This window comes from Erwinia sp. LJJL01, from assembly GCF_047300805.2.
GTDB classification, from domain to species: Bacteria; Pseudomonadota; Gammaproteobacteria; order Enterobacterales; family Enterobacteriaceae; genus Erwinia; species Erwinia aphidicola.
Genome location: NZ_CP178576.1, coordinates 346,030 through 402,591 on the forward strand (window position 1 = coordinate 346,030; position 56,562 = coordinate 402,591).

Sequence of the window (56,562 nt, forward strand, 5' to 3'; positions counted from 1 at the left end):
GCATCGCTGATCCTGTTAATCGTGATGGAAATTTTACGCCGCCGTGGGGAAAAAATGCGTCAGCCCGCGCAGGCCTGAACAATAGGTTGTATTAAACAGTACCGGGGTAATTCAAATACGCTCTCGCAAACAGGTATTTGAATTACCCTTTAATGCTTATTGATTAAACGCTAAACATTAAAAATGTTCCGCCTTCGCTAGTCTGCTTTTGCAGTAATTCCAATAAATTTATTTTCTGGTGGAAATCACTTCTCGTGACTAACCTTACTTCGAACGCATCAGGACTTGCGTTCACTTGAATAACTGTCAAAGCAAGGTTCAATTAGCAACCAGAGATTAATCAAAGGAATAATGTTATGAGCGAAAACTTTACTCAACCGGTTTATCGTGAAAATTACACTGGCGTACCATTAAAACGTATTTCATGGAGCGCTGTTTTTGCCGGCGTTATTTTGTCGATTGTCATCTATCTGCTGCTTTCGATATTAGGCACCGCTATTGGTACAACCACTATCGACCCGCTGAAGGAGCAAAATCCACTGGATGGATTGGGTAAAGGCGCGCTGATTTGGAGCGGGCTGAGCATGCTGATTTCCATAGCGGTTGGCGCCTTCGTCAGCGGCAGACTGGCACAGCGTGAAGGCGCGCTGCACGGTATTTTGATGTGGGCAGTTAACACGCTGATCTGCGTCTGGCTTGTGGTCTCTGTACTGAGTTCAGCAGTGAGCGGCACCGCAAGTGTGATCGGTTCCGGTTTTAATTTGATGGGACAAGGTATTTCTGCTGTCGCCCCGTCGGTGACCCAGGCAGCCAAAGATAAACTGAAAGAGAGCAATATCGATCTGGGTAATGTTCAGAACGAGCTGGAAAAAACGCTGCGTCAAACCGGCAAGCCGGAGTTGCAGCCTGAGAATCTTAAAAACGATGCCCAGGGCGAAGCGAATAATGCGCAAAATCAGGCGCAGGATACCGCAAATCACCCGCAAACCGCGGACAGTGATTTAAGCAACTGGTTTAAAGGTGTGGTTGAACGTAATCAGGCTACCCTGCAGGCCGCCGACGTTGATGCGCTGAAAAATATTATTAAAGCGCGTACCGGGAAAAGCGATCAGGAAGTCGACCAAATGGTCGCTCAGGTACAGAAAAGCTATGAGCAGGCTTATCAAAAGTATCAGCAGCTGAAAGCAGAAGCCGAGCAGAAAGCGCGTGAGGCAGCCGAGAAGGCGGCCGCGGCGACGGCAAAAGCCAGCTGGTATCTGTTACTGATCCTGCTGGTGCAAGCGGTTATCGCGGGCGTGGTAGGTAAAATTGGCCGTAATACTCAGCCGGAAACTAAAGTGCTGAATTAATCGCAATTGCTGCCAGTTAATGAACAGGGATGCACAGTGATGTGCATCCCTTTTTATTAGAAAGTGCCTGACTCGTTGTTACGCGTCAGCCACAGCGACAGCGCTTTCAGCGAGTCGTTGGTGAATTCGTCACAGCGGGCGGTAATCTCTTCCGGCGTCATCCAGAAAATCTCATCCACTTCCTCTTCCTGCATGGCGAACGGGCCATGAGAAACGCAGCTGAACAGCCCGCCCCATACGCGGCAGTGCTCATCCTCGTAGTAGAAATGGCCGTGCTCGGCAAACGGCACCGCCGCGATGCCCAGCTCCTCTTCCGCTTCACGGCGCGCGGAGGCCAGCATCTCCTCACCGCTCTGCACCACGCCACCGGCCGTGGCATCTAACATGCCCGGCATAAAGTCTTTAATTTCTGTGCGGCGCTGTACCAGAATTTTACCCCTGCCATCGTGAACCACAATGTAGGTTGCGCGATGGCGCAAACACTGCGCTCGCATCTGCGCACGGCTGGATTGTGCAATAACCTCGTTATCTTCGTTAACGATATCCACCCACTCCGTGCCCTGATCTTGCTCCACCATCCGTAACCCTTTTATTGTTCTGGCGCCTGGCGCTCAGTTGAATCAAACGTTTTTACGCGCCTTCGCGCTGCGCTTAAATTAATGTTTAACGCCGTATGACGCAATCATCAATTTGTGCTCATCCCGCACTCTGCTGTTTTTGACGACTCGGCAAGCCACAGCTGCACCGAAGCACGCTGCCACTGGAAATGGGCGTAGTCAGCCAGCCGCTGCGGCAGCGGGTCATCATGCAGAGCCAGGCGGTTCAGCATCACGGCCAGATCGGTGTCGGCAATCGACCACTCGCCAAACAGATTCTGCTGGCCTTCCGGCAGCATGCGATCGGCAGCAGCGATAAGCCTGGCGGCTGACTGCTGCGCCGCTTCATCCAGTGCGGCAAAACGCTTACCGGCAAACAGCACCTCGGTCGGACGCTGCTGGCGAATGGGCATAAAGTCGCTGCGCAGCCACGCCTGGATTTCACGCGCTTTGGCGCGCTTTTCAATGTCACGCGGATAAAGGCGCTCATATTCCGGTGCCGGAAAACGGTCTTCCAGATACTCAGTAATCGCTGAAGACTCAGAGAGCTGGAAACCGTCTACCGCAAGGGTGGGAACGCGGCGGGTGAGCGACACTTCGCCATAGGCTGGCTGCTGATGCTCCTGGCTGGCAAGGTCGACACACTTCAGCGTAAAAGGAATGCCTTTTTCACTGAGGGCAACGTAAACCGACATGACATAGGGGCTGAAGAAATTGGCATCTGACCATAAAACGAGAGTGGGATTACTCATCCGGACGTCCTCTGACGTTCATCAACTTGAACCTCCTGTTTAGCTGTTTTTTAGCCTAAAGGCAATCACCTGAACAGCTTCCTGCTGGTTTTCAGAAACGCTTACCATCGCGGCCTGACGCGGCATCGCTCACACGCAAACTCGCTAACTTCACCTATGCTAAACACAGGATGTGGATACCCATCACTTTGAAGGAAAACAACATGCATATATTGATCACTGGCGGCACCGGGCTGATTGGCCGACCGCTGACGGCACGCCTGCTGCAGGCCGGTCACCAGGTTAGCGTGGTGACGCGCGATGTCGCCGCCGCCCGCCACCTGCTGGGCGAACAGGTTAATCTGTGGTCGGGGCTGGACCAGCAGCGCGATCTGAACGGTATTGATGCGGTGATTAACCTGGCCGGGGAGCCGATTGCTGATAAGCGCTGGAATGAGGCACAAAAGCGCCAGCTGTGCGACAGCCGCTGGCTGCTGACCGAACGTCTGGTCGCGCTGATTCAAGCCAGCAGCGAGCCGCCTGCCCTGCTCATTTCCGGTTCCGCCACTGGCTTCTATGGTGATGCCGGCGAAGTGGTGCTGACCGAGGACGATCCGGGCCATAACGAGTTCACCCATCGGCTTTGTGCAGGCTGGGAGCAGCGGGCACTGCGCGCGGAAAGCGAACGCACCCGCGTCTGCCTGCTGCGCACCGGCGTGGTGCTGGCAAAACAGGGCGGTGCGCTGGCAAAAATGAAGCTGCCGTTTAAGCTGGGCATTGGCGGGCCGCTCGGTAACGGTAAGCAGTATATGCCGTGGATCCATCTGGAAGACGCCCTGAACGGCATCATCTGGCTGCTGGAACATCCCCAGCTCAGCGGGCCGTTTAACCTGGTGGCACCTTATGCGGTTCGCAACGAGCAGTTCGCCGCCGCGCTCGGCCATGCCCTGCATCGTCCGGCGTTTATGCGCACGCCCGCCGCCGCCATCAAGCTGATGATGGGCGAATCGGCGGTGCTGGTATTAGGCGGGCAGCATGTTATCCCGCAGCGGCTGGAAGCCTCGGGATTCAGTTATAAATGGTATGAGTTAGATAAAGCGTTAGCGGATGTGGTGTAAACAACTGCGTAGGGGCCAGGCATGCCTGGCCCTACCGAATATTACTTTAACGCGCCAGACAAAAACTGCTGCAGGCGGCCGCTCTTCGGGTTGTTAAACAACTCTTCAGGCGCGCCCTCCTCCTCGATTTTCCCCTGATGCAGGAAAATCACATGGCTGGAAACGTGGCGGGCGAACTCCATCTCGTGAGTCACCACCACCATGGTTTTGCCCTCTTCCGCCAGTTTCTGCATGATGCGCAACACTTCGCCCACCAGTTCAGGATCCAGCGCGGAGGTCGGTTCATCAAACAGCAGCACTTCTGGCTCCATTGCCAGCGCACGCGCGATGGAAACGCGCTGCTGCTGACCGCCGGAGAGATGCACCGGATATTTCGCCCGCGCCCGCTCATCAATCCCCACCTTATCCAGATAGCGAATGGCGCGCTCACGCGCTTCACTCTTGCTCAGGCCCAGCACCTGGATCGGGGCTTCCATCACGTTCTCCAGCACTGTCATATGGCTCCAGAGATTAAAGTGCTGGAATACCATCGTCAGGCGGGTTCGCAGCATGCGCAGCTGCTCTTTGTTGGAAACTTTCAGCTGGCCGTCGGTATCGCGCACCAGGTTAATACTCTCATTGTTGACAGAAATTGTGCCTTCACTCGGCTTTTCAAGGAAGTTGATGCAGCGCAGGAAGGTACTTTTCCCGGAACCGGACGAGCCGATAATGCTGATCACATCGCCCGCGTTCGCCTGCAGAGAGACGCCCTTCAGCACTTCATGCTCACCGTAACGCTTGTGCAGTTCGGTGACGTTTAATTTATTCTCAGCCATAGTGTCACTCAATGTGAAGATGAAGGTTTAACGTGCGCCAGCCAGCGTTTTTCCGCTTTACGGAACAGACTAATCAACACATAGGAAATAATCAGATACAGCACCGCAGCAATACCGAACGCGACAAACGGCTGGTAGGTTGCGGAGTTAATGTCGCGCGCCACCTTGAGCAGGTCCGGCACCGTGGCGGTAAACGCCAGCGCCGTCGAGTGCAGCATCAGAATCACTTCGTTGCTGTAAGCCGGTAGCGCGGTGCGCAGCGCCGCAGGCATGATAATGCAGCGGTACAGCTTGAAGGTGGAGAAACCGTAAGCGCGTGCGGCCTCAATCTCACCGTGCGGCACCGAGCGGATCGCCCCGGCAAAAATCTCGGTGGTATAGGCACAGGTATTCAGCGTCAGCGCCAGCAGCGTACAGTTCAGTCCGCTGCGGAAGAAGGCATTCAGCAGCTCGGTGCCTTTCACAATCTCCAGCGTGTACATGCCGGAATAAAACACCAGCAGCTGCACATACAGCGGGGTACCGCGAAACACATAGGTAAACAGCCACACCGGGAAACGGATCGCTTTAATTGGCGAAACGCGGGCAATGGACAACAGCACGGCCAGACAGCCACCCAGCACCACGGAGATCACCAGCAGCCACAGCGTGATCGCCACGCCGGAAAAGCGATAACCGTCGGTCCACAGCAGGGCTTTCCAGTATTCCTGAATAATTTCGATCATAAGTCAGCCCTTTTCACGCCTACCGTATAACGGCGTTCCAGCCACCACAGCACGCCGTTGGAGAGCGTGGTAAAAATCAGATAGATCACGCCCGCGACCACGGCGAAGTAGAACGGCTGCCAGGTCGATTTCCCGGCCAGCTGCGTGGCCTTCACAACATCTTCCAGCCCCAGCAGCGACACCAGCGCGGTGGCCTTCAGGATAACCTGCCAGTTGTTGCCAATGCCCGGCAGCGCGTAGCGCATCATGCCTGGGAAAAGGATGCGGCGGAAGGTCTGGGATGAGGTAAAACCAAAGGCGGTCGCCGCTTCAATCTGCCCTTTCGGTACGGCCATATAGGCCCCGCGGAAGGTCTCAGTGAAGTAAGCTCCGTAGATAAAGCCGAGGGTGATGATCCCGGCAACCATCGGGTCAATGTCGAACTGCGACAGACCCAGGAAATCGGTAACCTGGTTAAGGATAATTTGCAGACCGTAAAAGATCAGCAGCATCAGAACCAAATCAGGCACGCCACGGATCAGCGTAGTGTAGCCTTCAAATACAGCCACCAGTGGGCGACTGCTGGAAAGTTTGGCCCCGGCGCCAATTAAACCCAGTACAACGGCAACCACCAGAGAGCTGACTGCCAGCTCGAGGGTGACCATAGCACCTTTAAAAATGACTTCAGAGTAGCCATACAGCATAAGCAATATCCTGTCGTTCTACCGTCATAGTTCAAGCCGCAGATGCGTTGTCTGCTGCTCGAGCTATTCAGGTATATATCATCATTTTGCGGGCAGTAGCCCCACCGTGTCAGACGGTGGGGCCTGCAGACAGGTTTTTACTTAACCGCCGTACACATCAAAATCGAAATATTTTTTCGCTAATTTGTCGTAGGTGCCATCTTTACGCATTTCGTCGAATGCTTTATCGATAGCGGCTTTCAGCGCGGGGTCATCTTTACGCATGCCCATACCGGTACCGACGCCGAAGATCTTCTCATCTTTTACCGCCGGGCCGGCAAACGCATATTCCTTACCGGCTGGCTGCTTGAGGAAGCCTTCGCTGGCGGCAACTTCATCCTGGAAAGCGGCATCGATGCGGCCCGCGGTCAGATCCTGATACACCAGGTCCTGGTTCGCGTACGGGGTCACAGTAATGCCTTTAGGACGCCAGTTGTCGTTGGCATAGGTTTCCTGCGTAGTGCCCTGCAGCAGCCCGATGGTTTTACCTTTCAGCGACTCCAGCGTTGGCTGAATTTTCGACCCTTTAGGCGCGATCAGACGTGAGTTTGCCGCGTACAGTTTTTCTGAGAAGGCGATCTCCTGCTGACGCTTTTCGGTAATCGACAGAGAAGAGATGATCGCGTCAATTTTTTTCGCTTTCAGCGAAGGGATCAGCGCATCAAAATCACTTTCCACGAAAGTACATTTGGTTTCCATGCGCTTACAGATTTCGTTGGCCAGATCGATATCAAAGCCTACCAGCTGCCCCTGCGCATTCTTCATTTCGAACGGTGCATAGGTCGGGTCGGTGCCGATACGCAGCGTTTTTGGGCCAGCCGCAAATGCGCTGCCCGCAGCCAGTGTTGCCATCAACAGGGAGAGAACCAGGACCTGCTTTTTCATAAATTACCCTCGAGTTTCAGTATTATTATGTGGTTCGTGATGTGTCTGCGCGGTACGTTGAAAACAGCTTCACCCCTTACTGATAGCAGATTCCGTGCCACATTTTGTGGCAAGGCCCTGTTTATATTACGCAAGGTAAAAGCACCGCGATTACTCAGTTTGCAGGAAAATGTATAGCAGGTTTGTGAGCGGCAGGAAGCAACTATGTTTCATATTGGTGCACAACTTGCACGAAAAGCGATTCAGCACCAACATTTGCACTTAATCAGTGCAGCCCGTTGGCGCTATGCACCTTGCCAGCGCGTAAACAGATCGTTGTCCAACTCGATATCAAACTGGTCGATTACGCGGTTTACCGTCTGGTCAACGATGTCCATCACGCTCTGCGGACGATGATAAAAAGCCGGCACCGGCGGCATAATAATCGCCCCCAGTTCAGCGGCCGTGGTCATCATGCGCAAATGGCCGAGATGCAGCGGGGTCTCGCGCACGCACAGCACCAGACGGCGACGCTCTTTCAGCACCACATCCGCCGCGCGCGTTAGCAGGCCGTCGCTATAGCTGTGAACGATCCCGGAAAGGGTTTTCATTGAGCACGGCAGAATAGCCATGCCGTCGGTTTTGTATGAGCCGGAAGAGATACTGGCGGCGATATCACGCACGTCATGCACCACATCGGCCAGCGCCTGAACCTCGCGCACGGTGTAATCACTCTCCAGCGCCAGCGTCTGACGCGCGGCCTGGCTCATTATCAGATGGGTCTCTACCCCGCTCACCTGCTGCAAAATTTGCAGCGTGCGGATGCCATAAATCACCCCGCTGGCGCCAGAGATACCAATAATGAGTCGCTTCATAAAAATCCTTAAAAAAAATGGGCCGGAATCACTTCCGGCCCATCTTAGCGTATTTACCCGGGCTTAGCCTTCGTTATGCATTTCCAGGTTCTCAACTTCGTTCTGACGCTGCATCGCCTTCGCATCGTCATTACGCAGCGACTGCAGATACTCCAGGTATTGCTGATCGACGTCTTTGGTAACGTAGATACCGTCAAATACCGAGCATTCAAACTGGGCAATATCGGGGTTCTCTTCACGCACCGCTTCGATCAGGTCGCTCAGATCCTGGAAGATCAGCGCATCAGCACCAATCAGCTGGCGGATCTCTTCCACTTCACGTCCGTGAGCAATCAGCTCAGTGGCGCTCGGCATATCGATACCGTAAACGTTCGGGAAGCGAATTTCCGGGGCCGCAGAGGCGAGGTAAACTTTTTTCGCCCCGGCTTCCCGCGCCATCTCGATGATCTGCTCACAGGTGGTGCCGCGCACGATGGAGTCATCCACCAGCAGCACGTTTTTACCGCGGAACTCAGCACGGTTAGCGTTCAGCTTGCGGCGAACCGCACTGCGGCGCAGGTGCTGGCCCGGCATGATAAAGGTACGGCCTACGTAGCGGTTTTTCACAAAACCCTGACGGTAGGGCTTATCGAGAATACGCGCCATCTCCAGCGCGATATCGCAGGAGGTTTCCGGAATGGGGATAACCACATCGATGTCGAGATCTTCCCACTCGCGGGCGATTTTCGCCCCCAGCTTGGTACCCATGCGCACGCGGGCGCTGTACACGGAGATCTTATCAAGGAAAGAGTCCGGGCGCGCAAAGTAGACATACTCGAACAGGCACGGATTGTATTTCGGGTTCTCCGCGCACTGGCGGGTAAACAGCTGACCTTTTTCGGTGACGTACACCGCTTCGCCAGGTGCCACATCGCGCAGGAACTCAAAGCCTAAAGTATCCAGCGCCACGCTTTCGGAAGCGACCATATACTCGGTGCGGCCGTCGGCCATGCCGCGTTTCCCGATAACCAGCGGGCGGATGCCGTTCGGGTCACGGAATGCCACCAGGCCATGACCAATGATCATCGCCACACAGGCATAAGCCCCGCGCACCTTCTGGTGAACGGCAGCAATGGCGGAGAAGATGTTTTCGGCTTCCAGCGGGTAGTGCTGAAAGCGGTCCACTTCCTGCGCAAAGATGTTCAGCAGGATTTCGGAATCCGACGTGGTATTCACATGACGGCGGCCACTTTCGAACAGCGCCTTGCGCAGCTCGTGGGCGTTGGTCAGGTTGCCGTTGTGGGCAAGGGTAATACCGTAAGGGGAGTTCACATAGAAAGGCTGGGCTTCAGAAGCACTGGAACTTCCTGCCGTTGGGTAGCGCACGTGGCCAATACCCATATTGCCCTGCATACGCTGCATGTGGCGGGCTTCAAATACATCGCTGACCAGGCCGTTTGCTTTACGCAGACGGAAGCAATTCAATGCATCAATGGTAACGATGCCGGCGGCATCCTGCCCACGGTGCTGAAGCACCGTTAACGCATCATAAATCGACTGGTTGACCGGCATGAATCCGGCGATCCCGACAATACCGCACATAGTGACATTTCCTCATAAGCCGCAACCCCAGTGCGATTACTGGGGCAAAAAACTCGACGTGCTTTTCAGGTAATCAAAAAACCACCTGATGATGTAACTGAACTGGGGAATAAGCTGAGACTGCTGCCAGTCCGGGCTTTTGGAAAAACCGGTGAAAGTATCAAGGAAGAACAGCATCGCTGAAACAATCAGCACACCACGTAATGCCCCGAAACAGACTCCCAGTACTCTGTCGGTACCCGACAGGCCGGTTTTTTCAACCAGCGACCCGATCACATAGTTGACGATTGCCCCGACAATCAGCGTGGCAATAAACAACACCGCAATGGCGATTCCATTTCGAACCAGTTCGTCTTCAAATCCTGTAAACCAGACGGCAAGGAAGGAGTAGTAATGACTGGCGACAAAAAATGCGCAACCCCAGGTGACGAGAGAAAGAGCTTCCCGAACAAACCCACGGATCAGGCTGACAAGAGCCGAAAAACCAACAACCGCAATAATGACGTAATCTATCCAGACCATGAACTCTTCCAGTGACAATGCCCCTGAATCCAGCCATCCAGCTCGTTCGGGGCGAATTCTAACAGAAAAAGAAAACGTTTGCGTAGGGTTTTCCCACGTCGATTTAAATAATCGCCGACGTGGAAAAAATCTACAGACGGGCCACGATTTCGGCCGTCAGCACGCCGCAACGCAATACCTTGATTTGCCAGTATCATCACGTAGTACGCCCGGAACGACAGTGCTGCCGTTCCGGGCGTGAGACGATAAAAGCTATCGCAATCATAGCCCGTGCCATTGCTGCGCACGGGTTAACAACACTATCTAGCGCTGTAAGGCTTCACCACCCCGCCGAGGCCGGAGATGCTTTGCAGCTGGCTGACTGACGCCTGCATTTTCGCCTTGGAGGCATCCGGGCCGACGTAAATCCGGGTGATCTGCCCCTGCACCGGCGTTGAAGGCACGGTAAAGGCGCGATAGCCCGACAGACGTAGCTGGGCGACAATCTCATTCACCTTAGCGGCATTTTTCAGCGCGCCGAGCTGAACAACATAGGCCTGACCGCCTGGTGCGGCTTCCGCTGCCGGTGCTTCTTCTTTCGGCTGCGTTTTCTCAACTGGCTTCTCGACCGGTTTTTCTACCGCTTTCGGCTTCTCAACCGGCTTCGCTTTCTCAACTGGTTTTTCTACCGGCTTCGGTTTCGCCAGCGGTTTCTCCACCACTTTCGGCGGCTGCTGCTGCACCGGCGGCGGCGTAACGACAGTCGGCTGATTGCGCGACTGCGGCACGGTGGAACCACTGTCCGCCTGTGAGGTATTTTCACTGCTGCCTGGTGCCGTGGCCGCTGCGCCTTGCGGCGGCTGAGCAGGCAACGACTGCGTGACAGGCGGTACGAGATCCGTTTCCTGCTGATCTTCCGGTTTCGGCACCAGCGGGATTGCGGCAAACTCTTCTTTGTAATGTTTTTTCTTACCATCGAGCACGCCGGGCAGCACGATCACACCCAGCGCGACAATGATGATGGTTCCGACTAAACGGTTCTGAAACTTACTGGCCACTGCCGTTCTCCGTTTCCATCGTTTCCATGACCTGCGCTACGGTGTGGAATGAACCACACACCAGCACAATATCCTGTTCTGCTGCCTGCTGCAGCGCCTGCTGATACGCCGCCGTCACCGAACTGAAGGCCTGCGCGCCCTCCAGATACGCCATCAGCTGCTCCGCGCTGGCACCGCGCGGGCCGTCAAGCGGCGCACAGTACCAGGCATCAACCTGGGGACGGAGGCAGGCCAGCGTACCGGCAATATCTTTGTCGTGCAGCATACCGACCACCGCATGGACCTTCCCGACGTGCGCTAATTCTGCCAGTCGGCCAGCCAGATAGGCCGCCGCATGGGGATTATGCGCCACATCGAGGATCACCCGCGGTGACTCTGCCACCGTCTGAAAACGGCCCGGCAAAATGGCCTGATGCAGATGCGTGCGGATCACCGTTTCATCGACCTTCAGCCCGGAGGCACGCAGCGCAGCCAGCGCGGTGGCGGCATTGGGCAACGGCACCTGCGGCAGCGGTAACTGGTCGACGCGGCCCTGAGCATCCTGGAAAGACCAGCCTTGTGCGCTGGCCTGATATGACCAGTCACGATCGCGCTGGCTCAGCAGTGCGCCCTTCTCCGTCGCCACATCTGCAATGGTATGCGGCATATCCGGTTCACCGACAATGGCCGGTTTGCCGCCGCGGAACACGCCCGCTTTTTCGCGACCAATGCTTTCACGGTCCGGCCCCAGCCAGTCGGTATGATCCAGCGCAATACTGGTGATCACGGCGACATCAGCATCCACGATGTTGGTGGCGTCAAGGCGCCCGCCGAGGCCAACTTCGAGGATCGCGACGTCCAGCTGCGCCTGCTTAAACAGCCACAGCGCCGACAGGGTGCCGTATTCAAAATAGGTTAACGAGGTTGCGCCACGCCCGGCTTCAATTGCCGCAAACGAAGCGGTGTGTGCCGACTCGGCCAGTTCTGCCCCCTGAATGCGCACGCGTTCGGTGTAGCGCACCAGGTGCGGGGAGCTGTATACGCCCACGCGAAAGCCTGCGGCCATCAGCACAGTTTCCAGGGTTCGGCAGGTGGTGCCTTTGCCATTCGTTCCGGCAACGGTGAAGACCATGGGGGCAGGTTTGAGCAGGTCGAGTGAGGTGGCAACGCGCTGGACACGATCCAGCCCAAGTTCGATAGCCTGAGAGTGTAAATGCTCAAGATAATAAAGCCACGTGGCAAGAGGCGACGTGGCTTGAGGAAGATTATCCATGTGTCCCGTTCACAAAGTTACGGTTCATTGGTGAAAGGGACCCGTGGTCCCTTTCTCATCATCGATCAGGCCTCGGGGCTCTGTGGAACAGCAGCGGCTTCAGCGATCTCTTCTTCCTGCGGTGCAGGCAGATTCATGAACTTAGCCAGCAAGCAGGCCAGCTTGAAGCGCATCACCGGACGGCGCACGATCATGTCGATCGCACCCTTCTCGATCAGGAACTCACTGCGCTGGAAGCCCGGCGGCAGTTTTTCACGCACGGTCTGCTCAATCACGCGTGGGCCGGCAAAGCCGATCAGCGCTTTTGGTTCAGCAATGTTGAGGTCGCCCAGCATCGCGAAGCTGGCAGAAACCCCGCCCATGGTCGGGTCAGTCAGCACGGAGATATAGGGCAAACCACGCTCCTGCATCTTCGCCAGGGCTGCACTGGTTTTCGCCATCTGCATCAGCGACATCAGCGCTTCCTGCATACGCGCACCGCCTGAGGCCGAGAAGCAGATCATCGGGCAACCATCTTCCAGCGCCTGCTCAACGGCACGCACAAAACGCGCGCCGACCACAGAACCCATTGAGCCGCCCATAAAGGAGAACTCAAACGCGGCAGCCACAACCGGCATCCCGTGCAGGGTGCCTTTCATTACGATCAGCGCGTCTTTTTCGTCGGTCTCTTTCTGAGCAGCGACTAAGCGATCTTTGTATTTTTTTGAATCTTTGAACTTGAGCAGATCTTTGGGTTCCAGCTCGCTGCCCAGTTCAGTCATTGAACCTTCGTCCAGCACGCTGTGCAGACGGTCGCGACCATGCATACGCATGTGGTGGTCGCATTTCGGGCAGACTTCGAGATTGCGCTCCAGCTCGGCACGGTAAAGAACCTGCCCGCAGCTATCACACTTGGTCCAAACCCCTTCAGGAATGCTTGCTTTACGCGATGGGGCAGTTGTGCTCTTGTTGAGAATTCGTTCAATCCAGCTCATTGATGACCTTTCTGTTTGAACCTGGCCTTCTCTTGGGAAGTGCCAGTTTTTCTTTTCTACGTTGCCACGCCGGGCGGCAACGCAAACCATAAATTGTCGCTCATTAAACCATAACCGCCCGTCACTGTGGATAAAAATCTGGTAAGGGGGTGACAGTCTGATGATCTCTCATATTACTGTTTTTGCTGACGTGCCGCACGGCGATGACGCCATACTTCGATAACACCCGGCATAATGGACAGCAGGATAATCGCCACAATCAATAACTTAAGGTTCTCCTGCACCGCAGGCAGGTTTCCGAAGAAGTAACCCGCATAGGTAAACAGCAGCACCCACAGTAGCCCGCCCGCGACGTTGTACAGCGCAAAATGACGATAGGACATTTTGCCCATTCCAGCCACGAATGGCGCGAAAGTACGAACGATCGGCACGAAGCGCGCCAGAATAATCGTTTTACCGCCGTGGCGCTCGTAAAATTCATGGGTTTTATTGAGATAGCTGCGACGGAAGATTTTTGAGTTCGGGTTGCTGAACAGCTTATCGCCAAACAATCTGCCAATGGTGTAGTTAACCGCATCGCCGAGGATCGCCGCCACCACCATCAGCGCCACCATGGTGTGCACGTTCAGGTCATTGCCCGGCAGTGCGGCCAGCGCACCGGCAACAAACAGCAGGGAATCCCCCGGCAGGAACGGTGTTACCACCAGCCCGGTTTCGCAGAACAGGATCAGGAACAGAATGGCGTAAATCCAGATACCATACTGTGCCACCAGTTCCGCAAGGTGGACGTCGATATGCAGAATGAAGTCGACAACAAAACGAATCAATTCCATACAGGCTTCCTTTAATACTCCAGGCCAGGGTTAATCCCCGAGGAACAGTGGTCCCATCGGTGGACGGGGTAATTCAAAGCGTGCGGGATAATCCACGGCGACCAGATAAAGACCCTCGGCACGCGCGGTCGCTGCTGCCAGCGTTCGGTCTTTCGCCGCCAGTAGCTCAGCCATCCAGCCTTCGGGCTGATTCCCGCAGCCAATTTCCATCAGGCTGCCCACGATATTGCGCACCATATGGTGCACAAAGGCGTTAGCTTTAATATCCACCACCACGTAAGCGCCAAAGCGGCTGACGTTGAGGTGCATCACGTAGCGCATCGGCGTGCGCGACTGGCACTGCACGGCGCGGAACGAGGTGAAGTCGTTCTCGCCCAGCAGGCACTGTCCGGCACGCTGCATCTTTTCCACATCCAGCGGATGGTAGAAGTGCGTGACGCCCCCCGACAGGATCGCCGGGCGCAGCCGCTGGTTGTAGATCACATAGCGGTAACGGCGCGCCGTGGCGCTGAAGCGGGCGTGAAAATCGTCCGCCACCGTTTTAACCCAACGCACCGCAATATCCGCCGGTAAATTGGCGTTAGCGCCCAGCGTCCATGCGGCATCTTTACGCTGCGCGCTGGTCTCGAAATGCACCACCTGTCCGGTGCCGTGGACCCCGGCATCGGTGCGCCCGGCGCAGAACACCACCACCGGATGATCGGCCACTTTCGTTAGCGCCTTTTCCAGTTTTTCCTGCACGCTGCGAACTTCGTTCTGTTTTTGCCAGCCGTAATAGCGGCTGCCGTCATATTCAATGCCCAGCGCCAGCTTGGTCAGCGGCTGTGGCACAGTGCTGTCGGACATCAGTACAGATACTCCTGCACCAGTTTTTCAGCGGTTTTGATCGCCATCAGCGCGCCGCCAAAGCGTACGTTATCGGCCACTGACCAGAACTGTAACAGCTCGGCGATACCGTAATCATTGCGCACGCAGCCAATGCTGAGATGCGCGCTGCCGGAGGCATCACCGACCTGAGTCGGGAAGTCATCTTCATCGGTCAGGTTGATATCTTCCGCCTGCTGCAACGCTTCACGCGCCTCTTCGGCCGAGACCGGACGCAGGTTTTCAATATGCACAATCTGCGCGTTACCGTAGAACACCGGCGCCTGCACGGTGCTGACCGCGATAGGTAAACCGTCGTCCTGCAGCACTTTACGCACCTGATCCACCAGGCGGCGCTCCTGCGCGACGCTGCCTTCCGCATCAGCGACCAGCGGCAGCATGTTGAACGCCAGCTGGCGGCCGAAATACCCCTCTTCAGTCGGCAAACCGTTCAGCAGACGCGCACTTTCACCGGCCAGCGAATCCACCGCCGCTTTGCCGTGTGAAGAGGCGGCCAGCAGGTTGGTCACCTGCAAACGCCCGAGACCGGCGTTATCCACCAGCGGTTTGATGGCGCACAGCAGCTGGCTGGTTAATGCATCGGCCACGCTGATAATGTTGCGGTTGCGATAGTCGCCCAGCACCTGGGGATTGACGTCAGGCACCACCAGCGGAACGTCCGGCTCCAGCGCGAACAGGTCGCTGCTGTCGATCACCAGGCAGCCGGCGTTGGCCGCATCTTCCGCGTAACGTGCCGAGGCGTCACGCCCGGCGACAAAGAAGGCCAGCTGCGCCTGTGACCAGTCGAAGTCAGCCGCATCGGTGACCTGGACCGATTTGCCTTCATAGCGCAGTACTTCACCCGCGCTACGCTCGCTTGCCAGCGCGTATAACTCACCAACCGGGAACTGGCGTTCCGCCAGCAATTCCAGTAAAGCTGCCCCTACTGCGCCTGTCGCACCTAAAAGCGCGATATTCCAGCCGTCAGACATGTTGGTTTACTCCAGACAATGACACAAAAGTAGAAGACGATGACTTCATCGCCTTAAGATTCAGAAAAATCCCTTCATGAAATCGAGATTTTAAATGAGATGAATTAATAAAGACTTAATGGCTAAAGGCGTTAAAGCCCAGCCTGTTGAGCAGCGCTGCGGCCTCGGCGTTATCACACTCAACCTGCAGTGAAGACCATTCGCGGCGCTCCTGATAATTCTTACGCAGACGGTCGAATTCACCGGCTATCGCCGCGACGTGGCGCAGCGGTGCATCATCGCGGCGCACATCATACACCAGATGCACCAGACGTTTTAGCGTTGCCTGATCGAGCGGGCCATGTAGCGTGATGCGGCCAAATTCCGGCGCCGGCAGCAGCGTGTCCAGCGCCACCTGCTGCGGCTGGCCGATAAACTGCGTCCAGGCTTCAAATACCTGAGTGGTGCCGCGCGCTTTGCCTTCCAGCGTATACCCGGCAATGTGGGCGGTGGCGATATCCACCTTATCCAGCAGCGGCAGCGACAGTTCCGGCTCCGGCTCCCAGACGTCGAGCACCACGCTCAGGTCGTCGCGCTGCCCCAGCACTTTCAGCAGCGCCGCGTTATCCACTACCGGGCCACGGCAGGCGTTGATCAAAATAGTATGCGGCTTCAGCGCCAGCAGCAGGGCCTCATCGGCCATATGCAGGGTCTGATAGGGCCCCTGCTTGAACAGCGGAGTATGGAAGGTCAGGATATCGGCCTGCTCTACCAGCTCAGAGAGCGCAAGGAAATCACCTTCATCACCGCGATCGGCCCGCGGTGGATCGCACAGCAGCGTACGAATGCCCAGCGCTGCCAGCCGCGCCTGCAAGCGACCACCGACATTGCCCACGCCGACGATACCCACGGTGCGGTCCGCCAGCTGGAAACCATCACGCTCGGCCAGCAGCAGCAGTGCGGAGAAGACATATTCGACCACGGCGATGGCATTACAGCCGGGCGCGGCGGAGAACGCGATGCCCTGCTCGCCCAGGAACTCTTCGTCAATATGGTCGGTGCCCGCCGTGGCGGTGCCAACAAACTTCACCGGCTTGCCCTTCAGTAGTTCAGCATTCACTTTGGTTACCGAACGCACCATCAAACCGTCCGCATCGTCCAGTTCGGCCTGCGGGATGGGGCGACCCGGCACGGCAACCACATCACCGGTGCGGCTAAACAGTTCGCGGGCGTACGGCATATTTTCATCAACGAGGATTTTCACAGTCTGTTTCCAGTCGGCTGGGTGAGGGGCATTATTCTGCCACAAGCACAGCCGGGAGACATCCTCAGCGCACAGACGGCAGCGGGGAAAATTGCACGCTGATTTGCAAACCGCCCAACTGCGCACTTTGCGACAGCTGCGCCTGGCTGCCGTGCCAGCGAGCAATATCTTTTACCAGTGCCAGACCCAACCCGCTACCGGCTACCTGGCTGCTGTGCTCCAGACGGTAAAACGGCTGCAGCGCCTGTTGACGTTCTGACTCTGCAATCCCCGGCCCGCTATCCTCCACCCGCAGGGTACCGCGCCGCACGCTGACCGTAATCGTGCCCCCCTGCGGCGTATATTTGATGGCGTTATCCAGCAGATTGGCACAAAGCTCAGCCAGCAGATGGGTATCCCCGCATATCAGGCATTGATCGTCACCTTCGTATCCGAGATCGAGCTGCTTGCTGCGCGCCTGCGGGTAACGCAGCAGACAGGCTTCGCGCACGATAGCCACCAAATCGACGTTATTTTTCACCTGATCCTGCTGCATCGCCCTGATGCGCGATAACTGCAACAGTCTTTCGGTCAGCACGATCGTGTCATCGAGGGTGTTGCGCATCCCCTGAAGACTTTCGCGCCATAAAGCCGGATTATCGCTGTTAAGCGCCACGCCAACCTGCGTTTTCAGAATGGTCAGTGGGGTACGCAGCTGGTGAGAAGCATCGGCACTGAAGCGCTGCTGGCGTGCCACCATGCCGCGTAACCTTTCAATGTAGCGATTCACCGCGACCATCAGCGGCTGCATTTCCGACCACGGCAGCACGGCAGGCAGCGGAGAGAGATCGCCGGGGTCGCGCAGCAGCATCACCCCGGACAAGCGTCGCAGCGGGCGAAGCACTTTGCGCAGTACCCATCCCGCCAGCAGCAGCGTAATTAATACCAGCGCCCCCTGGCTCAGGATGGCGGTGTACAGCAGGCCACCGGCAAAATCACGGCGCGAGTTGAGGGTTTCCGCCACCAGAATCAGCGCCATCCCTTCAACACTCCCTTCGTTCACCGGTTGCCACAGCGCGGCCACCCGGATGGGTAAGCCGTGGTAATGACCATAGTAAAAGTGCACCAGCGCAGGATAGATACGGGATAGCGGAGTATTCTTCGGCAGCGGTGGCAGGTCGTCATAGCCGGAAAGCGTTTTACCTTCAGGGGAGATCACCTGGTAGTAAAGCTGGTCGTTCATATTGCGCTCGAAACTGTCGAGCACCACCCAGGGAACATCCACCTCCAGATGACCATGCTGCACGCGCAGCCGCTCCGCCACCGTCCGCGCAGAGGCCAGTAGCGAGCGGTCGTAAGCCTGATTTGCCGCCTGCAGGGCGCTGGCGTAATGGGTATAGACCGACAGCCCCCACAGGATGAGCAGCGGCAGCCCGAGCCACAGCAGCAACTGTGCTCGCAGCGAATCCAGCCTCATAGCTGGCATTCAAGGCTGTAGCCCAGTCCGCGTAAAGTTACAATCGCGACATTGCTGCCAGACAGTTTTTTGCGCACCCGGTGAACGTACAGTTCGATACTCTCCAGACTGGCCTCATCCGCGAGGCTGAAGGTTTGTTCGTACAGCTGCTGGCGCGACACCGGACGACCACGCCGCTGCATCAGCGTGGTCAGGACGCTCGACTCACGCGGCGTCAATGCTAAGGGCTTGTGCGCCAGTTCGAAAAAGCCCTCGTTGTGAAACACCAGCTCGCCAAACGACTGCGCCTCCTGCACTTGCCCCTGGCTGCGGCGCAACAGCGCCCGGATACGCGCTTCGAGCTCTTCCAGTTCAAACGGCTTGCTGAGGTAATCATCCGCCCCCTGATTCAGTCCGCGCACCCGATCGGTCAGCTCATTACGGGCCGTCAATAACAGCACCGGCATCGCCTGCCCACGCTTACGCAGGCGACTGAGCACCTCCAGACCGTCGAGCCTCGGCAGAGAAATATCCAGCAGCACCAGCTCATACTGCTCGGTTTGTAACAGATGATCGGCCGCCATTCCATCAGCCAGCCAGTCAACGGCAAAGCCCGCCTGCGTCAGCGCTTTCTGCAACCAGCAGGCTAACTCGACCGTATCTTCGACCAGTAAGAGACGCATATCACACCCTGCTATTTTTTTCGTTAGCTGAAAGGTAAATGAAAGGTTACAGAGTTAACAATCCCATAACCCCATTTTTTGGGAAGGTTCACAAACTCGAAGCAATGATCGGAGTAACTCATGAAAAAAATGATTCGCAGCACCTTAGCCACGGCCATTTTGGCACTGGCATCCCCAGCCTCCTTTGCTGCTGAAGCCCCTTCCCGCACCGAGTGCATAGCGCCGGCCAAACCCGGCGGCGGTTTTGATTTAACCTGCAAGCTGCTGCAGGTCTCCCTACAGGATACCAAACAGATTGATAGCCCAATGCGCGTCACTTATATGCCTGGTGGCGTGGGCGCCGTGGCCTACAACGCCATCGTCGCCCAGCGCCCGGCGGAAGCGGGCACGGTGGTGGCGTTCTCCGGCGGCTCGCTGCTTAACCTTTCACAAGGCAAGTTTGGCCGCTACAGCGTGGACGACGTGAAGTGGCTGGCGGCGGTCGGCACCGATTACGGCATGATCGCGGTGCGCAGCGATTCACCGTATAAAAACCTCAATGAACTGCTGAAAGCGATGAAGGAAGACCCTGACAAAGTGGTGATCGGTGCGGGGGCCTCCATCGGCAGCCAGGACTGGATGAAAACCGCCCTGCTGGCGCGTAAGGCCGGGGTCGACCCGCGCAAAATGCGCTATGTGGCCTTTGAAGGCGGTGGCGAACCGGTGACCGCGCTGCTGGGCAACCATATTCAGGTGGTTTCCGGCGATATGAGTGAAATGGTGCCGCATTTACAGGGGGGCAAACTGCGCGTGCTGGCAGTGCTGGCCGATAAACGCCTGCCGGGTGTACTGGCGGACGTCCCGACGGCCAAAGAGCAAGGGGTGGATGTGGTCTGGCCCGTTATCCGCGGTTTCTACCTTGGGCCGAAAGTGACCGATGCCGAGTATCAGTGGTGGGAAGACGCGTTTAAAAAAATGGTCCAGACCGACGAGTTTAAAAAGCAGCGCGATCTGCGCGGCCTGTTTGAATTCAACCTGTTCGGTAAAGAGCTGGACAGCTACGTGAAGCAGCAGGTCACTGACTACCGCGAACAAGCCAAGTCCTTTGGCCTGGCAAAATAACAGGGGCGACCATGAGCGATCGTATTTTTGCCGTCGTCTGGCTGCTGTTGTGCATCGGCGGACTGTTTATCGCCTGGGGCATTCAGAGCGAGTACAGCTATGAACCGGTCGGGCCCCGGCCCTTCCCGATGATCATTCTTGGCCTGATGGCGGTCTGCGCGCTGTTTCTGCTGTTGCGCAAGCCAGACACTATCCACTGGCCAACGCACGGCACGCTGCTGCGCCTGCTGCTACTGATCGTCTCTCTCGCACTGTACGGCGCGCTGTTTGAAAGCCTCGGTTTTCCGCTGTCGACAACGCTGCTGACCTTCGCTATCGGCATGCTGTTCGGCGCAAGCTGGTGGGCCGCTGCGCTCTCCGGCGTGGTGATGGGCGGAGTGCTGTTTTACGCCTTTGACCGCCTGCTCGAAGTCACACTACCGCTCGGCAGCTGGCTGAGCTAACGGAGAACCTGATGGATACCTGGTCCTTTTTAATGCAGGGCTTTGCCGTCGCCATGACGCCGGAAAACCTGCTGATCGCCTTAATTGGCTGCTTTATCGGTACCATTGTTGGCCTGCTGCCGGGCCTTGGCCCGATCAACGGCGTGGCAATCCTGATGCCGCTGGCCTTTGCACTGCATCTGCCGGCCGAATCCGCACTGATCCTGCTGGCAACGGTGTATATCGGCTGTGAATACGGCGGGCGTATTTCGTCCATTCTGCTGAATGTGCCGGGCGATGCCGGGGCGATAATGACTGCGCTCGACGGTTACCCGATGGCGCAGCAGGGGCGTGCGGGCGTAGCGCTGTCGATTTCGGCGGTCAGCTCATTTATCGGTTCCACTATCGCCATTGTCGGCATCATCCTGTTTGCGCCGATACTCGCCAACTGGTCGCTGGCATTTGGTCCGGCGGAATATTTTGCGCTGATGGTGTTCGCTATTGCCTGCCTTGGCAGCATGATGAGCCAGAACCCGCTCAAATCATTCCTCTCGGCGTTAATCGGCCTGAGCATGGCCACGGTCGGCGTTGATGCCAATACCGGGGTTTACCGGTTTACCTTTGACAGCGTTCACCTCTCCGACGGCATTCAGTTCGTGGTAGTGGTGATTGGTCTGTTCTCGGTAAGCGAAATCCTGCTGATGCTGGAGTCCACCAGCGGCGGCCAGAAAGTGGTGCGCGCCAGCGGACGTATGCTGTTCAATATGAAAGAGGCGGCCCAGTGTACCGGTGCCACACTGCGCTCATCGCTGATTGGCTTCTTTGTTGGCGTATTACCCGGTGCAGGAGCCACCATTGCCAGCGCCATTGCCTACATGACCGAGAAGAAAATCAGCGGTGGCGAAACCTTCGGCAAGGGCGATATTCGCGGCGTGGCCGCGCCGGAAGCGGCGAATAATGCTTCCGCCTGCGGCTCGTTTATCCCAATGCTGACGCTGGGTATTCCCGGCTCCGGCACCACGGCGGTAATGGTGGGCGCGTTGACGCTGTATAACATCACGCCAGGCCCGGAGATGTTTGTTGAACAGCCGGATATTGTCTGGGGGCTGATTGCTGCCCTGCTGATCGGCAACGTGATGCTGCTAATCATGAATATCCCGATGATCAATATCTTCGCCCGTATGCTCACTATTCCGCTGTGGTTCCTGGTGCCGGCGATTGCGGCCATCTCCGCCGTCGGTGTTTATGCGGTTCACAGCACCACCTTTGACCTGTTGTTAATGGTGGGCTTAGGGATCTTCGGCTATATCCTGCGCAAGATGGATTTCCCTATGTCTCCGCTGATCCTCGGTTTTGTACTTGGCGGAATGCTGGAGCAGAATCTGCGCCGCGCGCTGTCAATCAGCAACGGCAACCTGCCTATTCTTTGGGAGAGTCTGATCTGCAAACTGCTATTGGTGCTGGCTGTCAGCGTGCTGGTCGTGCCTCCGCTGTGGAAACGCTGGCGTCGTAAGCGCCTGCAGTCGGCAGAGTCTCATTAAGCCCGGGGCGTGGGACGCCACGCCCGCTAACTTCCGGCACGATGACGATAACGTTCCGGCGTGGTGCCTGACTGCTGCTGGAACATCACAATCAGCGCTGACGCCGAGCTATACCCCAGGTCCAGCGCCACCTCCTTAACACTTTTCCCCTGTTCCAGCAGCGAAATTGCGTGCAAAAAGCGCAACCGCTGCCGCCATTCACTGAATGACATGCCAAGCAGCGTCTGGCAGCGCCGCGACAGGGTGCGCTCCGTGGTGTAAACACGCTGCGCCCACTGTGCCAGCGTGGTGTTATCCGCCGGGTTACGCTCCAGCGCCTGCAATACCGGCGCCAGCGCCTTATCCTGGGTAGAAGGCAGATAACTCTGCTGGCTTTCCGCCTGGCGCAGCTGGTCGAGCAGCACCGCGCATAGCCGACGATCTTCAGCACTTTCCGGCACCAGCAGCTGGCGAGCAGCGCACTCATCGATAATCGCATGTACCACCGGACTGACGCGCAGCAGGCAGGCACGCGGCGGCAACGATGCGCAATCCTCTGCGGCGATATTCAGCGTGCGAAAATGCGCCTGCTTGTGGTTATAGCTGGCATGCTGCTGCAAAGGGGGGATCCAGATCGGCAGATCGGGTGGCGTCAGCAGACGCTCGCCCTCCACCTGCATCTCCAGAACGTTGCACTTAACGAAAATCACCTGGCCCCAGCGGTGCTGGTGCGGCAGATATTCGGTACGCGCATTGGCCTGTTCATAGCGGAAGAACAACCGCAGCGCTTCGGCATCCGCCGGTGCGCTATAGGTTAACTGCTGAATCATCTTGTCCGGTTGCGTCATACTTTTGTCTGATTATGATTATCTGTTTCAAAACCGACAAGATTACACTGCTGCGCTTTCCCTGAACATAAGAGAACCCCGATGAATTTTCTGTTTCCTCTGTTTGCGGTGCTGATCTGGTCGATCAACGCCGTGGTCAGCAAGATGTCTGCCACGGCAATCGATCCCGCCGCCATCTCCTTCTACCGCTGGCTGCTGGCCCTGCTGGTGCTGGCCCCGTTTGCCCTGCCCGGCGTCTGGCGCCATCGTCAGCAGGTGAAACAAAATGGCTGGAAGTTACTGGTGCTCGGATTACTCGGTATGGTGCTGTATCAGAGTCTTGCCTATTATGCCGCTCACAGCGTCAGCGCGCTGTTTATGGGGATCCTCAATGCGCTGATCCCGCTGCTGACGGTACTGTTAAGCCTGCTGCTGCTGCGCCTGGCTCCGACCGTCGGCATTCTGCTCGGCAGCCTGCTCTCCTTTTGCGGGCTGGTGTGGCTGGTCAGCCAGGGTAATCCCGCGCAGCTGCTGTCGCACGGACTGGGCAAAGGTGAGCTGATGATGTTCGCCGCATCAGGTTCTTACGCGCTGTACGGCGTGCTCACTAAACGCTGGGCGCTGCCGCTGCCTAACTGGCAGAGCCTGTGGGTGCAAATCTTCTTTGGCGTGCTCCTCCTGACGCCGGGTTTTCTGCTGGCGCCGGACGTCTCGCTCAATGCGCACAATATTCCGCTGGTGCTGTTTGCGGGCATTCCTGCTTCGATCATTGCTCCGTTTTTGTGGATCCAGGGGGTGGCACGACTCGGAGCCAGCACCACAAGCATCTTTATGAATCTGGTGCCGATTTTTACCGCAATTATTGCCGTACTGTTCCTGCATGAGCAGCTGCACGCCTATCACTATATCGGCGGCGGGATCGCGATTTTAGGCGTTGCCCTCGCCCAGAGATTACGTATCACATTGATATTTAATAATAAATAATGCCACTTTAGATTATGTAGCTGTAGGATTTCTTTCTTGCAGCTGCCCCCACCAATCACTAAGATCATTCTGATATTTAAATAAATACTTCTAAATAAAATCAATTATTTTTAATAAAAACATACCAAATATAATAAAACATAAATATTTATGTTATTTTGGACTATTTGCTATTTACCATTTTCACACAGCGACTAATCTTCTTAGCAATGCAAGCATTAACGAACTGGGGAATCGTTCATTATCGATATATCTAAAAACCTGACATTCTCTCGCATTTTTATTCTCGAGATTCGAGAGTGATTCCACCAAGATTCTATTTATCTTTATTTTATTCAGCTGAGGAAGTTTTCAATAAAACTTCAGGTAAAAAATAAAACATCGCTTGTGTTAATGATATTTAAATTAACAATCGGCACTTTCAAATCAAAAGGAATTAAATATGAAAAAGACATTACTGACCACCGCGCTGATTTCAGTGATAGTACTTCCTATATCATCGGCAATGGCTTATGACGGAACAATCAAGTTTGTTGGCTTAATTTCCAACACCACTTGTAACATCAATATCAACGGGCGCGGCAGCAACACGACGATAAAATTTAATCCTATATCAGAAAACGCCCTTCCACAAAAAGGGGCAGTTGCTAACGAACTGCCTTTCACCCTGGTATTAGATAATTGTAAGAATGCCACTAACTATGTCCGCGCATTGTTTGAAAGCCCGCAAACGGATTACCGCACAGGTAACCTGATAAACAATGGCGATGCAGCCAACGTTCAGATACAACTGCTGGATAAAACTCATCAACCAATCAGGCTGGGCGATGGTTCACAGTCCGATGGTGCCTCGTTCAAAATTATTGATAATACGGCTACCCTGAACTATTTTGCGCGTTATTATGCCACTGGAAAAGTCACTGGCGGTAAAGTCGACACGCTGGTCCATTACTCATTAAACTATTTCTAACTCATCACTCTGTTTAAAGTGCAAGGGGAGAACCTTGCACTTTATCGTGCATCCAAAATATAGAGTATCGATTATGCCAGTCGTAACAAACCTTCCTCACTCACTATTGATATATTGTATCTATATACTGTTAGCCTCGCAAAGCCTGGTGAGCCACGCTAACGTTATCATTAATAGTACACGCGTGATTTACCCACAAAATCAGCATGAAGTGAGTGTTCAGTTAACCAATGACAGCCCCCAGCCTGCGCTGATACAGGCGTGGATTGACAGCGGTGATCCTGATGCAACTTTTAACCAGATCTCCGTGCCCTTTATATTGACGCCTCCCATCGTTCGTATTGAACCACAAAGTGGTCAAACGCTAAGGCTGACCTGGACCGGGGGCAGTTTACCGCAGGACAGAGAATCGGTTTTTTGGCTTAATATCCTCGACATTCCACCCAAAAAAACTGACTCAACGGACAGTAATATCTTGCAGATGGCGATCCGCAGCCGGATTAAAATTTTCTTTCGCCCGCCCTCTCTTGATGAAAAAGGTGCAACAGGGTCATTTCAGTCACTACGCTGGCAGCGCGCATCTGCATCCCCGGCCACCATCCTGACTATTTATAATCCATCAGGTTATTTTATTAATATTGCAAGTATAACTATTGGCCACCATGGCAAGGAGATAACAAGTTTAAACGGGGAGATGATTGCGCCACGCGGCTCAGCAGAATTCAAATTCACGCATCTTCCGGAAAAAATAGATAACACCGCGTTGCGCTACGAAATATTTAATGACTACGGCAGCATTACGACGGTGAAAGCCGATAACAACAAAAAATAGCTCCAAGCCACATCACGCCTGATTTAATTGAGCTAAATATGGAGAGAATAGATGTTCAGGATACTTTTCACTGCCGCTCCTGTCTGGCGTCTCCGGCTTTGCAACTTTTTCTCGCGTAGTCTGTTACTTCTTGGATTGCTGAGTATAGAAACTCAACAAAAACTTTTCGCCGCAACGGATGAGGGAATCGCTATATTTGATGCTCATTTTTTACGTAACACCTCTGATGAAAGTATTGATGTTTCACAGTTTAGTCGCGGTCACGCGTTACAGCCCGGTCGCTATGATGTCAATATTGTGCTGAATGAAAGATCGATTAAACAATTAAAAGTGACGGTTAAAAAAATTTCAAACCACACGGTTATCTGTATAACGCGCCCGCTGCTCAATTTATTACATATAAAAAGCACTTACATTGACGACCAGCAGCTAAAAAAACTCGATACTTCTGCAAACTGTTTAAGTCTGGAACAGCTTATTCCTGCCGCAAGTGCCCATATCGACATTAGCACCTTAAGCATGATAATCGCTATTCCGCAGGCAGCATTACAGCATCAGGCACAAAATGAAGTTGATCCTTCTTTGTGGCAACGAGGAATTAATGCTCTTATTTTAAACTATAACGCTAACTACTATCAGTCAAAGCAGGATGGTAGCGCGTTTAACTCCTTATATAACAGCAATAATATTGGCCTGAATATCCATGGTTTTCATTTCCGCCATCTGGGATCGCTGAACTGGCAAACTGAGAGCAGCACGCACTATCAAAACCTGCGCAATTATGTTGAGCGTGATATCAGTTCAATCCGGTCGCGCATTACTGTGGGAGACGCCGATACCAGCGGCAATCTTTTTGATAGCTTTTCATTCCGCGGCTTAACACTGCGCAGCGTCGACGCCATGCTGCCAGATTCGCGGCGCGGCTATGCTCCCGCCATTAGAGGCGTGGCTCAGACCCATGCCCGCGTTAGCGTGCGGCAGAATAACGTGCTGCTGTATGAAACCACCGTCCCTCCTGGCCCCTTTAGCTTCGACGACCTTTATCCTACCGGCTATGGTGGAGACCTGGTGGTCACCATAAGGGAATCCGATGGCCAGATAAGTCAATTTATGGTGCCTTACGCTTCTATTCCCCAGCTGGTGCGTCAGGGAACAACACTGTTTAGCATTACCGCCGGTACGCTGCGTAATATGAATCTGTCCAACACGGAAACCGTCGCCCAGGCCACGCTGCAACGGGGGGTCAGTAACCTTGTGACCAGCTATGGCGGTATCTTAACCACGCGTAATTATCACGCTTTCCTGCTGGGCGGCGCAGTCGGCACGTCAATGGGGGCGCTGGCGCTGGATGTCAGCCAGGCACAAACGGTCAGCCGCAGTAAGCGCCTTTCAGGTCAAAGCTATCGAATGACCTACAGCAAAGAGTTTAATCAGAGCAGCAGTAGCGTATCTGTCGCCGCCTGGCGCTTCTCATCTTCCGGTTATCTGGGCCTGAATGATGCGATGCACTGGATAGATAACCGGCGGCGTAACGTCCCCTCTTCCTGCGATGATGCAAAGCAGGCGCAGCGTAGCCGTCTCTCCATCAGCCTTTCACAGACTCTGCCTGAAAGCTGGGGGCAAATGTATCTGACTGCAATCAGGCAGAATTACTGGCGCAATAATGGCAATGACAACCAGCTTCAGGCGGGATACAGCAATGCGTTTCGCTCGCTGAGTTGGTCACTCTCGGTAAACCGCTTGAGTTCACGCGATGGGGGAGAGACTCAATTTTCTCTCGGCTTCTCACTGCCGCTGGGCAGCGACATGCAGGATACCAGCATGAACCTGAACGTTAACCACGACGCCCAGGGATTATCCAGCCAGGTTAATCTCAGCAGTTCACTGGGAGCAGAACAGCAGTTTGATTACAACGTTGGAATAAGCCAGGATCGCCAGCAGGGAGCCAGCGCCAATACGGTCGCCAGCTGGCACTCAGCCTGGAGCACCTTGCAAGGCAGCTATGAAGCTGGCAACCATAGCCACTCATGGTCCGGGGGTCTCAGCGGGGCGCTGGTAGCACTGCCTGATGGCGTGATTTTCAGTCCCTGGTACAGCGAAACCATGGCGCTGGTCGATGCGCCTTACGCTAAGGGCGCCACGGTGGAAGGTCACTCTGGCCTGAAGCTCAATGATCAGGGACGTGCACTCGTTCCCTATATGATTGCCTACCACCTCAATGAGATCGTCCTCGACCCACAAGGGTTACCGCCAGATGTGGAGCTAAAGAGCACCCGTCAGCAGAGCGCACCATATGCAGGTGCGCTGGTTAAAGTTAAGTTTGCCACCACGCGCGGTCGGGCTGTGTTAATCCATTCTACCCACTCCGATGGTCAGAGCCTGCCGTTTGGTGCCAGCGTGAGTGATGAACGGGGGAATAACCTCGGATTGGTTGCTCAGGGCGATATGATCTATGTCCGTCTACCAGAGGGACGTTCTCGTCTGGTGGTCAAATCCGGCGAAACAACCGTCTGCACGCTGACCGTTACTCTTCCCCCGCACCAGCAGCTGGAAAACGGCTTTGAACGGTTTAACACACCCTGCCTGCCTGCTAACGCCCGATCGTAACGAGATGAGATTGATGAATTATCGATACTATTTACTGCTGTTTGCCGCCGTTGCGCTCGCACCGTTCAGTTTGCCGACCCAAGCCGGCTCGCTGAAATGTGTCACAGAGCGGCGAGGCGCTTTCCCGCTGGTGGTGTTCAACGCCGGCAACGCGCTGAAATTATCCTCTTCACTGCCAATGGGAGCTACGGTGTTTAACCAGAGCTACACTATCACCGCCTGGTGCAGTATCAGCGACCCTCAGCAGCAGGGAAATGAACTGGCCTTATTCATTCGCCGTAACGGCAGTAAAATACTCGGTAACGGCTTAACGCTGATCACCACGCTAAATGGCGATCGGGGTAGCGATGATGGCGTAGTCAGTACCGGCGTGATGATTACCAATCATAATGCTGCGGCTGGTCTCCCGCATAGTACCTGGCAACGAGCCAGCTTTGGCGTCACCGTTGAAATTGTTAAATCCGGGCAAACGCCGGAACGCCCTGAGCAGGTAACGCCAATTAACTCACGCATTTCACTATTTGATATTGGCTCCGACAACGGCGGAAAAAAAGCGAACTATCAGATGCTGGATGCCGAAAAGTGGCTGAGCTTCAAAGCAAAGAGCTGTAAAGTCCAGGGACCTGCGTCCTTTAGCGTTTCGCTAGGTACCATCAGGATCAGACAAGACCGGGGTTTCGGTTCAGCTATCGGTTCCACTAGCGAGGGTAAAACATTCGCGCTTAACTTTATTTGCGATACGGATGTTTCGGGCAATTTTAATGTGATGCTGCGGCTCGATGGTCAAACCCCAGCAGGTGGGGCAAAACAGGGATTGATCAGCCTGAACAGCCAGGTTCACAGCGCCAGCGGCGTCGCGATACAAATCTTACATGCTGCCAGTGGCTTTCCGGTAGATATTGGCAACAGCTGGAAAATCGGCAGTTATCCTCTTGCCCGCCGTACCATAGAAGTGCCGTTGCTTGCACGCTACTACCAATTGACACCGGGCATTACTCCCGGAAAGGCTACCGGCATACTCACCTGGACAATCAGCTATCTGTAAACGGTGCACGTTAAAAAAAAGTCGGAAAGCGACACGATTAAGCCGCCCTGCTCTACCTATCCCCGGCCGGGATTGTTATCATGCTCTATTACCCTCTGTGGTCCGGCGCGCCCCGGATAATGACTCTGACTGAAGGACTTCGCCATGCAACCTTTGAGTGGCCCTGGTGCGCCGATTCCCGGCGATCGACCGACGATCGATGCCCAAAAGGGCACATCGCGCCCCGGCCCTGGCGATCAACCTCTTACGCCCGCACAGCGCACCACGCTGGAGCGCCTGATCGTCAAGATCATGTCGCTCAGCACGCTGAAATCCCCCGAGCTGTGGGCTGGCCTGCGCCATGAGGTCGGCGTAAAAAATGATGCGGGCCTGCTGGCGCGCCATTTTCCTCCGGCAGAACAGTTCCTCAATACGCGTTTGTCACAGGTGCAAAACACCCACGCCACGCGCCAGCTGTTACAGCAGCTGACCGACCTGCTGCCCACCGGGAATAACCGCCAGGCGGTGAGCGACTTTATCCGTCAGCAGTTTGGTCATACGGTCTTAAGCTCGCTCAACCCTGACCAGCTGCGTCAGGTGCTGACCATGCTGCAGAACGGGCAGATGGCGATCCCACAGCCGCAGCAGACGCGCAGCAGCGATCGCAGCCTGCTGCCAGCCGAGCATCAGACGCTGAACCAGCAGATTTCGCGCCTTGCCGCCGCCACCGGCGAGCAGCCGGTCAAACTGTGGGCTTCCGTACTGAAGGTGATGAACCTGCACAGCGGTGATCCTATCCCCTCGCGCGCCTTCCCGCTGCTCAACCAGTATCTGCAGGCCAGCCAGACGCTTAGCCAGCATAGCGCACCGACGCTAACGCAGCTGATTGCCACCCTGAAGCAGCCGCCGGATGTGGGCGAGCAGCGTATGCTGGAGGATTACAGCCAGCAGCGCTTCAGCATTGCGCCACAAACGGTGCTCAGCCCGACTCAGGCACAGGACCTGCTCAATCTGCTGTTCAGCCGCCGCGCAGAGCGTTTGCAGGAACAGCCGCTGGCCGACAGCGAGCTGAATCCAAAACCGATTGCAGCGCCAATCTGGGGTACGCTGCCGCCGATGTTGCAGCCGCTGGCGAATCGTCCGGTGTTTACCGCCTTTGCCATGCTGATCCTGCTGGTTCTGGTGCTGTGGATGCTGTTCTGATTTAGCGCCTTATCAGGGCTGGCGCCAACGCGGCGCCAGCTCTTCTTCTCAGGCCACTTCCTCTACCGGCTTGCCGCCAAAGCGGTCGCGCATAATCTGCTCGATCTCCTCCAGGCTCTTACCTCTTGTCTCCGGCAGCATCAGCGCCACAAAGGCCAGTGAGCCGATGTTAATGATGGCGAAAATAAAGAACGTTTTGCTGCCGGCAAACGCCATTAGCGGCGGGAAGCAGAAAGCGACCAGCGCATTAAAAATCCACTGTAATGACACCGCGGTGCCCGTCAGCGCCCCGCGCAGCTGCATCGGGAACAGTTCGGACATCAGCAGCCAGTAGACGGGTGAAATGCACATCTGCATAAAGAACAGGAACATCAGAATAAAGGCCAGCGCCAGATAGCTTTGGGTTAAACCGGCTGGCACCAGCGTCATCACCAGCCCTAACATCAGCTGGGCGGCGATAACAAAGAACAGCCCGGTCATCAGCATTTTACGGCGTGGGAAGCGGCTAACCGCCCAAATACCCACGAAGGTGGCAATCACGGAAACCACACCGTTGCCAATCGTGGCGGCGATAGAGGCGCTGGTTCCCAGCCCGGTCGACTTCAGGATAATCGGCGTGTAGTACATAAAGGCATTGACCCCGGTGAACTGGATAACGAAACCCAGCCCGATGCCGATCATCAACAGGCGCAGCACCCATTTTTCCTTAATCAGGGTCATCACGTCCGGCCCACGCTCGGCCTTACGCGCCTGTTTTTTCATCTCGCGCATCTCCTTACGCACCTCTCGCGGAGTTTCACGCAGGTACTTCAGGATGTTTTTTGCCTCCTGCAGTCGCCCTTCGGCCACCATCCAGTGCGGGGATGCCGGAACAAAAAAGGTGCCGATAAACAGCAGCAGGCCGGGGATCATGGCGATAGCCAGCATATAGCGCCACAGGTGTTCGTCATGCAGCAGATAGCTGAGCAGAGTGCTGGCAACGTAGGCCACCAGCTGGCCGGTGACAATCATCAGCTCATTACGGCTCACCAGTGGAGCCCTTAATTTCGGACCGGCGATCTCAGCAATAAACACCGGCACGGTGGCCGACCCGCCGCCAACGGCGATACCGAGCAGAAAACGCATCGCCACCATCACCGAAATCGACGGTGCAAGAGCAGTACCGAGGGAGCCGGCAACAAACAGCACGGCGAGGCTGCGTAGCGTGATGCGGCGGCCAAACTTGTCGGAGAAGAAACCACTGAGGAAGGAACCGAGCGCGGCGCCAAACACCAGTGAAGAGGCGACCAGCCCTTCAGTAAACGAGTTTAAGCCCAGCCCGCCCTGTGCCGCAGGCGCGGACATATAGGGTAAAGCCCCGGAGATAATACCGGTGTCGTAACCAAAGGCCAGCGCGCCCATGGTGGCGACGAGCACCACAAAGAAAATTCGCTGTTTAACAATCGTCGCGCGCGAGGACTCATCGGCTTCCGAGGAGTCTGAGGAGGTTGTGTTCATATGATCCCTGAATAAGAAGAAAAGTCTGTGGCGCTCACATTTATTGTGGAAAAGGCGCTAAACGGTGAGTCGCGCAAAAAGTGTAGACTCCGTCACAGTTTTCGACAAATTCAAAAGTCATTTAACATCCGCAGTCGCTTAGAGCGGCAGCGGCGGGCCACTGCCCCGCGTTATCTCCTGTCACGATCGGATGGCTATCGCGCTGCCAAAAATCCAGCCCGCCGATCAGCTCTTTCACCTGAAAACCCGCAGCAGCCAGCTTCCAGGCTCCTTTGGTCGAACCGTTACAGCCAATGCCGTCACAGTAGGTGATATACACCTTTTCGCGCGCCAGTGCGGCCAGGGTCTCTGCCGTCATGGTGCGATGGGGAAAGCTGAGCGCCCCGGCTATATGCCCGGCGCGGTACTGCTGTGCGGAGCGCACATCCAGCACCACAATCGCCGCGATGCCCGCAGCAAGGTCCTGCGCCACATCCCAGGCATCGGCGTAATGCGCCAGTTTGTCACGCAGCCACGCTTCACTCTGCGCGGGGGATGGCGGGGGAAACTGTAAAACGGCTGAAAATGGGTTCATCTCATGCTCCGGTTCGGGTTAATGTTGTTATCTTAATGCGAATGGGTCTTTACAATAAGACCGATTAAGCCACTACGATAAGGCCAATATGCCCACTGTTACCGTGCCGTTTCCTGCCCTGTTTAGTCGTCAGAATGCCACCACCCTGCGCGAGAAAGTGTGCGCGATGCTGCGTCAGGCCATCGTCGACGGCTCACTGCCAACCGCGGCACGCCTGCCCTCTTCTCGCGTGCTGGCCAGCGATTTGTCGCTGTCGCGCATCACGGTTGAAGCAGCTTACAGCCAGCTGGAGAGTGAAGGCTATCTGACGCGTCAGACCGGGCGCGGAACGTTTGTCGCTGTTGCGCCCGTGCCGCCGCCGCGCCGCCGCCCGCCCGTGGCTGCCCCGCTTCTTTCCCTGCGCGGGCAGCAGATCGTCGCCGACGGCGGCTGTGAAGATCCGCCGTTTCCTCAAGCGTTTGCAGCCGGATCGCCAGACCTGCGCGCGTTTCCGCAGCGGATATGGCGTAGACTGACGCAGCAGCGCCTGCGGCTGGATGGCGAAAGCCTGATGCGCTACGGCGATCCGCTCGGCCTGCCGGCGCTGCGCCAGGCGGTGGCGCACTATCTGGCGCAGTCTCGCGGGGTGCGCTGCCACGCCGAACAGGTGGTGATCCTCACCAGTTCCCAGCAGGCACTGCAGATGATCGCCCTGCTGCTGTGCGATAGCGGCGACAGCGTTTGGCTGGAGGATCCGGGCTATCTCGGGGCCTGGCAGGCGTTTAGCAGCAGCGGCGCGCAGGTCAGCGGCATCGCTTGCGATGAGAGTGGCGCGATTATTCCGGGTGGAGATGCGCCAAAGCTGGTGTATCTCACGCCATCCCATCAATATCCCACCGGCGTGACGCTAGCGCTGGAGCGGCGCCTGGCGTGGCTGGCTTTTGCCCGCCAACAGCAGTGCTGGCTGATAGAAGATGATTATGATAGCGAGTTTCACTACGACCAGCGCCCGATGCCCGCCTTACAGGGTCTGGAAGAGGATGCCCGGGTGCTGTATCTCGGCACCTTCTCCAAAGTGCTGTTTCCCTCTTTGCGGCTGGCGTATCTGGTGGTGCCCGATGCATTAATCGAACCATTACGCCGCCTGCGCAGCATTATCGACGGGCACAGCGCGCAGCTGATGCAGGCGGTGACGGCAGATTTTATTCACCACGGTCACTTTGCCGCGCACCTGCGCCTGATGCGCCAGCTGTATGCCAGCCGCCGCAATCTGCTGGTCAATGAGGTGAATGACAAACTCGCCGATCGCCTTACGCTATTCCCACATCAGGGCGGTTTACAGCTGGCGGTCGGGCTGAAAATGGGCAGTGAACAGCAGCTGACGCAGCAGGCAGCGCAGCACGGCCTGCTGCTGCCGCGCCTGTCTCCGCTTTATCAGCAGCAGCCAGCGCAGGCGGGCTGGATGCTGGGATATTCCGCCCTGCAGCCGGCGGAGATCGTCCAGGCAGTGACACGGCTTAGCCGCCTGGATTGGTCAACCCCGCGCGGGCAAAGCTGAAGGTGACGGCAATACCCAGCGCGGCGCAGACCGCACCGGCAATGTACACCGAACCGTAGCCGAGACCGGTGGCCAGCAGCCCGGTAAGCGGGCCGGTGATGCCATAAGCGATATCCTGAAACGCCGAAAAACCGCCTAGCGCGGTGCCACGCACCTGCGGCGCCACCCGTTTTAGCACCTCAACTCCCAGCGCCGGGAACACCAGCGAACAGCCGCAGCCGGTCAAAGCCGCCCCTGCCAGGGCTATCCAGCCGTTCGGGGCCATGCCCAGCAGCAGCAGGCCAAGCGCTTCCACCATCAATGAAATCAGCGCCACGCGCGTGCCGCCCAGCCGATCCGGCAGGCCGCCAAACAGCACGCGCACCAGCACAAAGGCTACGCCAAACGCGGTTAAAGCAAACCCGGCATTGCCCCACTGGCGATCGGCGAAATAGAGCGAGGTGAAGGTGCCAATCACCGCAAAGCCTGCCCCCTGAAGTGCCAACGCAGATCCCGGCTGTGCAATCTGCCCAACCACTTTCCACAGTGACGGTCGCTCACCACCGTGTACCGGTACGGCGCGCACGCCAAGGTTGAACAGCAGCGCCGCCAGCGGCAGCAGAATAGTGGCAATGCCCAGCAGTGCAAAACCGCCGTGGCTGTATAACAGCAGCCCGAGCGGTGCTCCTGCAGCCAGCGCGCCATAAATGGCCATGCCGTTCCACGACATCACCTGGCCGCCGCGTGTCGCGCCCACCAGCCCCATACCCCAGGTCAGATTGCCGGTCAGCAGCTGGCTTTCACCAAAGCCCAGCAGCAGGCGCCCGGCCACCAGCAGGGCAAATTTAGCCATTACCGGCAGCGGCAGCAGTGCCGCCAGCAGATAGGCAACCCCAACCAGCGCCAGCGCCAGCATGCCCTGTAGCGTTGAGCGTTTTGCCCCGCGCTGATCGGCCAGCCTTCCGGCATAGCCACGCGTTAGCAGCGTGGCAAAAAACTGGATGCCTACCGCAACGCCCACCAGAAAGTTGTTCAGCCCCAGCACCTGGTGAACATAAAGCGGGATCACCGGCAGCGCGAGGCCCGCCGTCAGGTAGGTGAGAAATACGGCAAATGAGATGCGCGCCAGCGCAGTCGTGGCCTGCGCCGGGCGTTGGTCGATACGGCTGGACATCGTTAACTCCTCCTGAGAGAACCGGGGCACGGCCTGTGCCACAGATGGTTATGGAATTTTATTTTCAAAGACAACCAGAGTGGCTAAATAGTTTCAAATCGTCAACGCTATTAACCGCCCGCGCTGGAATGTAACCCAGTTACGTGCCTTATTACCTGCGGTAGCTAAACAACCAGACCAGGCTCAGGCATAAAATCGCGATATGCGCCGCATTTCGCTGACAAAAATAGCGGCTGTTTGAGATTAGAGTACCACTTTCACTCAGGCCGGGAAGCGCCCTGCGGGTAATTGTTACCAAAATGATAACAGGCAAAAAAATTAACAATAATGAAACAATAAGATCTCAGTAAACTTCCTACAATCACGCCGAAAATAACAACTTATTAACAGATTTAACTACATAATTTAACTTTAAAGGTCACAGATCACACTTTCCATCATTGCCCACTTCTTCGCCAAAATCTTATTGCTATCGTGAGCCGGTGGTGAAATCCACCCTCATACCTGACGAAAACAACGATCTGGATAACAAGGTACTGCTATGAAATTTAACCTCGCGTTACTCAATGCATGTGTCGTATCCGCCTGCATGTTATTAGCAACACCCGTGCTGGCAGCAGAAAAACATGATATCGCCGTCGTGGCAAAAGTCACAGGCATTCCGTGGTTTACCCGGATGGCGGTGGGCGTGGACGAAGCGGCGAAAAAGCTCGACGTCAATGCTTACCAGGTTGGCGGCTCCACGGCCGATCCGGCGCAGCAGGTAAAGGTGATTGAGGACCTGATCGCCAAAAAAGTCGACGCAATCATCGTGGTGCCCAATGACGCCAAAGTCCTTGAGCCCGTGCTGAAAAAAGCGCGTGACCAGGGCATCGTAGTGCTGACCCATGAATCCCCGGACCAGCAGATTGGTCAGTGGGATATTGAAACCATCGACAGCACTAAATATGCCGAAAAGAATATGGATGAGCTGGCGAGCGCGATGGGTGGCAAGGGCGGATACGCCATTTACGTTGGCTCGCTGACCGTGCCGCTGCACAATGCCTGGGCCGATGCGGCCATCAAATACCAGAAAGAGAAATACCCGGAAATGCACGAAGTGACCGCGCGCCTGCCGGTGGCGGAGAGCATCGACAAATCCTATGCCACTACGCTCGACCTGATGCGCACCTACCCTGACCTCAAGGGCATCATCGGTTTTGGCTCGCTTGGCCCAATCGGTGCCGGACAGGCGGTGAAAAGTAAACGGGCGAAAAACAAGATCGCCGTGGTGGGTATCGCGATGCCTGCTCAGGCTGCGCCTTACCTGATGAGCGGCGATATCAAAAAAGCCCTGCTGTGGGATCCAAAAGATGCCGGTTTCGCCCTGGTCAGCCTGGCGGATCAGCTGCTGGATGGCAAACAGGTGACGCCTGACCTGACCATCGACGGCCTGGGCAAAGCGGATGTTGATATGCAGCATCACGTTATCCGCTTCAACCGCATTCTGGAAGTGACCAAAGATAACGCTAAATCCCTCGGTTTTTGATTGTTTCGGGCCGGCGACTGTCGGCCCTCACCCACTCCAGGGCGATGAATGATGGCCACACAAACTCCTTTTATATCGTTGGAAAAAATCAGCAAATCGTTTCCCGGCGTGCGTGCGCTGGATAACGTCACGCTGACGCTGAACCGCGGCGAAGTACACTGCCTGGCCGGGCAAAACGGCTGTGGCAAAAGTACCCTGATCAAAGTCATTTCCGGGGTATATCACCCCGACAAAGGCTCGCATATCAGCGTTGACGGCAAGCGCTTTAACCAGCTCAGCCCTGCCCTGTCGGCGTATTACGGCGTGCAGGTGATCTACCAGGATCTGTCGCTGTTTCCCAATTTATCGGTGATGGAGAACATCGCGGTCCACCGCTATCTGCCGGGCGGCAGCTTCTGGGTGAATCGCCGTGCCATGCGGCAGCTGGCGCTGGAGACCATGCAGCGTATCGGCGTTAGTCTCGACCCGGCGCGCAAAGTAGAAAAACTGTCGATCGCCGACCGGCAGCTGGTGGCGATCTGCCGGGCGCTGGCCGCCGATGCCAGCCTGGTGATCATGGATGAGCCCACCGCCTCACTGACGCGCCATGAGGTTAATGGCCTGCTGCGCGTGGTGCGTGAGCTAAAGGCCGCCGGGATCTGCGTGGTGTTCGTCAGCCATAAGCTGGATGAGGTGATGGAGGTTTCGGACCGCATCAGCGTGATCCGCGACGGCAAGCTGGTCGGCACCTATGCCGCCAGTGAACTGGACGGTGATGAACTGGCGTTCCTGATGACCGGCCAGCGCTTCAGCTTCAGCCACCTGCCGGAGCGGGCCGACCGCAGCGAAACCCCGCTGCTGGAAGTGCGCAACCTCTCCCGGCGCAACCAGTATCAGCAGATTAACCTGCAGCTAAGACGCGGCGAGATCACCGCCATCGTCGGCCTGCTGGGTGCCGGGCGCACCGAGCTGTGCCTGTCGCTGTTTGGCCTTTCGCGCCCGGACAGCGGCGAAATGCTGATAGACGGTAAGCCAGTCAGGCTGCGCCATAATCGCGACGCTATCCGCCACGGCATTGCTTACGTTTCGGAAGATCGTCAGAGCGAAGGGCTGATTATGCCGCAGTCGATCTTCGATAACCTGCTGGTGCCGGTGTTTGGCCGCCTGCGCGGTCGACTCGGCTTGATGGATCGCGCGCAGGCGCGCCACCAGGTGGCCTCACTCATCCGCGAGCTCAATATCAAAGTGTCCGACAGCCAGCTGCCGGTTCAAACGCTTTCCGGCGGCAACGCCCAGCGCGTGGCGATCGGTAAATGGGTGGCGACGCAGCCCAAAGTGCTGATCCTCGACTCGCCGACCGTCGGCGTCGATATTGCTAATAAAGAGGGGATCTATCGCATTGCCCGCGAGCTGGCCGATTCCGGTATGGCGGTGCTGATGATATGCGATGAGATCCCGGAAGCTTACTACAACAGTCATCGCGTACTGGTGATGCGCAAAGGCGAGCTGGTTGCCAGCTTCGCGCCCCATCAGTGCAGCGAAGAGGAGATTGCCGGGGTGGTTAATGAATAACAAGCTGCGTCACTTGATCAGCCACCATGAGTTCTGGCTGGGTCTGTTAATTGTCCTGCTGGCGCTGGGACTAAGCCTGCGCACCAGCGAATTTCTCACTCTCGGCAACCTGACCGACGTGGCCACCAGCTATGCCATTCTCGGCATTCTCGCCTGCGGCCTGTTTGTGGTGCTGATCGCCGGAGGCATCGATATCTCCTTCCCGGCGATGACCGCCATCGCGCAGTACGTGATGGCCAGCACCCTGCTGGCGCACGGCGGCAATTTCTTCAGCGCCTTTGCCATTGCCATCGGCTGCGGGCTGCTGCTCGGCATGGTTAACGGGCTGCTGGTATACCTGCTGAGGGTGCCGGCAATTATTATCACCATCGCCACGCTCAACCTGTTCTATGGCCTGCTGGTGTGGATGACCAACGGCACCTGGCTGTACGGCTTCCCGGAATGGTTTATGAACGGCATTAACTGGCTCTCCTTTACCGCTTCGGACGGCTATGAATATGGCCTGACGCTGCCGCTGCTCTGCCTGCTGGGCGTCTTTGTGCTGACTGGTGTGCTGATGAACTTTACCCGCTTCGGGCGGCAGATCTACGCGATGGGCGGTAACCGCGAATCCGCTTCGCGCCTCGGCATCAACCTGCGCAGCCTGCATCTGGCGGTTTACGGATATATGGGCGTGCTGGCGGGCGTCGCGGCCGTGGTTCAGGCACAGACCACGCAGTCGGTAGCACCGAACTCGCTGGTCGGCTACGAGCTGACAGTGCTGGCGGCGGTCGTGCTGGGAGGAGCCAGTATGAGCGGCGGGCGAGGAACGCTGATTGGTACCCTGCTCGGCGTATTACTACTGGCCTTCCTGCAAAACGGCCTGACGCTGATGGCGGTGTCATCCTACTGGCACATGGTGTTCAGCGGAGTGATTATTCTGGTGAGCGTCAGCGCGACGGCGTGGAACGAGAAACACCAGCTGGCGAAGGGGAACTGAGATGCAGACATTACTGAATAAACTGCCGGGCGACCGCATCATCCGGCTGCAGCTGCTGATGATGGTGGTGGTGCTGGCGCTGTTTTCCCTGACGCTTGGCGGACGCTTCTTTAGCAACGGCAACTTTCAGTCTATCGCCAGCCAGCTGCCGGTGCTGGGGCTGCTGGCATTAGGCATGGCAGTGACCATGCTGACCGGCGGCATTAATCTGTCGATTATTGCCAGTGCCAATGCCTGCTCGCTGGTGATGGCGGCACTGATTGTCGCCCATCCGGAACAGCCGCTGTGGCTGGCCCTGGCGCTGCTGGCCGGCCTGCTGACGGCTGTAGCGATTGGCGTGCTTAACGGTGTGCTGATTGCAGTGGTGGGCGTTTCGCCAATTCTGGCAACGCTCGGCACCATGACGTTGATTGCCGGGCTGAATATCCTGCTGTCGAACGGCGCGGTAATCTCTGGCTTCCCGCCGCTGATCCAGATGCTCGGCAACGGGGATATCGCCGGCATCCCGCTCTCGCTGTTGATCTTCCTGCTGGTCGCTGCGCTGGTGTGGCTGCTGCTGGAACGCACCACGCTCGGGCGCAGCATTCTGCTCATCGGTTCGAATCAGAAGGCCACGCGCTTTAGCGGGGTGAACACCACCCGCGTGATTATCACCGTGTATGTCCTCTCCGCGTTGATGAGCTGGGGAGCCGCGCTGCTGATGATGTCGATGTTTAACTCTGCCAAGGCAGGTTATGGCGAGTCATGGCTGCTGGTCACCATCCTCGCCTCCGTGCTCGGCGGCATCAATCCTGACGGCGGCTTTGGCCGTATTCCCGGGCTGGTGCTGGCGCTGATTGTGTTACAGATGATTGAAAGTGGACTGAATCTGCTGGGGGTGAGTAGCTACCTCACCATGGCACTTTGGGGTGGCGTACTGATCCTGTTTATTGCGTTGCAAAATCGCAGAACCTGACGACTGAGGATAAAAATGGCGAGCTATTACATTGGTGTGGATGTGGGAACGGGCAGCGCACGCGCGGGGATTTTCGATATCACCGGGCGCATGATGGGCCAGGCCAGCCGTGAAATTGAGATGTATCGCCCACAGGCCAATTTTGTCGAGCAGTCCTCCGACAATATCTGGCAGGCGGTTTGCCAGGCGGTGCGCGATGCGATTAACCAGAGCAATATTAACCCGGTGCAGATTAAAGGGCTGGGCTTTGATGCCACCTGTTCGCTGGTGGTACTGGATAAAGAAGGCAAGCCGCTGACGGTCAGTCCGTCCGGTCGTAATGAGCAGAACATCATCGTCTGGATGGACCACCGCGCCATCGTGCAGGCCGAGCGCATTAATGCCTTAAAACATCCGGTGCTCGATTACGTGGGTGGCGTAATCTCCCCGGAGATGCAGACTCCGAAGCTGCTGTGGCTGAAACAGCATATGCCCGCCAGCTGGCAGAATATCGGCCATCTGTTCGACCTGCCCGACTTCCTGACCTGGCGCGCCACGGCGGACGAAACCCGCTCGCTCTGTTCGCTGGTGTGTAAATGGACCTACCTTGCCCACCAGGACGGCTGGGATGCCAGCTACTTTAAACAGATTGGGCTGGATGACCTGCTGGAGCGCGACGCGGCTAAAATTGGCAGTGAAGTGAAAAGCATGGGCGAACCGCTTGGGCGAGGGCTGACCCAGCGCGCCGCCAGCGAGCTTGGCCTGTTGCCCGGCACGGCGGTTAGCGCCTCGATCATTGATGCGCACGCTGGCAGCCTTGGCACCCTGGGTGCCGCCGGGCCGTCCGGCGAGCTGGCTGATTTTGACCGCCGCATCGCGCTTATTGGCGGCACCTCCACCGGTCATATGGCGATCTCCCGCGAGCCGCGCTTTATCAAAGGTGTTTGGGGGCCCTACTTCTCGGCGGTGCTGCCAGACTTTTGGTTGAATGAAGGCGGCCAGTCAGCAACCGGGGCGCTGATCGACCACGTTATCCAATCGCACCCCTGCTACGCCACGCTGCGCGAACAGGGAAAAACTCAGGATAAAACCATTTATGAAGTGCTGAATGGCCTGCTGCGCAGTATGGCGGGTGAAGCGGATAAGATCGCCTTTCTCACGCAGGATATCCATATGCTGCCCTATTTCCACGGCAACCGTTCGCCGCGGGCGAATCCGAATCTGACCGGAATGCTGACCGGATTGAAGCTGTCGCGTACCCCGGAAGATATGGCGCTCCATTATCTGGCCACCATTCAGGCGATTGCGCTCGGCACGCGTCACATTATTGAGACCATGAACCAGACGGGTTACAGCATCGATACCATTATGGCCAGCGGTGGCGGCACGAAAAACCCAATTTTCGTGCAGGAGCATGCCAACGCCACCGGCTGCACGATGCTGCTGGCGGAAGAGAGCGAATCAATGCTGCTGGGCAGCGCGATGATGGGCACGGTGGCTGCAGGCGTATATGACTCACTGCCGGAAGCCATGAATGCCATGAGCCGGATTGGCAAAACCGTCACCCCGCAAACCAACGAAATCAAACGCTACTACGATCGTAAATACCGCGTGTTCCGTGAGATGTATCACGACCATATGAAATATCAGCAGATGATGCAGGAGGCCTGATGGATGCCCAACAGAGCTGGCAGCAGGCCTGCGCGGGCTGGCAAAGTTATCGGCAAGCGCTGAGCGCGCTGGAGCAGCAGCTCGACCGTCAGCAGTGGCAGGCGGTGCTTGATGCCCTTGCCCACTGTCGCGGAAAAATCGCCGTCACCGGCATCGGCACTTCCGGCATCGCGGCGCGTAAAATCGCCCATATGCTGGCCTGCGTTGAGCACCCTGCCATCTGGCTGAGCGCCGCCGATGCTGCGCACGGTGACATCGGTTTTCTGCGCGCCGATGACGTGCTGATTATGCTGTCGCGCGGCGGCAATTCCGATGAGCTGACGCGCCTGCTGCCGACGCTTAAAGCCAAAGGCACCCTGCTGATTAGCGTGACCGAAAACGCTGATTCGGCGATTGCCCACGCGGCAGATTTGCTGCTGCTCATGCCGAAAACGCAGGAGATCGACCCGCTAAACATGCTGGCGACCACCTCCATCATCAGCGTACTGGCGGTGTTCGATGCGATGATTGCCGTGCTGATGGAATACAGCGGCTATGACAGGCAAACACTGCTGGCGGTGCACCCGGGCGGCAATGTCGGGAAGATCCTGCGCGAAGAGCAATAGAAAGGGTGCTTAAGGACAGTGCATCGCCACACCGAAAAGGCGGGATTGCTCCCGCCTCCGGCTGCTCTTACTTCTGCGGGTTGCAGGCCATAAACGCAGCCACCTCTGCGATACCGGTGCGGATCCGCACCTCACACAGGTCCTTCCTCGTCACCAGAACGGCGGCCAGCGCCGTCATACAGAGGATGATAAGGGCGATAAAGATCGCCTTGTGCTGTTTCATGGTTGCTCTCCTTGTCTTTCGACGGGTAAGAGGCTAACCTGATGTTGCTAGGCATCGGATAGGCCTCGGGTTGATTGAAAAATCACTCGGGGCTTTTCTCTTTCTGCCGTCTGCAAACAGCATGCTTAAGGCAGAAAGCCTCAAGCACCCGCGGGAATAATACAAACCTCACATTTAATATCTGCGGCAAACGTGCGCAGGCCGCCGGATATTCTCATTATTGAGAGCATCAGCAGCTGCGGACGGGAATGGAGAAAGGGTGCTTAAAGACAGTGCATCGCCACACCGAAAAGGCGGGATTGCTCCCGCCTCCGGCTGCTCTTACTTCTGCGGGTCGCAGGCCATAAACGCAGCCACCTCCGTAGTATTAGTGCGGATCCGGAACTCACAGAGATCCTTCCTCGACACCAGAACGGCGGCCAGCGCCGTCATACAGACAATGATAAGGGCGATAAAGATCGCCTTGTGCTGTTTCATGGTTGCTCTCCTTGTCTTGCGACGGGTAAGAGGCTAACCTGATGTTGCTAAGCATAGGATAGGCCTCGGGTTGATTGAAAAATCACTCGGGGCTTTTCTCTTTCTGCCGTTTGCAAACAGCATGCTTAAGGCAGAAAGCCTCAAGCACCCGCAGGCATAGTACGTCTCTCACGCTTTATATCTGCTGAATAAGTGCGCAAAAAAGGAAAGCGCGGTTGCTCTGTGCTAGCCTGCTGATATTCAACGATGACGGATGCTGGCAATGGACGGACAACAGATACAGAAAATCGCGATGCGCATCGCACAGGCGTTACCCGCTGCTGAGCTGTGCTACCCGTTCGGGCCGGAGTATGAAGTGTTCAAGGTCCGCGGCAAGATGTTTGCTCTGATGGCACAGGTGCGCGGCGAGAGGGTTGTAAACCTGAAATGCCGCCCGCAAGATGGCGAACTGCATCGCGTGATTTATGACAGCATCCACGCCGGCTACCATATGAATAAGCGCCACTGGATTTCGATTTATGCCGGAGAGCAGATAAGCGAAGGATTGATCAAACAGCTGGTGGAAGAGTCATACGACCTGGTGGTTGCCGGGCTGCCGAAGCGCTTACGGCCAATGGAAAAACGCTGATTTACCTGAGAGGTAAAAAAAGGGGAGACTTTACAGTCTCCCCTTTTTATTTCGGCAGATTACGCCAGTTTGCGCATCACCAGGGTGGCGTTGGTGCCACCGAAACCGAAGCTGTTTGACATCACGGTGGTCAGCTTACGCTCGGTAGGCTTCATCACGATGTCCAGGCCTTCGGCCGCCGGGTCCAGCTCATCAATGTTGATGCTTGGTGCAACGAAACCGTGCTCCAGCATCAGCAGTGAATAGATAGCTTCCTGCACGCCAGCGGCACCCAGAGAGTGGCCGGTCATGGCTTTAGTGGCTGACATGGCCGGGGTTTTGTCCGGGAACACGGCGCGAATTGCGCCAAGCTCTTTCACGTCGCCAACCGGGGTAGAGGTACCGTGGGTGTTCAGGTAGTCGATTGGGGTATCCACGCCTTCCATCGCCATACGCATGCAGCGCATTGCGCCTTCACCTGATGGAGCCACCATATCAGCCCCGTCAGAGGTTGCGCCGTAGCCGACGATTTCAGCGTAGATGTGCGCGCCGCGTGCCAGAGCATGTTCCAGCTCTTCCACCACCACCATACCGCCGCCGCCAGCAATGACGAAGCCGTCACGCTGCTGATCGTAGGTACGGGACGCTTTTTCTGGCGTGTCGTTGTACCTGGTGGACAGGGCGCCCATCGCATCAAACTCACAGGACATTTCCCAGCACAGCTCTTCGCCGCCGCCAGCAAACACGATGTCCTGCTTGCCCAGCTGGATCTGCTCTACCGCGTTACCGATGCAGTGTGCAGAGGTGGCGCAGGCGGAGCTGATAGAGTAGTTAACACCGTGGATTTTGAACGGGGTGGCCAGGCAGGCAGACACGCCGGATGCCATCGCTTTGGTCACCATGTAAGGGCCAACGCCGCGCAGGCCTTTAGCGCGCATACCGTCAACGCTGGCAGCCTGATAGAACGGAGAACCGCCGCCGGAACCGGCAACCAGGCCCACGCGTGGGTTATTCTGGTACTGCTCGTCAGTCAGGCCGGCATCTTTCACCGCGTCCTGCATGGAGAGGAAAGCATAAATTGACGCATCGCTCATAAAACGCAGCATTTTGCGGTCAATACGCGCCGCAATGTCTTCTTTAGACAACTTAACATTGCCCCAGACGTGACTACGCATGCCGGAATCTTTCAGCTCCTGCGAGAAGGTAATACCAGAGCGTCCTTCACGCAATGATGCCAGAACTTCCTCTTGGTTATTACCAATACTGGAAACGATCCCTAAGCCAGTAATCACAGCACGTTTCATTCAATACCTCTTCCACTTCTAATTAGGATTCGACTGGCACTCTAGCTTACAGTTGTACGCCGAACAAGTCCGATCAGCAGATTCCTTGTGTAAATTTGCGTAGGGTCAACCACATCGTTAAAATCGCGCCACTGCCTGAGCAATGAGCCTTTGCCGTGAAAACCGCACCAATAGAGTACGCTGAGCTAAGCTGGAACGATCAGGGTACACCTGTATCCCGAGTATTTGATGATGTTTACTTCTCTAACCAGAATGGTCTTAAAGAGACGCGTTATGTATTTCTCGGCAACAATGGTCTGCCTGAGCGTTTTGCTCATCATTCGCGTGATTTATTCATCACCGCGGAAACCGGCTTTGGCACCGGTCTGAATTTTCTCACCCTATGGCAGGCTTTTGACGCCTTTCGGCAAGCACAGCCAGACGCTACGCTACAGCGTTTGCACTTTATAAGCTGTGAGAAGTTTCCGTTAAGCGCCAGCGACCTGGCGGCAGCCCATGCCAGCTGGCCGGAGCTGGAAAATTATGCACGCCAGCTGCAGGCACAGTGGCCCGAAGCGCTGCCGGGCTGTCAGCGCCTGCTGCTGGACGGCGGCCGCATCACGCTTGACCTGTGGTTTGGCGATATTAACCAGCTTATTCACACTTTTGATGACACCCTGAATCAGCAAGTTGATGCCTGGTTCCTCGACGGCTTCGCCCCGGCGAAAAACCCCGATATGTGGACTCAGGAGCTGTTCGACTGCATGGCTAGGCTGGCGCGCCCTGGCTGCACGCTGGCGACCTTTACCGCCGCCGGATTTGTGCGCCGTGGGCTGAATCAGGCCGGGTTCGCGGTGCGCAAATGCAAAGGCTTTGGTGAAAAACGCGACATGCTGGCAGGCTATCTGCCCGCAGCGGTGGTCACCACCGCGCAGGCTCCGTGGTATGCCCGCCCTGCCGCCGATGGCGATGATATTGCGATCGCCGGAGGCGGTATTGCCAGTGCGCTGCTGGCGCTGGCGCTGCTGCGGCGCGGCAAACGGGTGACGCTCTACTGCGCCGATGCCCTGCCGGCACAGGGTGCTTCAGGCAATCGTCAGGGCGCACTCTACCCGCTGCTCAACGACCACGACCCGGCGCTGGCGCAGCTGTTCCCTGCCGCCTTTACCTTTGCACGGCGCCTGTATGACCAGCTGGACCTCGCTTTCGAACACGACTGGTGCGGCGTGACGCAGCTGGCGTGGGATGAGAAAAGCGCGCAGAAGATTGAAAAAATGCTGCAGATGGGCCTGCCGCACAGCATCGCGCACGCGGTGGATCGGGTGGAAGCGGAAGCGCTCTGCGGTGTGCCGACCGGCTGTGGTGGCATCACCTATCCCCTCGGTGGCTGGCTCTCCCCCGCTGAACTGACCGCCGCGCTGTGGCAGCTGGCGCAGCAGCAGGGGGCGCAGCTCAACTGGCAGCACGAAATCACGCAGCTGAATGAAGCTGAACAGGGCTGGCAGCTGCACTTTGCCGCCCAGCCTGCACGCCATCACCGTAACCTGGTGCTCGCGACCGGTCACCGGCTGGCGCAGTTCACGCAGAGCGAAAAACTGCCGGTGAATGCCGTCGGTGGCCAGGTCAGCCACGTGCCGACCACGCCTGCCCTGACCTCTTTGCAGCAGGTGCTGTGCTACGACGGTTATCTCACCCCCGTCAGCCCGCACTACCAGCAGCACTGTATTGGCGCCAGCTATCATCGTGGCGCCACTGACGCCGAATACCGCGCAGAGGACCAGCAGGAAAACCGCGAGCGCCTGCTGCGCTGCCTGCCCGGGGAACAATGGCCTGAAGAGATTGATATCAGTGGCGCAGAGGCCCGCTGCGGGGTGCGTGCCGCCACGCGCGATCATCTGCCGATGATTGGCGCACTGCCGGACTACAGCGCCACCCTGGCGCAGTATGTCACGCTTGCTCAGCAGCCGCAGCAGGCAGGCACTGCACCGGCCCATCAGGGGCTGTTTATTCTGGGAGGGCTGGGCTCTCGCGGGTTATGCAGCGGACCGCTGGCGGCCGAAGTGCTGGCGGCTCAGCTGTGTGATGAACCTATCCCGCTCGATAATGCCACGCTGGCGGCCACCAGCCCCAATCGTTTCTGGGTACGGCGACTGCTGAAAGGGCGCCCCGTGGAATAGGGTAAGAATTATCTTTGCGCTAAGGTGCTATCGCCAGCAAACCAGCTTAACTAAAGCACAAAAAATAGCATAAAATCCGTAATTGCCCTTGAGTTCTTCAGGGGCAATTCGCTCCCCCGCCGGGGTAATCAACGGATGATTCAAGCTATGTATTTCACACTTAACGGCCAGCACGTCACTCTTGATGACGCGCACTCAGACACCCCGCTTCTCTATATTCTGCGCAACGACTTCCAGCTTAACGGCCCGAAATACGGCTGCGGCATCGGTGAATGCGGCGCCTGTACTATCACTATCGATGGCGTCGCTGCGCGCTCCTGCAGCGTACCTGCCCACACCGTGGCCGGAAAACAGGTCACCACTCTGGAAGGGCTGGCCGATGGCGACAAGCTGCACCCGGTGCAGCAGAGCTTTATCGATGAACAGGCTGCGCAGTGCGGCTACTGCACTAATGGCATGATCATGACGCTGGTCGCGCTGTTCAGGCGCGAGCCCCAGGCCTGTGAACAACAAATAAAAAATGAGCTGGCGTTTAACCTCTGCCGCTGCGGTACGCATCTGGAAATTTTGCGCGCCGCGCAGAAAGCCCGTGACATTATCAGCGGGGAGCAGAAGCCATGAACCTGTTTAATCTCACCCGCCGCCGCCTGTTAAAGGCCGGGGGCGTCATCAGCGTCAGCACGCTATTACCCCAGACAACATTCGCGCAGGCACAATCGTTAACGCTCCCTGAGCGCCCGCTTAATCGCATGGACAGCTTTATCGCGCTGGCTGCCGATGGCAAAGTCACCGCCTTTAACGGCCACGTCGATCTCGGCACCGGCGTGCGCACTGCCTTAGCCCAATACGTTGCCGATGCGCTCGACGTGCCCTTCCACTCTGTCACCATGATCCTTGGCGATACCGCACTGACGCCGGATCAGGGGCCCACCATCGCCAGCGCCACGCTGCAGGTTACGGCCGTGCCGCTGCGCCAGGCCGCCAGCCAGCTACGTCAACAGCTGATGCAGCTGGCAGCCAAAGTGTTAAACGTTGCGCCCGGCCAGCTGCGCAGCGAAGCCGGCTGGGTTTTCGACAGCAGCCATCCGCAACGCCGCCTGAGCTATGGCCAGCTTGCCAGCCGCGAAGACACTCATCTGCCGCTGGACACTTCCATTACGCTACATACTGCCAAGCCTCGCTACGTGGGCAAATCGGTGCCGCGCGTGGATATCCCGGCCAAAGTGAGCGGCCAGCTCACCTGGATTCACGATCTGCGCGTGCCGGGCATGCTGCACGGCCGCGTTATCCGCCCGCCCTACGGCGGCGCCGACAGCAGCGCCCCACTCGGCAATAGCCTGCTGGCGGTGGATGAACATTCGATTGCTCATCTGCCGGGCATCGTCAAAGTGGTGGTTAACGGAGATTTTGTCGGCGTGGTGGCCCAGCGAGAGGAGCAGGCTATCGCCGCGATGTACGCGCTGAAAGTACGCTGGCAGCCCTGGGCCGGGCTGCCGGAGCTCGGGCTGGACCAGCTGCATCAGACGCTGAGTAACTGTGCCAAAACAGCGCGCGTGCTGCGCGACGATCCAGGAACCGATCTTGCCCTGAAACAGCGCCATATTAGCGTGGATGCCGATTACGTCTGGCCCTATCAGCTGCACGCCTCCATTGGTCCCTCCTGCGCGGTAGCCGACATCACTGACGACCGCGCACGGGTGTGGTCCGGCACGCAGAACCCGCACGACCTGCGCAAAGATATTGCCCTGCTGCTGAGGCGCGATGCCGCGGCAGTTGAAATTAAGCGTATGGAAGCCTCTGGCTGTTATGGCCGCAACTGTGCCGATGACGTCGCCGCCGATGCTGCGCTGCTGTCGCAGGCAACGGGCGTGCCGGTGCGGGTGCAGCTGATGCGCGAGCAGGAAGCAGCATGGGAGCCGAAAGGCACCGGTCAGCTGATCCGCGTGCGCGGCGGGCTGGATCGCATGATGAATATCTCCAGCTACGAGCTGCGCACCTGCTATCCATCCAACAACGCTACCACGCTGCCGCTGCTGCTGACCGGTAAAGTCCCTAACCTGCCCGTGGTGCAGTCGATGGGGGACCGCACGGCCGTTCCGGCCTATCATTTCCCACACATGCGTATGATCTGTGAGGATGCCGCCCCGCTGGTGCGCGCCTCCTGGATGCGCGGCGTTTCGGCCCTGCCGAACGTTTTCGCGCATGAGAGCTGGATGGATGAAATCGCGTGGCGCACCGGGCGCGACCCGATCGATCTGCGGCTGGGCTATCTCACTGATTCTCGTGCCGTGGCCCTGATTGATGCGGTCAAAAAAATGGCGCGCTGGCAGCCTGGCCCGCCGCATCGCCAGCAGCAGCAGGGTGACTGGCTGCACGGGCGTGGATTTGCCTGGGCACGATACATCCACAGTCAATTTCCCGGCTTCGGTGCCGCCTGGGCTGCCTGGGTGTGTGACCTGCGGGTGAACCGCCTGAGCGGTGAGATCAAACTCGAGAAGATTTTTGTCAGCCACGACTGTGGGCAGATGGTCAATCCGGCCGGGGTACGCCACCAGGTCCACGGCAATATTGTGCAGTGCGCCAGCAGAGTGCTGAAAGAGTTCGCCACTTTTGATGGCAGCGGCACCACCTCACTCGAATGGGGCAGCTACCCACTGCTGCGCTTCGATGAACTGCCGCAGGTGGAGATCAATCTGCTGGATTATCCCGACGAACCGGCAATGGGGGCCGGTGAGTCTGCCTCGGTACCGGGCGCGGCTGCGATTGCCAATGCGCTGTTTGACGCAACCGGCGTGCGCTTCCGTGCGCCACCGTTTACTCCGGATCGGGTATTACGTGAACTACAGGGAAGTGAAGCATGAAAAATGGCAAAAAAAAGCCGATCGCACTGGGCGTGCTCCTGCTGCTGGCGGGCAGCGCTGCGGCACTGCTCAGCATGCAGCCCGAGATAGCGCCGATTTCACCAATGCAAACCCCTTCGTTCTCCGCGCAGAGCATCGCACGCGGCAAAACGCTGGCCGCGCTTGGCGACTGTGCTGTCTGTCATACCCGCAAAGGCGGTGCAACCAACAGTGGTGGACTGGCAATGGCAAGTCCGTTTGGCACTCTCTATACCAGCAATATCACCCCGGACATGGACAGCGGAATAGGCGCCTGGTCCTATCCGGCGTTTGAACGCGCCATGCGTCATGGCATTGACCGCCAGGGAAATTACCTCTATCCGGCGTTTCCTTACACCGCCTTCACCCACACCAACGACCAGGATTTGCGGGATTTATATGCTTATCTGATGAGCCAGCCCCGCGTCAGCTATCAGCCGCCGCAGACCAGCCTCAGGTTCCCGTTTAATATTCGCCGGGGCATGGCGGCCTGGAACTGGCTCTATCTGCAGCCGGGGGCGCTACCGCCCAATCCTCAACAGGATGCGCAGTGGAATCGCGGCGCTTACCTTGCCGAAAGCCTCGGACACTGCAGCGCCTGCCACACGCCGCGCAACTTCGCGGCGGCCGAAAAAACCGGGCGCGATCGTCTGGCAGGCGGCGTTGCCGAGGGCTGGACCGCGCCGGCACTCAACGGTAGCTCTCCGGCGCCGGTTGCATGGGATAAACCGCAGCTGATGCGCTATCTGCGCCACGGTTTTTCCGCCGAACACGGGGTGGCAACCGGTCCGATGGGGCCTGTAATAGCCGGGGGATTATCCCAGCTGCCAGACGAAGATCTGCAAGCGCTTGCCAGCTGGTTAAGCAGCTTCCAGCCGCCGAAAACGCAGCAGGCGGCAGCGCTGACGGCAGCGGCCGACCAGCGCAGTGAACGACTCGACTCACCCGGAGCCAGACAATATTCCGGTTCCTGTATGGCCTGCCATTCTCAACAAAAAGGCCCGCAGCTCGCGGGAGTTCGCCCGTCGCTGGCGCTCAACAGCAATCTCTATCTTGGCGAGCCGGACAATCTTATCCGCATCGTACTCGATGGCATCGACCATCCAGCCAGTGACAATCTCGGCACCATGCCCGGTTTTCGTCACCAGCTTAATGACAGCCAGATTGCCATGCTGCTCAACTGGCTACGCACGGAGTTTGCCGGGCAGACCCCGTGGCAGGGGCTGCAGGATAAAGTGGCAGGAATTCGTAAGCAAAGCGCCAGGGAGTCGCAATGAAAACTGGAATTCTGGTGATGGCTGCCGGTCGCAGCTCGCGCTATATCGAGCAAAGCGGTCAGCATAAGCTGCTGATCCGTCACCCCACCTGTCACAATCTGCTGCTGCTGACCTATACCCTACAGCTGGCTATCGCCGCCTGTGGAAAACGCGTAAACGTTGTGGCACGCCCCGAAGACCGTCAAATTATTGAGCTGGCACAGCGTTATCGCTGCGCCACCACCCTGATTGAAAGTGATGGGTTAGGGTCGTCAATTGCCGCCGGTGTTGCAGCACAACCCCAGTGGTCGGGCTGGCTGGTGATGCTGGCTGATTTACCCTGGCTCCAGCTCAGCACCGTTAAGCAGGTTTATGCCGGGCTGCAGTTAGCTGATGTCGTACGCCCGCTATGGCAGGGGCGCAGAGGGCATCCGGTAGGTTTTAACGCCAGTCTGCGCGAGCAGCTGCTGGCGTTGAAGGGGGAAGACGGCGGGCGCCACGTCATCTCTCCTGCACCGCCGCTGCTGCTGGATGTCGATGACCCCGGCTGCGTGCGTGATATTGACAGGCCCGCCGACTGGCTCAGCGGGAGTTAAGCATGCGCTCACTGGATATTACGGTGCTGGAAAGTGCGCTGGGGTGGCTGCAACAGCAGCGCAGCATCTGGCTGTGTACCGTTCTGCACACCTGGGGGGCGGCCCCGCGCGCGCCCGGCGCGCTGCTGGCGGCCTCTGATGCTGGTGCGGTAAGCGGCTCACTCTCTGGCGGCTGTATTGAAGAGAGTTTCCTGCGCCGCCTGGCGGCAGGAGAATTTCGCCAGCCCAGCCAGCGCGTGCGCTATGGTGCAGGTGGACTGCAACCCGATATTAGCCTGCCCTGTGGCGGCAGCCTTGAGGTGCTCATCGAGTACCTGCCCCCTTCGGCCGCAGCGGAGCGTTATCTCGCCCAGCTGCTGAGCGCGCAGCGCGGGGAGTGCTCATTACAGAAACGCGTCGTGACAGGCCAGTTTGCCCGGCTGACTCCCTGTGAAAAGGCCACGCCGCAGTCTGAAATTCGCTTTGATGACCAGCAGGTCAGCCTGAAACTTACTGGCTCGACCACGCTATTGATAGCCGGACTGTCGCCGGTCGCTGACTACTGCATTCATCTGGCGCAGATGCTGGGCTACGCTGTTGTGCTTTGTGAGCATCGTGAGCAGCCACTGGCAGCGTTCCTCGCCAACAGCACGCTGAGCGATGGCGTCACCGTGATAAAGCAGTTCCCGGCGCGTTATCTTGAACAGCATCAGTGCGCAGCGCACACGGCCATCCTCTGCCTGACGCACGATGCGCGCATCGACGATCTCACCCTGATGGAAGCCTGTCGCGGTGCGGCGTTTTATATTGGCGCACTGGGTTCACCGCGCAACAGCATGCACAGGCTGGCACGGCTGGCGGCGTGCGGGGATTTAACGAAGGAGCAGCTGGCGCGCATCGCAGCCCCGGTTGGCCTGCCAATTGGCAGTAAAACGCCACCGGAGATTGCGCTGGCGATTATGGCGGATATTGTGCGGGTAAAAAACGGGCGCTGAGGGCAGCGAGAGTGCTGCCCACAGGTAAGCGGGAGGTTACGACGGTTGGCGCGCCTGCAGGAACAGGTTGTCCCACATGCCAATCACCAGCGCCTGGTCACGCGGCGACAGTTCACCCGCCTGGATAGCATTTTGCAGGCTATTCTGTACCTGAATCTGCAGTGCCTCCGGGGTATGTTCGCCGCTCAGCTCCAGCTCGGCCACGGCCAGCGTCAGGTGACCGCGCAGATAGCCACCGGCAAACAGCTCGTCGTCGCTGGCGTGATCCACCATGTCATCAATCAGGCCAAGAATACGCGCCTCAAATTCATCGATCATATCTTTCCTCTGTAAGCAATTCGCGCGGCCGTTAGCACAAGTCTTCCGGCCAGGGAAACTGCGCCGCCGTTAGCGGGGGAGTTGAGTAAAACGAGCGAAGTTCGGCAATCAGTCGTGCCGGGCGCGCGGGAATACCTTTTTCCAGATATTCCATCACCTGAGCATGGACCTTACGCTGAAACGCAATGCGATCCGGCTCACAATCACCTTCAAGATTGTCACAACTTACATTGAACGGAAAGCCCGCTGCAACACTAAACATCCACTCCAGCGCCTGCGGTTTGATCTCCACGGATTCAAACTGGCTCTGGGTGGCTTCATCACGGCCGTCCGGGCAGTACCAGTAGCCAAAATCCACCCGCTTGCGGCGCTCGGGACCGGCAATACACCAGTGGGAAATTTCATGCATGCCGCTGGCGTAGAAACCGTGGGCAAAAACCACCCGGTTCCACGGTGAACTGTCGTCAGCAGGAAGATAGATCGGTTCGTCGTCGCCTTTAATCAGGCGGGTCTGAAAATCATCCATAAAGCAGCGATCGAAGATGTCGATCAGATCCTGATAGTGGTGTTGCGCGCTCATAGCTGTTTGTCGTCAAAGTAAAAAAACGCGCAATTGTCGCATTTTGTACGGCGGGTTTCGAGAACTATTCTCACCCCGCGCGCATCAGCCCGTGAGCTGATGAAACCAGCTAACTAACTCTGCGCCGTGGCTGTCATACAGCAGTTTGGCGCTCATCACCGCAGAGACAATCACGATCATCGGGCGGATAAGCTTCTGCCCTTTGCTCAGCACCATCCTGGCCCCGAGGCGCGCGCCGCACACCTGGCCGACCAGCATCACCAACCCCACCAGCCACACCACTTTGCCGCCAATCATAAACAGCAGCAGGCCGCCGAGGTTGGAGGTAAAGTTCAGCACTTTGGCATGCGCGGTGGACTTCGCCAGGTTATAGCCGCACAGCGTGACAAACGCCAGCGCGTAGAATGACCCGGCGCCGGGGCCAAAGAAGCCATCGTAGAAGCCCACGCAGCCCCCGGCGACCAGTGCAAACGGCAAGCCGTGCAGACGCCGCTGGCGATCTTCTTCGCCAATCTTCGGCATCAGCAGGAAATAGAGGCCAATGGCAATCACGAGCAGCGGCAGCAGCTGGCGCAAAATATCGCCCTTGACGTGCTGCACCAGCAGCGCCCCGCTGATTGAGCCGAGGAAAGTCAGCGCAATATTCAGCTTCTGCTGGCTGAGATCGACCGCTTTACGGCGGATGAAATAGAGGCTGGCGGAAAACGATCCGCCCACCGACTGCAGCTTATTCGTCGCCAGCGCCTGGGCCGGTGACAGCCCCGCCGCCAGCAGCGCCGGAACGGTTAACAGCCCGCCGCCGCCCGCAATAGAATCGATAAAACCCGCCAGTAACGCCACCAGAAACAGCACGCCGAGCAACCACGGCGCCACGCTAACCCATTCCATTTTAACGCCTTACAGTAAGTGTTTATCCAGCAGAGCCTGACACGACGGCGGCAACGGCGGCGGCTCGCGCTTCACCGGCGGCGTACTGCCCGGTTTTGGCGGAGCGAACCAGCTCTGCAGCTCGGCGCCGCAGCCGTCACCCGGCGGTGGCAGCGGCTGATCCTGACACTCCAGGCTACCCGCCGGGCAGCGCAGGCGCACGTGCATATGCGCACGATGCTGGAACCACGGTCGCACCTTGCGCAGCCAGTCGCGATCGCTACCGGCATCGGCACACAGCTGCTTTTTAATCGCCGGATTGACGAAAATACGCGTGACGTCGTTATCTTTCGCCGCCAGTTTAATCAGGCTGTCGATCTCTGGCTGCCAGTGACGCGCCACGACATTTTTGCCGTCGGCAGCCACCAGATCGAGCGGCTGAGGCTTCAGCAACATCTGCTGCGTCCAGCGCTGTTTCGGCAGCTGCAGCCAGATATCCACGTCCAAGCCGGACTGATGGCTGGCGTGACCGCTGCTGAAGCGCCCACCGGCCGCCATGCCCATATCGCCGACCAGCACTTCGCCGAGGCCCAGCTGACGGGTTTGCGTGCTGAGCCGTTGGATAAAGGCGATCAGATCCGGGTGGCCATAATAGCGCCGCTGATCGGTGCGCATCACCTGATAGCCCGATGCCTCAAGCGGTAGCGCCTGAGCGCCGATAATACAGCCGTTGGCGAAGCCACCAATCGACTGCGGCGCGCCGCTGACCGGCTGGCGAATAGTCTGCCACGGGGTGGCGGCCTGTACGGTGGCGCTGGTCAGCAGCAGCGCGCCTAAGGCAATCAGCGTCTTCTTCATGGCGTTACCAGCGTGGGTAAGTGGTTTCAACATCGGCGTTCTGCGCGCGGTGGCGCAGCAGGTGGTCCATCAGCACAATCGCCATCATCGCTTCCGCAATGGGCACGGCGCGGATCCCCACGCAAGGATCGTGACGGCCCTTGGTGATCATCTCCACTTCTTCCCCGCTACGCGTCAGCGTCTTGCCCGGCACGGTAATGCTGGAAGTCGGTTTCATCGCCAGGTTGGCAACAATGGTCTGACCGCTGCTGATCCCGCCTAAGATGCCGCCCGCGTGGTTGCTCTGGAAACCGCTGCTGCGGATTTCGTCGCGGTGCTCGCTGCCGCGCTGGCCGACGACCGCAAAGCCATCACCGATTTCTATGCCTTTCACCGCATTGATGCTCATCAGCGCGTGCGCCAGATCAGCGTCCAGGCGGTCAAACACCGGCTCGCCGAGACCCGCCGGAACATTCTCTGCCATCACCGTGACTTTCGCCCCGATGGAGTCGCCCTCTTTTTTCAGGGCGCGCATCAGTTCGTCCAGCGCTTCCAGCTTTGACGGATCCGGGCAGAAGAACGGATTCTGTTCAACCTGGTCCCACTCTTTCAGCTCGCAGGCGACGTCACCAATCTGCGCCAGATAGCCGCGCACTTTGATGCCGTACTTCATTTCGAGGTATTTTTTAGCAATCGCACCGGCCGCCACGCGCATCGCGGTTTCACGCGCTGAAGAGCGCCCGCCGCCGCGGTAGTCG

Annotated in this window: 56 protein-coding genes (2 of these 56 cut by a window edge); 26 read left to right on the plus strand and 30 right to left on the minus strand. The window is 57.2% G+C overall.

The window, feature by feature from the left end; translation table 11 throughout:
* Together ACLI4M_RS02335 and ACLI4M_RS02340 are read left to right on the plus strand one after the other, a co-directional pair.
* Positions 1-78, plus strand: the 3' end of a protein-coding gene (locus tag ACLI4M_RS02335; protein WP_048915434.1) for an ABC transporter permease. The gene continues 747 nt to the left of window position 1, outside the view; 78 of the gene's 825 nt are visible here — the last part of the coding sequence; its start codon lies off the left edge, out of view; the stop codon is at positions 76-78.
* A gap of 278 nt (positions 79-356) precedes the next feature.
* Positions 357-1,349, plus strand: coding sequence for a TIGR04086 family membrane protein (locus ACLI4M_RS02340; RefSeq protein ID WP_048915433.1), 993 nt, complete (start codon positions 357-359; stop codon positions 1,347-1,349).
* Positions 1,350-1,405: 56 nt separating this feature from the next.
* Here ACLI4M_RS02340 and yfcD read toward each other — a convergent pair whose 3' ends face one another.
* Both yfcD and yfcF read right to left on the minus strand, forming a co-directional pair.
* On the minus strand, positions 1,406-1,927 hold the full coding sequence (yfcD, locus tag ACLI4M_RS02345; RefSeq protein ID WP_133623197.1) for an NUDIX hydrolase YfcD: 522 nt from the start codon (positions 1,925-1,927) through the stop codon (positions 1,406-1,408).
* Positions 1,928-2,034: 107 nt separating this feature from the next.
* Positions 2,035-2,697 carry a glutathione transferase gene (gene yfcF, locus ACLI4M_RS02350; protein ID WP_133623196.1) on the minus strand — a complete coding sequence of 221 codons (663 nt, stop codon included), beginning with the start codon at positions 2,695-2,697 and terminating at the stop codon, positions 2,035-2,037.
* A 203-nt stretch (positions 2,698-2,900) separates the two neighbouring features.
* Between yfcF and ACLI4M_RS02355 the strand changes: the two genes are divergently transcribed.
* Positions 2,901-3,794 carry a TIGR01777 family oxidoreductase gene (locus tag ACLI4M_RS02355; protein WP_133623195.1) on the plus strand — a complete coding sequence of 298 codons (894 nt, stop codon included), beginning with the start codon at positions 2,901-2,903 and terminating at the stop codon, positions 3,792-3,794.
* Positions 3,795-3,835: 41 nt separating this feature from the next.
* Here the strand turns inward: ACLI4M_RS02355 and hisP are convergent, their stop codons facing one another.
* The 16 genes from hisP to tctD all read right to left on the minus strand — a co-directional run bounded on the left by hisP (position 3,836) and on the right by tctD (position 19,211).
* Positions 3,836-4,609: a histidine ABC transporter ATP-binding protein HisP gene (hisP, locus tag ACLI4M_RS02360; protein ID WP_048915429.1), complete on the minus strand. Its 774-nt coding sequence runs from the start codon at positions 4,607-4,609 to the stop codon at positions 3,836-3,838.
* Between the two features lie 8 nt (positions 4,610-4,617).
* Positions 4,618-5,334 carry an ABC transporter permease gene (locus tag ACLI4M_RS02365; protein WP_048915428.1) on the minus strand — a complete coding sequence of 239 codons (717 nt, stop codon included), beginning with the start codon at positions 5,332-5,334 and terminating at the stop codon, positions 4,618-4,620.
* Positions 5,331-6,017: a histidine ABC transporter permease HisQ gene (locus ACLI4M_RS02370; RefSeq protein WP_048915427.1), complete on the minus strand. Its 687-nt coding sequence runs from the start codon at positions 6,015-6,017 to the stop codon at positions 5,331-5,333. Before ACLI4M_RS02370 ends, ACLI4M_RS02365 begins: the two co-directional genes overlap by 4 nt.
* 141 nt (positions 6,018-6,158) lie before the next feature.
* Positions 6,159-6,941: a lysine/arginine/ornithine ABC transporter substrate-binding protein ArgT gene (gene argT, locus ACLI4M_RS02375; RefSeq protein WP_048915426.1), complete on the minus strand. Its 783-nt coding sequence runs from the start codon at positions 6,939-6,941 to the stop codon at positions 6,159-6,161.
* Between the two features lie 284 nt (positions 6,942-7,225).
* Positions 7,226-7,795 carry a UbiX family flavin prenyltransferase gene (locus ACLI4M_RS02380; protein ID WP_133623194.1) on the minus strand — a complete coding sequence of 190 codons (570 nt, stop codon included), beginning with the start codon at positions 7,793-7,795 and terminating at the stop codon, positions 7,226-7,228.
* Between the two features lie 63 nt (positions 7,796-7,858).
* On the minus strand, positions 7,859-9,376 hold the full coding sequence (purF, locus tag ACLI4M_RS02385; RefSeq protein WP_048915424.1) for an amidophosphoribosyltransferase: 1,518 nt from the start codon (positions 9,374-9,376) through the stop codon (positions 7,859-7,861).
* Between the two features lie 36 nt (positions 9,377-9,412).
* Positions 9,413-9,898, minus strand: coding sequence for a colicin V production protein (gene cvpA / locus ACLI4M_RS02390; protein WP_048915423.1), 486 nt, complete (start codon positions 9,896-9,898; stop codon positions 9,413-9,415).
* Positions 9,899-10,197: 299 nt separating this feature from the next.
* A complete protein-coding gene (dedD, locus tag ACLI4M_RS02395) occupies positions 10,198-10,935 on the minus strand; it encodes a cell division protein DedD (RefSeq protein WP_133623193.1) in 738 nt (245 codons plus the stop codon).
* A complete protein-coding gene (gene folC / locus ACLI4M_RS02400; protein ID WP_133623192.1) occupies positions 10,925-12,187 on the minus strand; it encodes a bifunctional tetrahydrofolate synthase/dihydrofolate synthase in 1,263 nt (420 codons plus the stop codon). The genes dedD and folC overlap by 11 nt, the downstream gene beginning before the upstream one ends.
* A gap of 65 nt (positions 12,188-12,252) precedes the next feature.
* A complete protein-coding gene (gene accD / locus ACLI4M_RS02405; RefSeq protein ID WP_048915420.1) occupies positions 12,253-13,161 on the minus strand; it encodes an acetyl-CoA carboxylase, carboxyltransferase subunit beta in 909 nt (302 codons plus the stop codon).
* Between the two features lie 173 nt (positions 13,162-13,334).
* Positions 13,335-13,994 (minus strand): DedA family protein, encoded by a 660-nt coding sequence (locus ACLI4M_RS02410; protein WP_048915419.1) that lies wholly within the window; start codon positions 13,992-13,994, stop codon positions 13,335-13,337.
* Positions 13,995-14,024: 30 nt separating this feature from the next.
* Positions 14,025-14,840, minus strand: a complete 816-nt coding sequence (truA, locus tag ACLI4M_RS02415) for a tRNA pseudouridine(38-40) synthase TruA (RefSeq protein ID WP_099753363.1) — start codon at positions 14,838-14,840, stop codon at positions 14,025-14,027.
* Positions 14,840-15,850 carry an aspartate-semialdehyde dehydrogenase gene (locus ACLI4M_RS02420; protein ID WP_133623191.1) on the minus strand — a complete coding sequence of 337 codons (1,011 nt, stop codon included), beginning with the start codon at positions 15,848-15,850 and terminating at the stop codon, positions 14,840-14,842. The genes truA and ACLI4M_RS02420 overlap by 1 nt, the downstream gene beginning before the upstream one ends.
* Positions 15,851-15,965: 115 nt before the next feature.
* The gene (gene pdxB, locus ACLI4M_RS02425; protein WP_133623190.1) at positions 15,966-17,093 is read right to left on the minus strand and encodes a 4-phosphoerythronate dehydrogenase PdxB; all 1,128 of its coding nucleotides are present in this window, start codon (positions 17,091-17,093) and stop codon (positions 15,966-15,968) included.
* Between the two features lie 64 nt (positions 17,094-17,157).
* Positions 17,158-18,549 (minus strand): sensor histidine kinase, encoded by a 1,392-nt coding sequence (locus ACLI4M_RS02430; protein ID WP_133623189.1) that lies wholly within the window; start codon positions 18,547-18,549, stop codon positions 17,158-17,160.
* Positions 18,546-19,211, minus strand: a complete 666-nt coding sequence (tctD, locus tag ACLI4M_RS02435; protein ID WP_133623188.1) for a transcriptional regulator TctD — start codon at positions 19,209-19,211, stop codon at positions 18,546-18,548. Before tctD ends, ACLI4M_RS02430 begins: the two co-directional genes overlap by 4 nt.
* A gap of 120 nt (positions 19,212-19,331) precedes the next feature.
* Here tctD and ACLI4M_RS02440 point away from each other — a divergent pair, with 120 nt between their 5' ends.
* From ACLI4M_RS02440 to ACLI4M_RS02450, 3 genes are read left to right on the plus strand one after another with little or no spacing between them, the layout of a single operon-like run.
* Positions 19,332-20,312: a Bug family tripartite tricarboxylate transporter substrate binding protein gene (locus ACLI4M_RS02440; RefSeq protein ID WP_133623187.1), complete on the plus strand. Its 981-nt coding sequence runs from the start codon at positions 19,332-19,334 to the stop codon at positions 20,310-20,312.
* An 11-nt stretch (positions 20,313-20,323) separates the two neighbouring features.
* Positions 20,324-20,755 carry a tripartite tricarboxylate transporter TctB family protein gene (locus ACLI4M_RS02445; protein ID WP_133623186.1) on the plus strand — a complete coding sequence of 144 codons (432 nt, stop codon included), beginning with the start codon at positions 20,324-20,326 and terminating at the stop codon, positions 20,753-20,755.
* A gap of 11 nt (positions 20,756-20,766) precedes the next feature.
* Positions 20,767-22,275 carry a tripartite tricarboxylate transporter permease gene (locus ACLI4M_RS02450; RefSeq protein WP_133623185.1) on the plus strand — a complete coding sequence of 503 codons (1,509 nt, stop codon included), beginning with the start codon at positions 20,767-20,769 and terminating at the stop codon, positions 22,273-22,275.
* 26 nt (positions 22,276-22,301) lie between these two features.
* On the opposite strand, the gene ACLI4M_RS02455 is transcribed toward ACLI4M_RS02450, so the two are convergent.
* On the minus strand, positions 22,302-23,084 hold the full coding sequence (locus ACLI4M_RS02455) for an AraC family transcriptional regulator (RefSeq protein WP_133625037.1): 783 nt from the start codon (positions 23,082-23,084) through the stop codon (positions 22,302-22,304).
* Between the two features lie 99 nt (positions 23,085-23,183).
* Between ACLI4M_RS02455 and ACLI4M_RS02460 the strand changes: the two genes are divergently transcribed.
* From ACLI4M_RS02460 to flk, 6 genes are all read left to right on the plus strand, one after another.
* Positions 23,184-24,065: an EamA family transporter gene (locus ACLI4M_RS02460; protein ID WP_133623184.1), complete on the plus strand. Its 882-nt coding sequence runs from the start codon at positions 23,184-23,186 to the stop codon at positions 24,063-24,065.
* 442 nt (positions 24,066-24,507) lie between these two features.
* Positions 24,508-25,035 carry a fimbrial protein gene (locus tag ACLI4M_RS02465; protein WP_133623183.1) on the plus strand — a complete coding sequence of 176 codons (528 nt, stop codon included), beginning with the start codon at positions 24,508-24,510 and terminating at the stop codon, positions 25,033-25,035.
* 34 nt (positions 25,036-25,069) lie between these two features.
* The gene (locus tag ACLI4M_RS02470; protein WP_133623182.1) at positions 25,070-25,867 is read left to right on the plus strand and encodes a fimbrial biogenesis chaperone; all 798 of its coding nucleotides are present in this window, start codon (positions 25,070-25,072) and stop codon (positions 25,865-25,867) included.
* Between the two features lie 51 nt (positions 25,868-25,918).
* The gene (locus ACLI4M_RS02475; protein ID WP_133623181.1) at positions 25,919-28,474 is read left to right on the plus strand and encodes a fimbria/pilus outer membrane usher protein; all 2,556 of its coding nucleotides are present in this window, start codon (positions 25,919-25,921) and stop codon (positions 28,472-28,474) included.
* Positions 28,475-28,487: 13 nt separating this feature from the next.
* Positions 28,488-29,519 (plus strand): fimbrial protein, encoded by a 1,032-nt coding sequence (locus ACLI4M_RS02480; protein WP_166643167.1) that lies wholly within the window; start codon positions 28,488-28,490, stop codon positions 29,517-29,519.
* Between the two features lie 144 nt (positions 29,520-29,663).
* Complete coding sequence (gene flk, locus ACLI4M_RS02485) at positions 29,664-30,701, plus strand: flagella biosynthesis regulator Flk (protein ID WP_048915411.1); 1,038 nt, start codon at positions 29,664-29,666, stop codon at positions 30,699-30,701.
* A 48-nt stretch (positions 30,702-30,749) separates the two neighbouring features.
* Here the strand turns inward: flk and ACLI4M_RS02490 are convergent, their stop codons facing one another.
* Positions 30,750-32,198 (minus strand): sugar porter family MFS transporter, encoded by a 1,449-nt coding sequence (locus tag ACLI4M_RS02490; RefSeq protein ID WP_133623179.1) that lies wholly within the window; start codon positions 32,196-32,198, stop codon positions 30,750-30,752.
* 121 nt (positions 32,199-32,319) lie between these two features.
* Complete coding sequence (locus ACLI4M_RS02495; protein ID WP_133623178.1) at positions 32,320-32,772, minus strand: rhodanese-like domain-containing protein; 453 nt, start codon at positions 32,770-32,772, stop codon at positions 32,320-32,322.
* A gap of 88 nt (positions 32,773-32,860) precedes the next feature.
* On the opposite strand from ACLI4M_RS02495, the gene ACLI4M_RS02500 reads away from it, so the two are divergent.
* Positions 32,861-34,309: a PLP-dependent aminotransferase family protein gene (locus ACLI4M_RS02500; RefSeq protein ID WP_133623177.1), complete on the plus strand. Its 1,449-nt coding sequence runs from the start codon at positions 32,861-32,863 to the stop codon at positions 34,307-34,309.
* Here ACLI4M_RS02500 and ACLI4M_RS02505 read toward each other — a convergent pair.
* The gene (locus ACLI4M_RS02505; RefSeq protein WP_133623176.1) at positions 34,269-35,462 is read right to left on the minus strand and encodes an MFS transporter; all 1,194 of its coding nucleotides are present in this window, start codon (positions 35,460-35,462) and stop codon (positions 34,269-34,271) included. The genes ACLI4M_RS02500 and ACLI4M_RS02505 overlap by 41 nt on opposite strands.
* 541 nt (positions 35,463-36,003) lie before the next feature.
* Here ACLI4M_RS02505 and ACLI4M_RS02510 point away from each other — a divergent pair.
* The 6 genes from ACLI4M_RS02510 to ACLI4M_RS02535 are packed head-to-tail and all read left to right on the plus strand — an operon-like array spanning position 36,004 to position 42,730.
* Positions 36,004-36,990, plus strand: coding sequence for an autoinducer 2 ABC transporter substrate-binding protein (locus ACLI4M_RS02510; RefSeq protein WP_048915407.1), 987 nt, complete (start codon positions 36,004-36,006; stop codon positions 36,988-36,990).
* Positions 36,991-37,041: 51 nt separating this feature from the next.
* On the plus strand, positions 37,042-38,541 hold the full coding sequence (locus ACLI4M_RS02515) for a sugar ABC transporter ATP-binding protein (RefSeq protein WP_133625036.1): 1,500 nt from the start codon (positions 37,042-37,044) through the stop codon (positions 38,539-38,541).
* On the plus strand, positions 38,534-39,520 hold the full coding sequence (locus tag ACLI4M_RS02520; RefSeq protein WP_133623175.1) for an ABC transporter permease: 987 nt from the start codon (positions 38,534-38,536) through the stop codon (positions 39,518-39,520). Before ACLI4M_RS02515 ends, ACLI4M_RS02520 begins: the two co-directional genes overlap by 8 nt.
* A 1-nt stretch (position 39,521) precedes the next feature.
* A complete protein-coding gene (locus ACLI4M_RS02525; protein ID WP_133623174.1) occupies positions 39,522-40,475 on the plus strand; it encodes an ABC transporter permease in 954 nt (317 codons plus the stop codon).
* A 15-nt stretch (positions 40,476-40,490) separates the two neighbouring features.
* On the plus strand, positions 40,491-42,125 hold the full coding sequence (locus tag ACLI4M_RS02530) for an FGGY-family carbohydrate kinase (protein ID WP_048915404.1): 1,635 nt from the start codon (positions 40,491-40,493) through the stop codon (positions 42,123-42,125).
* Positions 42,125-42,730 (plus strand): KpsF/GutQ family sugar-phosphate isomerase, encoded by a 606-nt coding sequence (locus tag ACLI4M_RS02535; protein WP_048915403.1) that lies wholly within the window; start codon positions 42,125-42,127, stop codon positions 42,728-42,730. Before ACLI4M_RS02530 ends, ACLI4M_RS02535 begins: the two co-directional genes overlap by 1 nt.
* 67 nt (positions 42,731-42,797) lie before the next feature.
* Here the strand turns inward: ACLI4M_RS02535 and ACLI4M_RS02540 are convergent, their stop codons facing one another.
* The gene (locus ACLI4M_RS02540) at positions 42,798-42,953 is read right to left on the minus strand and encodes a Hok/Gef family protein (protein WP_133623173.1); all 156 of its coding nucleotides are present in this window, start codon (positions 42,951-42,953) and stop codon (positions 42,798-42,800) included.
* A gap of 321 nt (positions 42,954-43,274) precedes the next feature.
* Entirely contained in the window at positions 43,275-43,430 is a 156-nt protein-coding gene (locus ACLI4M_RS02545; RefSeq protein ID WP_133623172.1) for a Hok/Gef family protein, read from the minus strand.
* A 262-nt stretch (positions 43,431-43,692) separates the two neighbouring features.
* Between ACLI4M_RS02545 and ACLI4M_RS02550 the strand changes: the two genes are divergently transcribed.
* Positions 43,693-44,058, plus strand: a complete 366-nt coding sequence (locus ACLI4M_RS02550) for an MmcQ/YjbR family DNA-binding protein (RefSeq protein WP_133623171.1) — start codon at positions 43,693-43,695, stop codon at positions 44,056-44,058.
* Positions 44,059-44,117: 59 nt separating this feature from the next.
* On the opposite strand, the gene fabB is transcribed toward ACLI4M_RS02550, so the two are convergent.
* Complete coding sequence (fabB, locus tag ACLI4M_RS02555; RefSeq protein WP_048915398.1) at positions 44,118-45,341, minus strand: beta-ketoacyl-ACP synthase I; 1,224 nt, start codon at positions 45,339-45,341, stop codon at positions 44,118-44,120.
* A gap of 155 nt (positions 45,342-45,496) precedes the next feature.
* On the opposite strand from fabB, the gene mnmC reads away from it, so the two are divergent.
* From mnmC to ACLI4M_RS02585, 6 genes are all read left to right on the plus strand, one after another.
* Positions 45,497-47,497 carry a bifunctional tRNA (5-methylaminomethyl-2-thiouridine)(34)-methyltransferase MnmD/FAD-dependent 5-carboxymethylaminomethyl-2-thiouridine(34) oxidoreductase MnmC gene (gene mnmC, locus ACLI4M_RS02560; protein WP_133623170.1) on the plus strand — a complete coding sequence of 667 codons (2,001 nt, stop codon included), beginning with the start codon at positions 45,497-45,499 and terminating at the stop codon, positions 47,495-47,497.
* A gap of 147 nt (positions 47,498-47,644) precedes the next feature.
* Entirely contained in the window at positions 47,645-48,118 is a 474-nt protein-coding gene (locus ACLI4M_RS02565) for a (2Fe-2S)-binding protein (RefSeq protein ID WP_133623169.1), read from the plus strand.
* Entirely contained in the window at positions 48,115-50,358 is a 2,244-nt protein-coding gene (locus ACLI4M_RS02570) for a xanthine dehydrogenase family protein molybdopterin-binding subunit (RefSeq protein ID WP_133623168.1), read from the plus strand. The genes ACLI4M_RS02565 and ACLI4M_RS02570 overlap by 4 nt, the downstream gene beginning before the upstream one ends.
* A complete protein-coding gene (locus tag ACLI4M_RS02575; protein WP_133623167.1) occupies positions 50,355-51,653 on the plus strand; it encodes a c-type cytochrome in 1,299 nt (432 codons plus the stop codon). Before ACLI4M_RS02570 ends, ACLI4M_RS02575 begins: the two co-directional genes overlap by 4 nt.
* A complete protein-coding gene (locus ACLI4M_RS02580; protein ID WP_133623166.1) occupies positions 51,650-52,228 on the plus strand; it encodes a nucleotidyltransferase family protein in 579 nt (192 codons plus the stop codon). Before ACLI4M_RS02575 ends, ACLI4M_RS02580 begins: the two co-directional genes overlap by 4 nt.
* 2 nt (positions 52,229-52,230) lie before the next feature.
* Positions 52,231-53,202, plus strand: coding sequence for an XdhC family protein (locus ACLI4M_RS02585; protein ID WP_133623165.1), 972 nt, complete (start codon positions 52,231-52,233; stop codon positions 53,200-53,202).
* A gap of 36 nt (positions 53,203-53,238) precedes the next feature.
* Here ACLI4M_RS02585 and ACLI4M_RS02590 read toward each other — a convergent pair whose 3' ends face one another.
* From ACLI4M_RS02590 to aroC, 5 genes are all read right to left on the minus strand, one after another.
* Positions 53,239-53,520, minus strand: a complete 282-nt coding sequence (locus ACLI4M_RS02590) for a YfcL family protein (protein WP_048915392.1) — start codon at positions 53,518-53,520, stop codon at positions 53,239-53,241.
* A gap of 31 nt (positions 53,521-53,551) precedes the next feature.
* The gene (locus ACLI4M_RS02595) at positions 53,552-54,100 is read right to left on the minus strand and encodes an elongation factor P hydroxylase (RefSeq protein WP_133623164.1); all 549 of its coding nucleotides are present in this window, start codon (positions 54,098-54,100) and stop codon (positions 53,552-53,554) included.
* A gap of 84 nt (positions 54,101-54,184) precedes the next feature.
* On the minus strand, positions 54,185-54,988 hold the full coding sequence (locus ACLI4M_RS02600; RefSeq protein WP_133623163.1) for a sulfite exporter TauE/SafE family protein: 804 nt from the start codon (positions 54,986-54,988) through the stop codon (positions 54,185-54,187).
* Between the two features lie 9 nt (positions 54,989-54,997).
* Positions 54,998-55,825 (minus strand): penicillin-insensitive murein endopeptidase, encoded by an 828-nt coding sequence (mepA, locus tag ACLI4M_RS02605; protein WP_133625035.1) that lies wholly within the window; start codon positions 55,823-55,825, stop codon positions 54,998-55,000.
* 4 nt (positions 55,826-55,829) lie between these two features.
* On the minus strand, positions 55,830-56,562 hold the 3' portion of the coding sequence (gene aroC / locus ACLI4M_RS02610) for a chorismate synthase (RefSeq protein WP_133623162.1). It continues 353 nt past the right edge of the window; only the last 733 of its 1,086 coding nucleotides appear in the window; its start codon lies off the right edge, out of view; it ends in the stop codon at positions 55,830-55,832.

Excerpts from the sequence above, each read along its gene's own strand:
- ACLI4M_RS02340 (WP_048915433.1), top strand. The coding sequence starts at position 357 with ATGAGCGAAAACTTTACTCAACCGGTTTATCGTGAAAATTACACTGGC.
- yfcD (WP_133623197.1), bottom strand. The coding sequence starts at position 1,927 with ATGGTGGAGCAAGATCAGGGCACGGAGTGGGTGGATATCGTTAACGAA.
- yfcF (WP_133623196.1), bottom strand. The coding sequence starts at position 2,697 with ATGAGTAATCCCACTCTCGTTTTATGGTCAGATGCCAATTTCTTCAGC.
- ACLI4M_RS02355 (WP_133623195.1), top strand. The coding sequence starts at position 2,901 with ATGCATATATTGATCACTGGCGGCACCGGGCTGATTGGCCGACCGCTG.
- hisP (WP_048915429.1), bottom strand. The coding sequence starts at position 4,609 with ATGGCTGAGAATAAATTAAACGTCACCGAACTGCACAAGCGTTACGGT.
- ACLI4M_RS02365 (WP_048915428.1), bottom strand. The coding sequence starts at position 5,334 with ATGATCGAAATTATTCAGGAATACTGGAAAGCCCTGCTGTGGACCGAC.
- ACLI4M_RS02370 (WP_048915427.1), bottom strand. The coding sequence starts at position 6,017 with ATGCTGTATGGCTACTCTGAAGTCATTTTTAAAGGTGCTATGGTCACC.
- argT (WP_048915426.1), bottom strand. The coding sequence starts at position 6,941 with ATGAAAAAGCAGGTCCTGGTTCTCTCCCTGTTGATGGCAACACTGGCT.
- ACLI4M_RS02380 (WP_133623194.1), bottom strand. The coding sequence starts at position 7,795 with ATGAAGCGACTCATTATTGGTATCTCTGGCGCCAGCGGGGTGATTTAT.
- purF (WP_048915424.1), bottom strand. The coding sequence starts at position 9,376 with ATGTGCGGTATTGTCGGGATCGCCGGATTCATGCCGGTCAACCAGTCG.
- cvpA (WP_048915423.1), bottom strand. The coding sequence starts at position 9,898 with ATGGTCTGGATAGATTACGTCATTATTGCGGTTGTTGGTTTTTCGGCT.
- folC (WP_133623192.1), bottom strand. The coding sequence starts at position 12,187 with ATGGATAATCTTCCTCAAGCCACGTCGCCTCTTGCCACGTGGCTTTAT.
- accD (WP_048915420.1), bottom strand. The coding sequence starts at position 13,161 with ATGAGCTGGATTGAACGAATTCTCAACAAGAGCACAACTGCCCCATCG.
- ACLI4M_RS02410 (WP_048915419.1), bottom strand. The coding sequence starts at position 13,994 with ATGGAATTGATTCGTTTTGTTGTCGACTTCATTCTGCATATCGACGTC.
- truA (WP_099753363.1), bottom strand. The coding sequence starts at position 14,840 with ATGTCCGACAGCACTGTGCCACAGCCGCTGACCAAGCTGGCGCTGGGC.
- ACLI4M_RS02420 (WP_133623191.1), bottom strand. The coding sequence starts at position 15,850 with ATGTCTGACGGCTGGAATATCGCGCTTTTAGGTGCGACAGGCGCAGTA.
- ACLI4M_RS02430 (WP_133623189.1), bottom strand. The coding sequence starts at position 18,549 with ATGAGGCTGGATTCGCTGCGAGCACAGTTGCTGCTGTGGCTCGGGCTG.
- tctD (WP_133623188.1), bottom strand. The coding sequence starts at position 19,211 with ATGCGTCTCTTACTGGTCGAAGATACGGTCGAGTTAGCCTGCTGGTTG.
- ACLI4M_RS02440 (WP_133623187.1), top strand. The coding sequence starts at position 19,332 with ATGAAAAAAATGATTCGCAGCACCTTAGCCACGGCCATTTTGGCACTG.
- ACLI4M_RS02445 (WP_133623186.1), top strand. The coding sequence starts at position 20,324 with ATGAGCGATCGTATTTTTGCCGTCGTCTGGCTGCTGTTGTGCATCGGC.
- ACLI4M_RS02450 (WP_133623185.1), top strand. The coding sequence starts at position 20,767 with ATGGATACCTGGTCCTTTTTAATGCAGGGCTTTGCCGTCGCCATGACG.
- ACLI4M_RS02455 (WP_133625037.1), bottom strand. The coding sequence starts at position 23,084 with ATGATTCAGCAGTTAACCTATAGCGCACCGGCGGATGCCGAAGCGCTG.
- ACLI4M_RS02460 (WP_133623184.1), top strand. The coding sequence starts at position 23,184 with ATGAATTTTCTGTTTCCTCTGTTTGCGGTGCTGATCTGGTCGATCAAC.
- ACLI4M_RS02465 (WP_133623183.1), top strand. The coding sequence starts at position 24,508 with ATGAAAAAGACATTACTGACCACCGCGCTGATTTCAGTGATAGTACTT.
- ACLI4M_RS02475 (WP_133623181.1), top strand. The coding sequence starts at position 25,919 with ATGTTCAGGATACTTTTCACTGCCGCTCCTGTCTGGCGTCTCCGGCTT.
- ACLI4M_RS02480 (WP_166643167.1), top strand. The coding sequence starts at position 28,488 with ATGAATTATCGATACTATTTACTGCTGTTTGCCGCCGTTGCGCTCGCA.
- flk (WP_048915411.1), top strand. The coding sequence starts at position 29,664 with ATGCAACCTTTGAGTGGCCCTGGTGCGCCGATTCCCGGCGATCGACCG.
- ACLI4M_RS02490 (WP_133623179.1), bottom strand. The coding sequence starts at position 32,198 with ATGAACACAACCTCCTCAGACTCCTCGGAAGCCGATGAGTCCTCGCGC.
- ACLI4M_RS02495 (WP_133623178.1), bottom strand. The coding sequence starts at position 32,772 with ATGAACCCATTTTCAGCCGTTTTACAGTTTCCCCCGCCATCCCCCGCG.
- ACLI4M_RS02500 (WP_133623177.1), top strand. The coding sequence starts at position 32,861 with ATGCCCACTGTTACCGTGCCGTTTCCTGCCCTGTTTAGTCGTCAGAAT.
- ACLI4M_RS02505 (WP_133623176.1), bottom strand. The coding sequence starts at position 35,462 with ATGTCCAGCCGTATCGACCAACGCCCGGCGCAGGCCACGACTGCGCTG.
- ACLI4M_RS02510 (WP_048915407.1), top strand. The coding sequence starts at position 36,004 with ATGAAATTTAACCTCGCGTTACTCAATGCATGTGTCGTATCCGCCTGC.
- ACLI4M_RS02515 (WP_133625036.1), top strand. The coding sequence starts at position 37,042 with ATGGCCACACAAACTCCTTTTATATCGTTGGAAAAAATCAGCAAATCG.
- ACLI4M_RS02520 (WP_133623175.1), top strand. The coding sequence starts at position 38,534 with ATGAATAACAAGCTGCGTCACTTGATCAGCCACCATGAGTTCTGGCTG.
- ACLI4M_RS02525 (WP_133623174.1), top strand. The coding sequence starts at position 39,522 with ATGCAGACATTACTGAATAAACTGCCGGGCGACCGCATCATCCGGCTG.
- ACLI4M_RS02530 (WP_048915404.1), top strand. The coding sequence starts at position 40,491 with ATGGCGAGCTATTACATTGGTGTGGATGTGGGAACGGGCAGCGCACGC.
- ACLI4M_RS02535 (WP_048915403.1), top strand. The coding sequence starts at position 42,125 with ATGGATGCCCAACAGAGCTGGCAGCAGGCCTGCGCGGGCTGGCAAAGT.
- ACLI4M_RS02540 (WP_133623173.1), bottom strand. The coding sequence starts at position 42,953 with ATGAAACAGCACAAGGCGATCTTTATCGCCCTTATCATCCTCTGTATG.
- ACLI4M_RS02545 (WP_133623172.1), bottom strand. The coding sequence starts at position 43,430 with ATGAAACAGCACAAGGCGATCTTTATCGCCCTTATCATTGTCTGTATG.
- ACLI4M_RS02550 (WP_133623171.1), top strand. The coding sequence starts at position 43,693 with ATGGACGGACAACAGATACAGAAAATCGCGATGCGCATCGCACAGGCG.
- fabB (WP_048915398.1), bottom strand. The coding sequence starts at position 45,341 with ATGAAACGTGCTGTGATTACTGGCTTAGGGATCGTTTCCAGTATTGGT.
- ACLI4M_RS02565 (WP_133623169.1), top strand. The coding sequence starts at position 47,645 with ATGTATTTCACACTTAACGGCCAGCACGTCACTCTTGATGACGCGCAC.
- ACLI4M_RS02570 (WP_133623168.1), top strand. The coding sequence starts at position 48,115 with ATGAACCTGTTTAATCTCACCCGCCGCCGCCTGTTAAAGGCCGGGGGC.
- ACLI4M_RS02575 (WP_133623167.1), top strand. The coding sequence starts at position 50,355 with ATGAAAAATGGCAAAAAAAAGCCGATCGCACTGGGCGTGCTCCTGCTG.
- ACLI4M_RS02580 (WP_133623166.1), top strand. The coding sequence starts at position 51,650 with ATGAAAACTGGAATTCTGGTGATGGCTGCCGGTCGCAGCTCGCGCTAT.
- ACLI4M_RS02585 (WP_133623165.1), top strand. The coding sequence starts at position 52,231 with ATGCGCTCACTGGATATTACGGTGCTGGAAAGTGCGCTGGGGTGGCTG.
- ACLI4M_RS02590 (WP_048915392.1), bottom strand. The coding sequence starts at position 53,520 with ATGATCGATGAATTTGAGGCGCGTATTCTTGGCCTGATTGATGACATG.
- ACLI4M_RS02595 (WP_133623164.1), bottom strand. The coding sequence starts at position 54,100 with ATGAGCGCGCAACACCACTATCAGGATCTGATCGACATCTTCGATCGC.
- ACLI4M_RS02600 (WP_133623163.1), bottom strand. The coding sequence starts at position 54,988 with ATGGAATGGGTTAGCGTGGCGCCGTGGTTGCTCGGCGTGCTGTTTCTG.
- mepA (WP_133625035.1), bottom strand. The coding sequence starts at position 55,825 with ATGAAGAAGACGCTGATTGCCTTAGGCGCGCTGCTGCTGACCAGCGCC.